This window comes from Phocaeicola intestinalis, assembly GCF_014837065.1.
Classification (GTDB): Bacteria; Bacteroidota; Bacteroidia; order Bacteroidales; family Bacteroidaceae; genus Phocaeicola; species Phocaeicola intestinalis.
The window spans coordinates 115,344-164,077 of sequence record NZ_JACSPP010000001.1 but is presented as its reverse complement, the minus strand read 5'-3'; the positions used below and the strand labels follow the sequence as shown (position 1 = coordinate 164,077).

Genomic DNA, 48,734 nt, shown 5'->3' with positions numbered 1-48,734 from the left:
CAGGTACTGCCCAAACGCTGGATTGTGGAACGCTCTTTCTCATGGCTGGAAAACTTCAGAAGGCTGACCATCGATTACGAATTCCTTGCTGAAACTGCGGAAGCTATGGTACAGATTGCATTCATACAAATCATCCTTAACAAATTTATCGAATGAAATCAAAACAGCTTCTAAGAATATTACGTCTATTCAATACAATTCGTTAAATTTGCCGAGCAAGGTCACGTTTAAAGACGGAAGTACGATAACCTATCTGTATGCGGCTGATGGCACAAAGCTTCGCACGGTTCATAAGACAGGGAGTACGGCCACCACGACAGACTATTGCGGGAATGTGGTCTATGAAAACGGCAGTCAGAAATACCTGTTGACGGAAGAGGGTTATGTTACTTTGGCGGATAATAAATACCATTATTATCTGAAAGACCATCAGGGGAATAACCGTGTGGTCATCAGCTCAACGGGGACGGTCGAGGAAACGAACCATTACTATCCTTTCGGCGAGGTGTTCGCGGCAACGAACAATGTCCAGCCGTACAAGTATAACGGTAAGGAGTTCGATAACAAGAACGGCTTGAACTGGTACGATTACGGTGCACGGCACTATGATGCGGCGTTGGGAAGGTTTGTAAGCATTGACCCGTTATCGGAGCAAGATTATCCGAGTTCCCCCTATGTTTATTGTGGCGGCAATCCCGTTATCCGCATAGACAAGGACGGCAAGATTTGGGATACGGTATGGGACATCGGCAATATGCTTTACGATGCAGGTGCAGCCGTAGCTGCCCATATCCGTGGCGACCATGTTTCCGCCCAAAGCCATTGGGTTGATTTGGGTGTAGATGCCGTAGCTGCCGCTCTTCCTTTTGTTCCTGCTGGTACAACCAAGCCTCTAAAGGCTGCGGATAAAGGAGTGGATGCGGTAAAAACTGCTAAGCAGGTTGATAAGGCTTCAGATGTAACTGGAACGGCTATAAAGGATAAAACCTTAAAGATAGAAATATCTCCTGAAAATAAAATAGACCGTAGTTTGTTAAATCCGCCTTCTAAATCTGGTAATGCACCGACTTTTAAACAAGATGGAACTCCTGTTGATATTCATCATGAGGGACAAAATCCTAATGGGCCTTTTAAGGAAATGCATTGGCAGGAACATCGTGGAAAGGGTAATTTCAAGAAAAACCATCCTAATTTGGGTCAACCTAGTAAAATAGATAGAAAAGAATTTGAAAAAGCTAAAAAAGAATATTGGAAGAAAGAATATGAACAGTAAAGTAAAACAAGAGATGGATGAGGTTATTGCAGAACTGCAGAAATTTACATCTCGGATATTAGATTGGCGAGAACCTGTTAATCCTGTCTTAATAGAACGTTTTGAGGCAACATTTGGAGTGAAACTTCCAGAAGATTATAAATATCTTCTTAGTATTACAAACGGATTTTCTTTAATGGGAGATAATGTGTTAGGTATAATTGATAAAGAAAAGAATTATGACTTATTTATGTGTTATAATATTGAACACTTTGAAGTAATTGTACCTCAATATAAACATTTAATACCGTTCAGCCCTGATGGAGGAGGAAACTTTTATTGTTTCGATACTCATGTGAAAACCAACGGTGGCGATTCTAACCAAATCGTTTTTTGGTATTCTAATTATGAATATAGTGAATCTGACCCACCGGAAGTAACACACCAAAGTTTGGCTGATTATATTAAGAATTGGATTATAGCTCTTACATTGGAAGACTACGATTATAATGGAGATAGAAAAATGTAGCCTTCTTCTTATCAGTTAAAGTGTTTTTAAAGTTTATATGCCAGTAACCTTGATTCAGAATCAAAATCTGTTTCAAAAGGTTGCTGGCATAATTTTTATAAAAATGAAGATGATTGAGATCAGCTGAACAGCCATGCCGAAATTACGCTGGCAAGTAATACGTATGACGAATTGGGCAGGCTTCAGACGAAAAGCCTTCACGGCAGTACGGCCAACAAGCAGACGTACAGCTACAATATCCGCGACTGGCTGACAGGCATCAGCGGCAGCAAGTTTACGCAGAACCTGTACTATAACACGGGCAGCGGTACACCGCAATATGGCGGAAACATCAGCAGCCTGACTTGGAAGGCTGGTAACGAAAGCACGGTAAGGGGCTATAAGTTTGCCTACGACGGTTTGAGCCGGCTGACTTCTGCTACATACGGCGAAGTCACAAATATCGGTAGCAACGCCAACCGTTTCACGGAAAAGGTTACGGATTATGACCTGAACGGGAATATCAAGGGCTTGCAGCGTTACGGACAGACCTCCTCAACCGGTTACGGCTTGATAGACAACCTGACCTATACGCTGAGCGGCAATCTGATAACACGGGTGGATGATGCCACAACCGCCACGGCTTACAACAACGGTTTCGAGTTCAAAGATGCTGTAAAGCAGGCGAGCGAGTACGCATACGATAAAAACGGCAACCTGACGAAAGATTTGAACAGGAATATTACAAGTATTCAATATAATTGTTTAAATTTGCCAAGCAAGGTCACGTTTGATTCGGACAGATGAGGTATTACATAAACGGCTGACAAACGGACACGGATCTTTTTTTGATTTGACTCAGGAGTTAAAAGCAGTTATGTTTTACAGGAGTTATCACTTGGTCCAGAAGTTAAAGCCCCATAGACCTGTTTCTGACTCCTGCCGAAGGCATAACTCCTTCTGACTCTTTTTATCTACTGGTATTTTGAGGATATTCATTTAGATTATAATCACAAATATAAAAACTATGTTTACTATGAGGCATTGTTTATGGGCAATAAATTTTTGGGTACTTTTTTGTTTTTGCAGTGTGGGATATGCCTATTCTCCTCGTGAGGTCATTAATCTGAACCGGGAATGGAAGTATATGCAAGGAGACTTGCAAGGAGCCGAAAAGACGGATTATGACGACAATAACTGGGAGACCATTGGGATTCCTCATTCGTTTAGTATTCCCTATTTTATGTCGAAAGATTTCTATACCGGATATGGGTGGTACCGCAAGCGTGTGTTTTTTACAGAAAGGAATCTCTCGGGAAAAATCTTTCTAGAGTTTGACGGTGTTTTTCAGGAAGCGGAAATCTTTTTAAACGGAAAGTTTATAGACCGGCATTGCGGGGGGTATACAGGGTTTTCGGTTGACATAACTGATGCGGCACAAAAAGGAGATAATGTGCTTGCAATACGGGTTAACAATTTATGGCAACCCACTGTGGCACCGCGCGGTGGGGAACATGTTTTTAGCGGAGGTATATACCGTAATGTCCGTTTAGTGTTGAAATCTTCTACGTATATCGGTTGGTATGGAACATTTGTCACGACATCGGGACTTGATGTAAGTAATGGCAAATATGGAATTGTGGACATTTCAACGGAGATTTGTCATTCGGAGCCTGAAACTGGCAATTTCCGTTTGGTTTCCAATATTCTGTCATCTGAAGGCAGGATTATCGCATCCGCACAAAAGATAATACAATTGAAAGGCAATACGAACCAGGTTGTAAAACAGCAAACAGAAAGAATAGAGCATCCTTTCCTGTGGCACCCGTCACATCCGGTCTTGTACAAGTTGGAAAGTCTGCTTTTCAAAGGTGATGAGCTGATAGACCGAGAGGAAACGTCCTTCGGTTTCCGTTGGTTTGAATGGACAAAAGATCACGGTTTTTTCCTGAATGGGAAACATTTGTATTTTAAAGGAATAAATGTTCATCAAGACCAGGCTGGATGGGGTGATGCTGTGACCGATGCTGCAGCACGCCGTGATGTGGCTTTGGTTAAGCAAGCAGGTTTTGATATGATCCGCGGCTCTCACTATCCGCATTCTCCCGCATTTTCGAAAGCTTGTGATGAAGAAGGTGTGCTTTTCTGGTCGGAAGCTCCCTTTTGGGCTACGGCAGGAGAAAAGAAAGACGGATATTGGACAGCAAGTGCTTATCCAGTCCGCCAGGAGGACTGCAAAGAATTTGAAGAAAATGTCTTGCAGCAGTTGGAGGAAATGATACGTATCCACCGTAATCATCCTTCCATTATCGCATGGAGCATGTGCAACGAGCCTTTTTTTACTGCACCGGAAACAATGCATGGGATAAGGAAACTATTGGAGAGAATGGTGGCTCGTACACACCAGCTTGACCCGACACGTCCTGCTGCCATAGGCGGTGCACAGCGTCCGTTGGGAACAGAGCGCATTGACTTGATAGGAGATATTGTGGGGTATAACGGTGATGGAAGTACCATTCTTGATTTTCAGCAGCCGCCTATACCGAATATGGTAACGGAATACGGAAGCACAACATCCGACCGGCCGGGCGAATATATCCCGGGATGGGGAGACTTACAGAAAAATGACGCCTGGAAAGGTGTAGAATGGCGGAGTGGTCAAGCCATCTGGTGTGGGTTCGACCACGGAAGTATCTTTGGTGAAGAAATGGGCAAAATGGGAATTGTTGATTATTTCCGCATTCCGAAACGTTCTTGGTATTGGTACCGGAATGCTTATGCCAATATAGCCCCTCCGATATGGAGTGTGTCAGGCATTCCGGCAAGGTTGCGGTTGGAAGCCTCGCAATATACCGGCATCAGGGCCGACGGTACGGACGATGTTCAGTTGACGGTAACTGTTCTCGATGAAACAGGCAGAGAACTGAGCAATTCGCCGGCTGTCAGGCTGACTTTGCTATCGGGACCGGGCGAGTTTCCTACCGGTAGCAGCATCCTGTTTGAAGCGGATAGTGACATTCGTATCATGGATGGAAAAGCAGCGATTGCCTTTCGCTCCTATTATGCAGGCGAATCGGTCATTGAAGCTACTTCACCAGGCTTGGAGCCGGCTCGCGTTAAACTGACATTTTCCGGAGCTCCCGTATATCAAGAAGGAGAGACTCCCCAAGTGAAAAATCGTCCTTATATTCCCTTTGCTTTGCAGAAACAGCATAAAATGCAAAGTTTCGGATTGAATAACCCAGCTTTTGGTAGCAGTGCTGCACAGGGACATGCCACAGGATATGCTGCTGATGGTAAGCTTGATACTTGGTGGGAACCTGAAAATTCAGACCGAAAGGTATATTGGACACTTGATACGGAACGTTTCTTGATGTTGGATGAGGTTTGTGTCCGGTTTGCAGGTGCAGCTCCGTATCAGTACAAGATTGAAGTGTCTGAGAACAATAAAGATTGGATCGTGGTTTCGGATAAGACCGGCAACCATGTTCCGCTAGATTCGGACCTGATAAAAAGTGACAGGCAGGTAAAAATGCATTATCTTCGTATCAGTTTTCCTCATTCTGAAAGATACGTGACACCGAAGCTTGCTGAAGTGGAGGTACGCGGACAATTATACTGACACATAACACACACTGCACACGGTTGCATACGCTCATGAGGCTGTGTGCAGTGTTTATTTCTTTATTCTAATGCAATGGTACGCACCTGCACTTCCTGATGCAGAAAGACGTGGGCTGACTCACGGAATTTTTCTACCGATTCGGTAGTAAGGAAAAGACAATTCCCTCCCGTTTCGCAATGGGTCCGTATTTCCGGATGTCGGATAAGGTAGTCTTTCAGGCTGGCTGCTACGTATTTGCCTTGTTCTACCAGGCGGATGTGTGACGGAGTGTAACAACGGATTTTATCCAACAAAAGAGGATAGTGAGTACAGCCTAAAATGATGGTATCTATTTCCGGGTCTTGGGAAAGCAGGCGGTCGAGGTATTTTTGTACGAAATAATCGGCACCAGGGCTTTGGGCTTCATTATTCTCTATTAATGGTACCCACATGGGACAGGATACACTTGTCAATCGGATTTCGGGATAAAGCTTGTGAATTTCTAACGGATAGGATTGTGACTTTACAGTACCTTCGGTGGCAAGCAACCCTACGTGACGGGTTTGGGTCAAGTTGCCGATGCATTCTACGGTAGGACGTATTACGCCCAGTACTCTGCGGGCTGGGTCGAGATGTGGAAGGTCTTGTTGCTGGATACTGCGGAGTGCTTTTGCCGAAGCTGTATTGCAGGCAAGGATAACCAATGGACATCCCAGCTCGAAGAGTTTTCGTACCGCCTGTAAAGTGAATTCGTATACCACTTCGAACGAACGTGTGCCATAGGGGGTACGGGCATTGTCGCCTAAATAGAGATAATTGTACTGAGGAAGCAGGCTGCGTATTTTGTCAAGGATAGTCAACCCTCCGTAGCCGGAATCGAAGATGCCGATGGGTCCTGTGGTTGTCATGATATTTAAATCAGAAACGCAGATTAACGCAGATCGGCGCAGAATGTAAAGTTTTAATCTGCGAGAATCTGTGTTAATCTGCGGTGAATAAACAGAAGGGGATTAGTTTGCCGGAGTAGTAGTTGCGGATGCAGCCGGTGTTGCCGGTACTGCAGTCAGGCTGATACCCAACTTGGTTTTGATATCGTTGGTAACATCCTTCGATACGTTTTCATCGATGTAAGGGATGTCCGTACGGTTCAGGTCGAAAACGTAGGTGTATCCGCCAGCTGCACCGATAGCTTTTACTGCATCTTCCAGTTTCTTGTAAATCGGATCCATCATATCAGTATAAGCTTTTTGCAGCTGCTGCTGTGCTTCCTGCTGAAACTGTATACCTTTTTCCTGCATTTCCTGTAATTCTTTCTGGCGGCGTTCCTGGATGTTTTGCGGAAGTGTCTTTTGTTCTTGTTGGTATTCTGCAAATTTTTTGCTGAACTCGTCTGAAGCACGTTTGATTTCGTCTTCGTACTGTTTCTGCAAAGCTTGAATATCAGTTTGGGCTTTGGCATATTCCGGCATTACCGGGATGATGTCCATAGACTTAAAATGCGCGAACTTTTGCGCGAACAAGCTCATCGGAGCGACGAGCAGCAATAATAAAGCAATTCTTTTCAACATAATCTTGATTTTCTATTAGTTTTTAATTTATTGTTTTTGTTCCTGTTGCGGTTCTCGTAAGAGAACGGCTGCAAATGTATAAAATTAATTTGAATATCCTAAGCGTGAGAGCACTTCATTGCTGATATCAATGCGCGGAGAGGCAAAAATCATACTTTGTGCCGAGGCGCGGTCAATAACTGCATCGTAATTCTGCTCCATAGCAATGTCTTTAACAGCATTATAAATGTTGTCTTGGATAGGAGCGACAAGTTCCCGTTGTTTCTTCATCATTTCGCCTTGAGGACCGAAATATTTTTGCCGGAGTTCGGCTGCTTCTTTTTCTTTTGCCACAACTGCTTCTTCTTTTGCAGTACGTTGTGCATCGGTCAGCGTAGCGGCATCTTTCTGGTAAGCCTCATACAAGGCTTTGGCTTCGTTGCTCTTGGCTTCTATTTCGCTTTGCCATTGTTGGGACAGCGATTCCATTTGCTGGTTTGCCTGTTCATAGGCAGGGATATGTTTCAAGATAAATTCCATGTCTATCAACGCGAATTTCTGTGCCTGTGCCGCGCAGAGGCTTATCACAAGCAGTGCTGCAGAGAAAATCAATCTTTTCATATCTTTGGGTCTTTAGGTTAAAATTCTTGTCCGATAATAAAGTGGAACTGGCTTCCACTGTATTGCGTAGAGCCGTTGATCTTGTCGAAACCGTATGCCCAGTCGATACCCATCATACCAATCATCGGCAGGAAGATACGTACACCGACTCCGGCAGAACGTTTCAGCTTGAACGGATTGAAGTCTGCTACATCCGTCCATGCATTTCCGGCTTCTACAAATCCCAAGGCATAGATGCTGGTAGAGTTTTCCAACATCAGCGGGTAGCGGAGTTCAGCTCCCAGACGGATATAAGCATATCCTTCGCTTCCGTAGGGGGTCAACGAACCGTTCTCATATCCACGTAGGGCGATGGTTTCGGATGCGTAGTTGTAACTGTATCCTGTCATACCGTCACCTCCGACATAGAAGGTTTCGAACGGAGAGCGCTTATAACGGTTGAAGTGTCCTAAGATACCAAATTCAGCACGGGTCATGATGACCGGACACTTCTGGATATCCATCAAAGCGGTATAAGTCTTCGATTTGAATTTCCACTTGTGGTATTCAATCCATTTAAACATACTTGCTGCCTCGTCGTAGTTGTCTCTTCCGTAAGTAGAATAGTCTTTGTTGCTGAAGAGCGAGTAAGGCGGCGTGATTTGCAACGAAGCGGTAAACTCGGAACCACGGCGTGGGAAAATGGGATTGTCGGTAGAGTTACGCGACAAAGTCAGGTTCAAGCTCAAGCTGTTGCAATTACCTGTGTTCATGTATTCCCCGTTGTTCAACCGGATATACAGGTAACTCCAATCTTTCAGCATAAAGCGCTGGTAGGACAATTCTGCCATGAACGTGAAATAGTCATCGGGCCAGCGCAAGCGTTTTCCCCATCCTACCGAGAACCCGAACATCTTGATGGAGCGGTCAGGGTCGTAGTAAGATTCGTAATTGTCATAATAGCCATAGTTGCCGTATCCCCATCCGTACAAATAATTGTAGTAGTTGTTCATGTAAGCCGAGTTGTAATACTGGCTGCTGATATCGGTCTGTACAGAATAGAATGCGGATACTGAAAGTGAGTTCGGGCGCTTACCGCCAAACCATGGGTCAAGGAACGAGATACTGTATGCCTGATAATATTGTCCGTTGGTCTGGCCACTGATGGTAAGGGTCTGTCCGTCACCTTGCGGCAGGAATCCCCGGAAGTTGTCATTCTTGCGGAACAGGTTGGCGAACGAGAAGTTGGTGAATTTCAGGCTCAGCTTACCGATGATACCTGTCTGTCCCCATCCTGCAGAAAATTCTACCTGGTCGTTCGCTTTCGATTCCAGTCCCCAATTAATATCTACCGTACCATCTTCGTAATTGGGCTGTACCTGTGGGTTGATGGTTTCAGGATTGAAGTGCCCCATTTGAGCGATTTCACGGTACGAACGTTCCAAGGCTTCCTTGCTGAACAAGTCTCCAGGACGGGTACGAAGTTCACGGCGGATGACGTTTTCGTACAAACGGTCGTTACCATTGATGCGTACATGGCTGATGCTTGCCTGCGGACCTTCCATCACGCGCATTTCAAGGTCGATGGAGTCACCATCGATATTTACTTCTACCGGGTCGATGTTCGAGAACACGTAACCACGGTTATAATAATTGTTCTTGATGGCATCTTCATCATTCGAAAGGCGGTCGTCCAGCAACTTCTGGTTGTATACGTCACCGTGCTTCATCTGCAATTGTTCGTTCAGCAGGTCAGAGGGGTAAACGGTATTTCCCACCCACGTAATGTTGCGTAGGTAATATTTGTTGCCTTCATATATTTTCATATAGACATCTACCGTCTTTTCATCGTAAGGTGATACGCTGTCCACTTCGATGACAGCATCGCGATAACCCAGTTCGTTGTATTTTTCGATGATTTTCTGCTTATCTTCTTCGTAACGTTCATCGATGAATTTCTTGGTGCGGAACAGGTTGATGAGCTTACCTTTTTCATTGGTCTTTTTCATCACGCGCTTTAACTTCTTGTCGGTCAGTACCGTATTGCCGTCAATCGTGATTTTGTGGACTTTTACCTTTTCTTTCTTGTCAATGTTTACATCAACATACACTTGCTCCTTGTCGTTAGGGGCTTCGCGTTCGATAATGTTGATTTCGGCATTTTTAAATCCTTTCTCATCAAAGTATTTCTTGATGATGATTTTGGCACGGTCTACCATATTGGGCGTAATCTGCATACCTTTCACCATATTGCCGAGCTTGTTTTGTAAGTCTTCACGCTCGCCTTTCTTGATACCATTGAAATGGATGTCGGCGATACGCGGACGCTGGGTCAGTTCGATGCGGATCCAGATTTTATTTCCTTCTATCTTATCTGCCGAAATACGGACATCCGAAAACAATCCGTGGCGCCAATACCGCTTGACAGCATCGGTGATATCATCGCCCGGCACGGTAATGGTCTGCCCAACGGCAAGTCCGGAGATGCCGATCAATACATAATCCTCGTAGTTTTTCACTCCCTCCACCTTGATGTCGGCTATTTCATATTTCTTGGGAGTCCCGTTATATAAAATGACTGGTTGGTTCTCTGGTGTCTCCGATTGCTCTGCCGGCTGTGGTGTATCGTGGTGTAAAGAGGCAGAGCCGTCCTCTTCATCTGTCTGACCTTCCTGCACGTTGTTTTCTTGTGCATGTCCGATAGCCGGAAAGCTGAAACATATCAGTACCAATAGAGTAAGAAAAAAACTGTATCGCATCTTTTTTAGGGTTTCAATAATTGTTCACTTGTTTTGCCAAAACGGCGTTCTCTTTGTTGATAATCGTATATTGCTTTGCAAAATTCTTCTGCCTTGAAGTCGGGCCAGTAGGTGTCGCAAAAATAAAGTTCAGAATAAGCACATTGCCATAACAGGTAATTGCTGAGCCTTATTTCGCCTCCTGTACGTATCAGCAGGTCAGGGTCGGGCATAAAACTGGTTGCCAGATACTGGTCAATGGTCTTGTCGGTTATTTCATCGACGGCAAGTTTCTGGCACGCCACTTGTGCCGCTATCTGTTTGACGGCTTCGGTCAGCTCCCATTTCGATGAATAACTGAGAGCCAGTACCAGGCACATGCCTGTATTGACCGATGTGCGTTTGATGCATTGTTGCAGGCGTTCGGCCACATTGACGGGTAACTTGTCCTTTTCGCCGATGATGCGGAAACGAATGTTGTTCTTCATCAGCGTCTCTTCCTCGATGGAATCCATAAGGAGAGCCATCAGGGCAGACACTTCTTCGGCAGGCCGTTTCCAGTTTTCGGTAGAGAAGGTGTAAAGTGTCAGGTATTTCACTCCCAGCCGTGCAGCTTCTTCTGCAATGACATGTACTGTTTCGGCACCTGCCTGATGCCCGAACGAGCGGGCATGACCGCGTTGTTTAGCCCATCGCCCGTTACCGTCCATAATGATGGCAATGTGTGCCGGAATCCGTGATTTGTCTATTAAGTCCTTGTATGATGTCATGATGCTTTACGTTTTTCTACCATTTGGGAAGGAATCCCAGCCGGTTGATTCGTCCTCTGCTCATATATCCGTTGTGCCAGATAATCCAAATAAAGTTGTTCTCATCTACTACACACGAGTAGCTTCCTTCACCCAGTGATTCTCCTTCTTCGTATTTTTGCCTGAATGAGTCTGACTTTGGGAAGCGGACATAGCGTGTCACAGGTTTCCAAGAGAGACCATTGTCGGTCGACTCGAAGAACGTGTTGAACGGGTGCCGGTATTCTTTATGCGGAAGGCTGTTGATGAATCCTCCGAAAGCATATAGTTTCTTGTCGTAATAAATCATTGTTCCGTCGGCGATGTTCGGACAATAGAAAGTATCGGCCTGTGCATAGTCGTAAGCAATCCAATCGTTTTCAGAATTTAGCCGGCTGGCTGCAAATCCGAACTCATTCCCTAGTGCATCGGGATGGAATCCGAATACGACGGCGCGTGTCAGGGTGGAATTATAGGAAACAGGCAATGACGCAAACGAGAAACGTTGGTTTACGTCAGGGAAAATGCTCCCTTCTCCGTCTTCGCTCCACGATGTGCCGTTGTAGGTCACACACCGGTTGTCTTCGGTGTAGGCATACAGGTAAGAAAGTCCGCTTGCCGTAGTGGCATTTGCCAGGAGTTGCTTCAGGCGATATGCTGGTGCAGGAAGGGAGGAAGGCTGGATAACACTACCGGAAAGTTCGTACAAGGTACCGTCGGCAAGGAAATAAACCGTGCCGTTCCATACCATTGCCGAATAAGAGTCGGTTTCTTGCGGAACATTGTCGAGGGCAATCCAGCCGTCTGCCTGTCCGTTGGTACTGACCGTAGTATATTCGATGACAGGTGTATCCCCGTCTTGTCCGAATACGTAGATACATCCGTCTGTGTATACCGCTTTCTGACGGGTCAGGCTCTGTGATACGAAAGCTTGTTGTGAGGCTTCTTCGTCCCATGTCAACGAATCGGGTTCTTGCTGGTGTACATTGATTTTTATGTGGTAGGCTTTTCCCATCCGCCCGCTGTAGGACATAACCTTGAAAGTCAGTCCTTCGCTAGGAGCCACCGCAAAATTGATGGAGTCGGTATTGGTCCAAAGCGTATCTACAGGTTCGGTACCTAACGAGTCTATTTTGCCATATACTATATAAGGAGAATCGGCATTGATGTTGGTAACGACTCTTGAAATGTCGGTCCCTACCGGAAGCGAGTCTTTATTTTCGATAGTCCGGTTCAGCTGGTCGATGGTGAAAGGATAATTCGACATAGACAACGTATCCATATACAAGGAATCGCTTCCGTCTTGAGCCTGTCCGGTTTTTTGCATCCATAGTGTCCCTACCGAGAAATGGATGATGCTCGTTTCGTTGGTATAGGTTACTTCTATTGTATCATCATTCAGGCAAGATGTCATTGAGAATGTAGCTAAAGCCAGGCTTGCTAATAATATGGATAAAAATCTTATTTTCATTATTAGTATATTCTTTGCATTACAAGTTGCAAAAGTAGAAAGTTTTTTTTCCACTTGGAACTTTTATATCAAGTTTTATATAAAATTATGGATAAACTTTACTTTTTTATCTGCGAATCAGGCAATTTGTCGTACCGGTTGACATAGTGCGCTATCACAGACCGGTCTCTTGGCAGGAAAGAGCATGGGAAACCGCAGGGAATGGACGGTGCCTGCACTCCTTCCCCCAATATGATGGGGACATGTTCGGCATACGTTTCGTCCCATAATCCTGCATCAAGGAAGGACTGGAGCAACCGGTTCCCGCCTTCCACCAGCAGAGATTGGATTTTATGCTCGTATAAGATACGGGCGATCTGGGGCAGAATGTCTTTGTCAAAGTCGAGAGGAATGAAAGTCAGGTTGGCCTTTCCTGTCTGGGGTGCTGAAGTGAACACCCACGTGGGGGTACTTCCGTCGAACAGGTGCAGGGAAGACGGGAGTGAGAGATGGCGGTCGATTACCAGCCGTAGGGGATGCTTGCCATACCATTCGCGGGTAGTGAGTGAAGGATTGTCGAGCAGGGCAGTGCGTCTTCCCACCAGTATTGCCTGATGTTCGGCACGTAGTTTGTGCACGTATGCCGATGTGAGTGGGGAAGAAAGCCGCACCGCTTTTCCTTCCTGACGTATGGTATCGATGAATCCGTCGGCCGATTGTGCCCATTTCAGGGTAATGTAAGGACGTTTTTGCTGGTTGAATGTCACAAAACGCTTAATCAGGTCCCGGCATTCTTGTTCCAGCACTCCGGTCTTGACTTCGATGCCGGCATCTCTGAGTTTTCGGATACCTCTTCCCGATACCAGCGAGAAGGGGTCAATACATCCTACTACTACACGGGGAATACCTTTGCGGATAATCAGGTCGGCGCACGGAGGAGTCTTCCCGTAATGGGAACAAGGTTCCAGGCTGACATAAAGGGTAGAATCGTGGAGCAGGCTTTCGTCCTTCACCGAGGCAATGGCATTTACTTCGGCATGACCCTCACCGCAACGGGCATGGTATCCTTCGCCGATAATCTTGCCTTGGTGTACGATGACGGCTCCTACCATCGGATTGGGAGGCGTGTTGCATAATCCGTTCTTTGCCAACTGAATGCAGCGGCTTATGTATTTTTCGTCTGTAGTCATAAGCGTATGTTTTTTTCTTTTTGTACCTTTGTGGCATTATGCATCCTTTATATACCTATATTATACAGTCGCTTTCGGGCCTGTATCCAGACTTGGAAGTGAAAGCGTTGGCCAAAGGAATCCTGACCGATGTGTTCGGATTTTCTGCCGTTGATTTGTACGCGGGCAAAGATAGGAATTTTTCAACGAAAGAACGCGAGAAGCTTGAAGATATTCTTTCCCGTTTGAAGCGTTTCGAGCCTTTTCAGTACATTACCGGTGAAACTTTTTTCCTTGGACATCCTTTTTATGTGACGCATGACGTGCTGGTTCCCCGTCCCGAAACCGCCGAGCTGGTGGAATGGATAGTCCGCGATTATGCTTCACAGGAGGGTTTGCGGGTGTTGGACATCGGTACGGGAAGTGGTTGCATCGCGGTGTCGTTGGCACGGTTGTTACCTCGTTCTTCGGTGCTGGCATGGGATGTATCTGAAGCAGCCCTTTCCGTAGCAAGGAGGAACGCTGCACGCAATGGGGTGAATGTGGAGTGCGTCCGGGTGGATGTGCTCTCGCATATAGTTGCGATGCCCGATGCAGATATATGGGTGAGCAATCCTCCTTATATTCGTGAGCAGGAGAAGGCAAGTATGGATAGGAATGTGCTCGACTGGGAACCGGGGCTTGCTTTGTTTGTTCCCGATAATGACCCTTTGTTGTTTTACCGGAAAATAGCAGAACTGGGAAGTAAACATTTGTCTTCCAGTGGCGTTTTATATTATGAAATCAATCAGGCATACGGGCGTGAAACGGTGGAATTACTCCGAAGCATGGGATATCGGAACGTAGAGTTGCGGAAAGACCTTTCGGGCAACGACCGTATGGTAAAAGCGGAAAGACCATGAAGATTTATACTGAAAGCGAATTGAAGAATAAGGCTGAGGCTTATTGTGTGCGGACCGAGCGTTGTCCGGAAGAAGTGGCGCAGAAACTGGAGCAATGGGGAGCTACTGAAGAAGAAAATGCCCGTATCCTTGCTATGCTTCAACAAGACCGTTTCATTGATACCTGCCGCTATTGCAAAGCTTTCGTGCGCGATAAATATCGCTTCGCACGCTGGGGGAGAAACAAGATAATCCAGGCATTGCGGATGAAACACTTGCCTTCCGATGATATATCGGCGGGGCTTGAAGAGATAGACGATGAGGAATATAGCCGCATCTTACGCGAAGTGCTTGCCCAAAAGCGGAAGTCGGTAACAGGAAAGACCGAGTACGAACGAGCCATGAAGTTGCTTCGCTATGCCGTGACAAAAGGGTATACGGTAGACGAAATCAAGCGTTACGTCCATCAGGTGTCAGAAGATGAGTTTATGGACTGACTTGCGCGATTTCTTTTTCCCTCGTCTTTGTGTGGCGTGCGGGAACCGTCTGTTGTCAGGCGAGGAAGGAGTGTGCCTTCGTTGTGCATCTTCGCTGCCTTATACTCATTTATATAATAAGGTAGGAAATGAGATGGAGCAATGTTTTTGGGGACGATTCCCGATAGAACGTGCATCTTCGCTTTTCTATTATGCCAAGGGAGGAACGGTGGCACATATTTTGTATGCGATGAAATATGATGGCCAGCGAAAACTTTGTGTAAAGATGGGCGAGTGGATAGGGAGTGAGTTATTGCCTACAGGTTTTTTCGACGGGATTGATTGCTTGCTTCCTGTGCCTTTGTTCCGCACCCGTGAAAGAAAGAGGGGATACAATCAGAGTGAGCTTCTGGCGCGCGGCATAGCCGAAAAGACAGGCTTGCCTGTATGCCGGAATGCCATTTACCGTCTTCGGAATAATGCCACTCAGACCCATAAGAGCGGTTATGCCCGCTGGCTGAATGTGCAGGAGTTGTTTTGTGCTACTGCAGATGCAGCATCTTTGGCAGGGAAACATATCCTGCTGGTCGATGATGTACTTACTACCGGAGCTACGCTGGTGGCGTGTGCTGATGCCTTGTCGGCCATCGGAGACATTCGTATCAGTATTGTCACTTTGGCGTGGACAAAATGAAAGTTTACTAACTTTTTATTAAAAAAATCCCTATATATTTCATATTCACGTATGTTTTGCATATTTTTGCATCGTTATTTATCAGATAAATAAAGTTATGAAAGCTTTGGAAAGATTATTTGCAGAAAAATTGTTGAAGGTAAAAGCTGTAAAGATTCAGCCTGCGAACCCTTTCACATGGGCATCGGGTTGGAAATCCCCTATTTATTGTGACAACCGCAAGACATTGTCTTATCCTGCCTTGCGCAATTTTGTCAAGTTGGAGTTGTGCCGTATCATTATGGAACGGTTTGGAGAAGTGGATGCAATAGCGGGTGTAGCTACAGGAGCCATTCCCCAAGGCGCATTGGTGGCAGAGGAACTGAACCTCCCGTTCGTCTATGTACGTTCGAGCCCCAAAGACCACGGTCTGGAAAACCTGATTGAGGGCGAGCTTCGTCCGGGTATGAAGGTCGTAGTGGTAGAAGACTTGATATCTACAGGCGGAAGCAGCCTGAAAGCCGTAAACGCTATCCGCCAGAACGGATGCAACGTCATCGGCATGGTGGCTTCGTTCACATACGGATTCGATGTTTCTGTAGAAGCATTCAAAGAGGCAAAAGTGGAATTGGTTACCTTGACCAATTACAATGCGGTATTGGATGCAGCCTTGAAGACCAATTACATCGACGAGCAGGATATTCCTATCCTTCAGGCATGGAGAAAAGACCCGGCACATTGGACGGGAAAATAAATAAAGCATGAAAATTATTTACGACTTTACGATTTACTATTTACTATAATAGTCAGTCAGAAACAGAATGCGAAAATATAGTCTGTTTTTAGTAGAGACGTCACATTGTGGCGTCTCTACTGCATGCGGTATTTTTCGCAAACCGATTTTGTTCTGCTATAATTCATCGAAATAGTAAATCGTAAATAATATTCTGTGTTCAATTAGATACAATGTATGGTACAATTTGAAAGCAGTGTGAAACATGTTCCGTATACACAGGAACGGGTCTATACAAAACTGGCTGACTTAAACAATCTTGCCTCGGTGCGTGAGAAGCTGGGCGAACTGAAAGAAAAATTCCGCGGAAAGGTGGAAGACTTGGTTTTCGACCAGGATTCGCTGACCTTGAAAGTGCAAGGCATCAGCCTTACGCTCCGTATCGTGGAACGCGAGCCGATGAAGTGCATCAAGTTTGAAGGCGACAAGACACCTATCCCGATGAACTTGTGGATACAAATCCTTCCGGAAGGCGAAGCGGAAGCCAAGATGAAGGTGACTATCCGTGCCGAAGTGAACGCCTTTATGAAAGCCATGGTGTCGAAGCCTTTGCAAGAAGGGGTAGAAAAACTGGCAGATATGCTTGCGATGATTCCTTATTGAGTTTGTAAGTTCTTGAGTTTTTAAGTTTGGAGTGTTTTGTGTATGTTTCAACTCAGGAACTTAAAAGCTCAAGAACTCAAAAAACTTACAAACTCAAGAACTCAAAAACTTAATAACGTATGGGACAAAAACTTTGGGAAAAGAATGTACAGGTAAATGCGGAAATCGACCGCTTTACCGTAGGACGCGACCGTGAACTGGACCTTTACCTGGCAAAGCACGATGTGTTGGGCTCAATGGCGCATATCACGATGCTCGAAAGCATCGGCCTGCTGAAGCCCGACGAACTGAAGGTCCTGTTGGAGGAGTTAAAGCAAATCTATGCAACCGCAGAGAAAGGTGAGTTTGTGATTGAAGAAGGCATCGAGGATGTACATTCGCAAGTGGAACTCATGCTCACCCGTAAACTGGGCGATGTAGGCAAGAAGATACATAGCGGGCGTTCGCGGAACGACCAGGTATTGGTGGACTTGAAACTCTTTACCCGTGAGCAATTGAAGCAGGTAGCTGAGGCGGTCGAGACGCTCTTCCGTGTTCTGATTGCGCAAAGCAACCGCTACAAAGACATTCTGATGCCGGGCTATACCCATTTGCAAATCGCCATGCCTTCTTCTTTCGGACTTTGGTTTGGCGCATATGCCGAAAGCCTGGTCGATGATATGCTGTTCCTGCAAGCCGCTTATAAGATGTGCAACCGCAATCCGCTCGGATCTGCCGCCGGATACGGCTCTTCGTTCCCCTTGGACCGTGAGATGACCACCCGCCTGCTGGGTTTCGACTCAATGAATTACAACGTGGTTTATGCGCAGATGGGACGTGGTAAGATGGAGCGCAACGTTGCCTTTGCCTTGGCAAGCATTGCCGGAACCGTATCGAAGATGGCATTCGATGCCTGTATGTTCAGTTGCCAGAACTTTGGTTTCGTCAAGCTTCCCGACGAATGCACCACGGGTTCCAGCATCATGCCGCACAAGAAGAACCCCGATGTGTTCGAACTGACCCGTGCCAAATGCAATAAAATCCAGTCTTTGCCCCAGCAGATTATGATGATTATGAACAACCTGCCTTCGGGCTATTTCCGCGACTTGCAGATTATCAAGGAAGTCTTCCTCCCCGCATTCGAGGAACTCTTGGACTGCTTGCGGATGTCGGCATACATCATGGAGCGTATCAAGGTGAACGAACACATCCTGGATGACGATAAATACCTGTATATGTTCAGCGTAGAAGAGGTCAACCGTCTGGCAGCGGAGGGCATGCCTTTCCGTGATGCCTATAAGAAGGTAGGGCTGGATATAGAGGCAGGCAAGTTCACTCATGCCAAGGAGGTGCATCACACCCACGCCGGAAGCATCGGGAACTTATGCAACGATAAAATCGAAGCCCTGATGGCCCAGGTTATGGATGGTTTCGATTTCGAGCGTGTCGCCCAAGCCGAGAAAGCCTTATTGGGGCGTTGAGCTTGTTCGTCTCACTACAGATTGCACAGATTAATAAAGGTGAATTACGCCCCTACTGTTTATCGCGTACAAATGACAACTGAAAATCCCTGTGTCCTCTGTGGTGAATAACGTGAAAAGAGCAAACATCTTGAAAGAAAATACGGAAAATGTTTGGAGTGTAAAATAAAACTCCCTACATTTGCACCCGTAAACGCGGAAATAGCTCAGTTGGTAGAGCACAACCTTGCCAAGGTTGGGGTCGCGAGTTCGAGTCTCGTTTTCCGCTCTTGTTCTTTGAATAGGATGCCCGGATGGTGGAATCGGTAGACACGAGGGACTTAAAATCCCTTGGCCAGTGATGGCTGTGCGGGTTCAAGTCCCGCTTCGGGTACGAAAGACGCTTCATGACTGACAGGTTGTGAAGCGTTTTTTGTTTATCCGCAAAGGAAAATCTGGAAATGTTACAGACAGGTACCGGTAGAGAGAACATTCGTGCCGGGCAAACATAAAAAAGAGGCAATTTCAATTCTTATTTTGAAATTGTCTCTTTATGTGTGGAGCATACCGGACTGTCGAAATAGTATCATGTGAATTTGGTGGAATTCATATAATGCTTATTTCCAATGTTTTACATTAAGTATCTCATCTATGTGATAGCTCTTATTTTCTTATACTTTCTAAAATCGAGGGAGTTGTTAAAGGGAGTTACTCCCTCCTGCCAGAAAACTTATCTTTGTAATCAAAAAGTGGAGCAAATTGGATTTGAAGTCAAACAATATCATGTATAGTCAATTAATATCCAGGTATTTACTTCTCAAAAAATCCTTTTTAACTTCGTAGCAAAGATAAGCAAAGTATATGAAGAAGACTAATTTTACAGTAAGAGCTTTTGTTCAGAAGACAGGGCAAGTAATGGTTCGAGTTAGATGGTGTGGCAAAATGTATGAGGTTGGCTTTTCAGTAGGCTATACTATTGATCCTGCAAAATGGGATGCCGACAAGCAACTGGTAAAAAGTAATACGACCCACAAGATAGGCAGCAAAACTATTTATGCCCGTGAGATTAACGGTGCAATTCATAGTTTTTTAGTAAGTATTGAAGAGGCATTTGCAGAATACGATCTTCATTCTCAAACACCGACAAAGGAAGAATTGAAGCTACTTGTTAATGAAAAATTGGGGCGTATAAAACAGAATGTGGCAATAGAAAACACTAAGACATTAAAGGATATTTTTCAAGATTTCATAATTTCTCGCCCCAAGGAAGGGAATTGGTCTAAACAAGCTCAGTATAAATATGAACAGATGTGGAATCACTTACAAAGTTACGACCCTAATGTTTCATTAGAAACACTAGATCGTTCTAAAATACAAGAGCTGGTAGATTGGTATACAAAGAACGAATATTGCAACCGTACTATTCAGAAACAGATCAGGATTCTTAAATCCTTTTTACGTTGGGTAATTAGGCATGGTTATTCAATACCAAGCGGAGTATTGGATTTTAAAATTAATTTACGGGTAGTACATAGGACTGTGACCTTCTTGAAGTACAAGGAACTGATGCACTTCTTCTATTTTCAGTTCCCGCCGGAGAAGGAGTACCTCTCAAAAGCACGTGACATGTTCTGCTTCATGGCCTTTACTTCGTTGCGCTACTCCGACCTGGCAGCATTGAAGCACGTGAATATAGTAGATGGAAGGCTAGAAATCTGTACCGAGAAAACGGATGACAAGCTCTATATCACCCTCAATGAATATGCCAAACAGTTGATAGATAAGTATTCATGGTATAAGGGTGACACTGTGTTTCCCGTACCTAGCAACCAGAAGCTGAATGACTATTTGAAGGAGGCAGCACAGTTAGCAGGATTAGATAGGGAGATAGTTCAGGTTTATTTCAAGGGTAATACAAGGCATGAAGATGTATGTAAATTCTGGGAGCAGATCAGTTGCCATGATGCAAGAAGGACTTTTGTATGCTGTTCATTAGCGATGGGAATTCCTGCGAGTGTAGTAATGTCTATGACCGGTCACTCTGATTACGAATCAATGAAACCTTATATAGAGGTAGCCGATGAGACCCAGAAGATGCAGATGGAGAAGTGGAATAGTCATCAGTACAAGCAGGAGATACTGGAAAGCGTGGATAAAATGACTACTGAACAGTTAAAAGAAGTTTGTAAGTTTATAAATCAGCGGATCAAGCATATTGCATAAGCGGATTTTTCTTAATTTTGAGCAGCATCTTAGACATTATCGGTTTGGGGTGCTGCTTTGTTTATCTAACACGTTTTTCCTATGATTAATAATGAATACAATAAAGAAGTTTTAAGAGTCTTACAAGATCTAAGTGATACAGATATTTCAAAAATCGCTTCAGAATCTTCCCTCATGGATATTGAGATAATATTTGTAATGCACATTCGGGATATATTGGTTAATTATGCTAATAAGAGGCCCACATCACGAGAAATAATGAAAGAATTTAACGCAATATTAGGCGATATTAGGTCCTATACAACACATGTAGATGAGTTTAATACTTGCAATAAATCCAATGAACAAGAAAATTTTGATTTTGAATATCTATATACTAATTCTGTTGAATCGTTGAACAAATTAGAAAAGTATTTCGCCTCATTAAGAGAGGCTTTTTTTATTGTTTGTCTTCAATATGGAATGAAGCACCTGCCTGATATTGATTTTTTTTTACACCGAATTAAAGTTAAATCACCATCAGAATTGATTGCAAGAGTTATTGAATTAACGAACTTTGAAGAGGAAACATTGCAGAATGAAAAAATAATATGGGAAAAACAATATGCTTTCGGTGGTGATAAATTGAATTTCCTAGTCGTTCTATCTGGTTATTATTTGTTTAGGAATGAGATATTAGACAAATTGCTTAGAGTTGACTACAGACGGATTCCTCCGTTTTTAATAGCCGCTAAATATTTAGGGAATAATTATAACTCAATATTTAGAGAAAGAATAGAGCAATACCGACTTTATTTTAAAAATTGGGATGAATTCTGTGAGACACATCGTGTCTCGTTTATGCGGTTAAACAAGAATATTGTGGAGCGAATGAAGAGAGACGATAAAGATTATGCTAATCCCTTTCCTTTCCTTGCATCTGCATTCGGTAAAATAGGATATTCTAAATTTTATTTGGATTTGCATTGGCTTATATATTACGTCTGCTATTGCCATACTCCTGATTTTATAGACTTCTGCTTTTCTTTGTTAGACAGAAAATTGCCTTTAAGATTTCAAGAGGTATTTTTACAAACGGTAAAGAAAAGCGTACTTGCACCGATTATGCAGTATGAATACGAATGGTATTGTCGTAAACATAATCAAGATCCACAATTTCAATTCTATGAAGGAGAGCCTATAAATTGGGAAAAATTAAACGTCTCAGATTATGATTTGGATAAATGGTTAAGTCCGTTGTACCAGAATAGGACTTTACTTAGAGATAATAGTAGTAATAATGAACTTATTTCTGTCCCGACAATAAATTCTAATGAATTAATACCATTGCCATTCCCTCCCGCACTGAAGGAATTATCTCAATCAGAAATGATTGAAGCACTGGAAAAATTACCTCAATCAGGAACAATAAAAGAACTGAAGAAAATATTCGGACCCAAAAAAATAGACGTACTGAGAAAATTACATGATTTAACTAGTAACGAGTATCAAGAATCTAGTGAAAATGATTTTTGCTATCTGCTAGGTTGTACTCCTGACACAAAAGAATATGATAAAGGAAGTTGCCAAAAGATACTTTGGAGGAAAGGTAAACCTGAATTGCAATACTTTATTACCAGATTATATAAAAAAGACAGTGCCCTAGCTCGTGGTACTTGGGATAAAGCCGATAATATTTTCAGGATTGCAGGGATGGAAACACTTAAACTAAAAGAAAATACTACTACTAATATTAGAAATTTGTCAGATGATACAAAGGAGGAGATTGATAAGTTTATAGAAGACACATTGAAATATATCAAAGAAAAAAATACATGGTGATATAACCTAATATAATTGAGTATAAGTAACTATATCCTAATATAACCAACTGAAAATAAGGTGACTAAAAGTTTAGTTACCTTATTTTTTTGCTTATATCTTTGCACCATGAATCCATTCCGGAAGGATTAATTTTATAAATTATAAGTAACAATAATGCAAAAAGAAATCAAAATGTTAACAAGTCAGCGACTTGTTGACATGACCGGGAAAGAATTATTGGAATTGCTTTATCAAGTAAATCCGATAAGTGCAAAACAGGAGATTGCAGCCGAGCAACTTAAAGGTTTTCCTGATATACCGCCACTGGTAACAGGAATCAAGGATGTGGCTAGAGTACTCGGTATATCACAATCTACGGTCTCACGCTGGAAAGAATCAGGTGAGATTGACGATTGTGTCTATCAGAGCGGAAAGACTGTGATCTTTGATACCCATAAGATCTTGGAGAAACTGCGTCTTAGCAATCGGAAAGGGAAGTATGAAAAATTTAAGTCAAACCAACAAATTAACCAAATGTGGAGGAAGAAATGAAAAGTAACACCCCAGTTAGCCCTCAAGAAGGCCGACAAGTGGTCAATGTAATGGAGCATGTGTCAGAAAAGGCTCTTATTGAGATTGTAGGTGACTTATCATTGGAAGATAAGGAGTTCTGTGAAAAGGAGACAAAACAGATTCTGGAACTGTTGTCTCCCAAGCAATTTGCCGCCTTATTGTTGGAAGCAGTAACGGTAATAGATTTGTTTGGTGCGGAACAAGCCAGTGAAATCGTAGTGGGACGACTTGTAATGAACCGGAAGCCCAAGAACAAGTCTGTCAATGTCTTAGCTGAAACGATTCTGGACGTGGGGATGCTGGTTATGCTTCTAGCCATTCCTGCTACCGTAGCCAGACATTTCGGGTACGAGATAGAAGATTTCAACGGCAATCCTATACCTGAGGATAAATTGTGTGTAACGGTCGTTATCATAGACGGTCAGACCCGGTATTTAGCAATCCGAAAGCTCAGGGAGAAATATCCCAGTTTGGTGTTGTCGAATGTTTACGCTTACTTTCCCCTACATTGGGTGGGTCTTACCAAGATGCTTCAGGTCATCAACCTGAAAGTATTCACATGGACCAACAGCGATTTCATTAGCGGCTTGAGAGGAGTCGGCTTGAAGCCTGAGGTGGAAAAGGCATTGGCATATATCCAATCGCTTGAACAAAGGGGGTATAACTTTACCGCTGCCTGTGAATGGGGGACTTTGCTGAAAGGGATTATCAGAAAGTCCCTGCTGGTGAAGGCCATGAACAAACCTGACATCAATCTGGAATACGAGAATTCAGAGTATGGCATGGATATTCATCAAGAAGCCAGGAAAGTTTTCTCCGGCAAGAATGAGGAGGCCTTGAAAAACAAGACCGTCCCTGAAATGATAATCGCCAAGTGGAATGCCATCTGTGAAGACCTGAGCAAGAAGGAAGCTACCGCTTATATCAAAGCGTTCCTGAAGGCTCTTACCGGGGATGAGATCTCCGAGATGGTCGCTCCCGCTGATTACAAAAGGGGCGAGGGAAAGAAGAAGGAGGAGTTTGTAAAAGAACAGTTCGAGAAATCTTTCAGGGCTTTTGCAGATGCTCACCCTTATGAAGAGTTCAGGGAATCCTTTAAAGTCCAAGGCCTATGATTACACCTTATGCAAAGTTAACATCGGATGGCTATGTGCTCTGCCTCCCCGGACAAGTGAAACTGGATGCGGGGAAATTGGGAAGTTACCTCAGTGCATTGAAGGTAACAACGGAGAGAATACAGTTGAAGGTTATTCCTGCCAGGCTGTTCCTTGAAAGAGGGTATACAGCCGTGGATGACAACGGGACTTCACTAACTCTGCTTGACCCTGACCTTGACAGGAAACTGGTCATAATCGGTGACTTGAACCTTTACTTCGCCCTGCAACAGGATTCATCTTGTTTTGAGGATGTCTGGGTGAAGGTGGTTTCGGAATTCCCCAAAGGGAGAAAATGGTATTATTGAAATGAGTGTTTAATAAAGAGAGCTACAGCCTTTACGGAGGCTGTACCTCCTTAAATTTTCAAATTAATATGGAAACAATGTATAAGCCTAAAGGTAAGGCTAGCGAATGTAGTATGTACAGTTGCAATCTTTATACAGGTTGCTCCAACAATTGTGTGTACTGTTACCTCAAGCGTTCCCATATGTCCGGGTATTGGGGTACCGTTCCCACATTGAAGGGATATTTCAAGGATGAAAATGATGTGGTTAATGTTTTCCAGAAAGAATTGTCCGAGTGCCTTCCATACTTACAAAAATATGGACTGTCTATGAGCTTCACGACCGATCCTCTCATCCCTGAAACTATAGGACTGACAGTGAAAGTTGTCGAGATATGTATCAAAAATAGTGTGAACGTAAAACTGCTGACCAAGTACGGAGGATTCGAGGACTCATTTTTCAACCTTTTCAATGGGTCGGTAAGTGCATTGAAGGAACACGTAGCTTTCGGAGTCACCCTGACCGGTCACAATGAATGGGAACCCGGAGCGCCAAGCAATGAAAAGCGAATTGAAAGCATGAGAAAACTGCATTCCTTGGGCTACAGGACTTTTGAAAGTGATGAGCCAATCATTGACTTCAAATCCACCATGAAGATGATAACTGAGACTTTGGATTGCTGTGATTTCTATAAAATCGGTCTGATGTCGGGAGGCGGTGTGAAGTATGACCTGAAAAAGGGACGAAAATTCCTAAAAGGCTTGAAACGGCTCCCGGGACAACCTAAGATATACCTAAAAGACTCACTGGTCAGTTTTTTGGGAATAGACAGGAATATGCTCCCCCGGAATTTTGTTGAAAGGAATTACAACATATTCAAGTGATCGACTGAGTTTAACCAAGAGAGCTACAGCCCTTACTGAGGCTGTACTCTCGTCTAAAACATTTTAACAAAGATGAATGTAAATAGAATTATTAAACAAGTATCATTGAGCCGGCTTTCGACTTTTGTAGCATATATGACGCATATAATTGAATTAACATTAAATAAAAAATGATATGGAAGAATTTATTTTTAATGAGAATGGGGAATTAGTAGACGATTCTGTATTCAAGACCTATGAAACATTAGGAGAGATTTGTAGAGATATTCAGGCTGACCTTCCGGCAATCCGACAGGAAGCATGGAGTGAAATTGCAAAACGGTGTAACAGTTATTTAGAGAATAAACCGAAAGACGGTTACACGGAGTTTGATACCGATAAGATCCAACTGTCCAATGGCTATAACATTATCATTTGGCCAATGGAAGTCCTTGACGGGAGCTATAATGAATCACTCTTGAACAGAGCTGTATTGACCAAGGATTTTTACGTGAAAATCATGGACAGGTGGGTTATAGAAGTGACGTTGGGCTGGATGCCTGATCCTGAGCATCCGTGGGATATGATTTATATCCCTGTCTTTTTTGCATCCTATTTTGAGAAGAATTGTCCTTTGGAGCAGTTTTTCACCGCCGTAAGATTTTGCCAGACTCCTCCAATACTATGGAAAAGAGAGGGTAATGAGATCAAGTTAATGACAGACTGGATGAGTACTTTTGGTTACAAATTTGACGGGTATTACTTCTTCTACGGTTCAGTACAATCCTGAAGTCAGTATATGAATTAGCTGAATCGACTATAATGACTTAACATCAATAGAGCCACGGTAGTTGCTTTTGTGGCTGTGGCTCTATTTATCCCTCAAAAACAAATATGAAAAAAACGATAGAAAATATCTTAGCCAGTATCATTAATACGATACAGCCCAAACCGGATTTTGACCCCAAAAACAAGAGGGGGTATCACGAGATTTGTTATGAAATCTGTCAGGCGGCACAGAACACAGGCTATCCTTTCGTTTCCATTAATGAGGAAATGTTTCTTTTTACCGGAACCAATTGGGAAAACGTTGACAGCCACACCATCAAGGTTTTCATCAAGTACGCATACGGAAAACTGTGCGGTGATTCTGTGGCAGCTTCAAAGAAAGATATCATCAACGGATTAGTTTCACAACTTCCTTATACAGCCATGATATTGAATGTGAAACAGGCTGTGGATAAAATCAATTTTCAGAACGGCACACTGAATCTGAATACGATGGGACTGGCAAGGCACGATTGGAAGGATTATTTCAGGTATGTTCTCCCTTACGGATATGACCCTGTAGCCGATTGTCCAATGTTCAGGAGGTATCTGGATGAGGTGATGCCGGAGAAAAAAGCACAGGATGTATTGGCGGAATATATCGGCTGGCTATTCATTCCGGAGCTTAAACTGGAAAAAGTATTGTTCCTCTATGGGAGCGGATGCAACGGGAAATCGGTGTTTGTAGAGATAATCGAGGCTCTGGTAGGGAAAGACAACGTATCGCATGAATCACTCTCAGACCTTTGCGGCGAGTATGGAGCCAACAGCAGGGCGAACTTATCGGGGAAATTGCTGAATACCTGTTCTGATGTAGCCCCAAACGCTTTTGCAGGGGATTTGTTCAAGAGGTTAGCAAGCCGGGAGCCTATCAGCATGAAGACGCTCTATAAGGATGTCATCACTACGGATGAATATGCCAAGATGCTGTTCTGTCTGAATGAGCTGCCCAGGACTAACGACATATCCAACGGTTTCTACAGACGCTTTTTAATAGCTCCCTTCAAAATTCAGATACCTAAGGCAAGGATTGACCCTGAATTATCCAAGAAAATCATAGCCTCGGAATTGCCGGGAATCATGAACTGGGTATTGGAAGGAAGGAAAAGGCTGGTGATGAACAAGAAGTTTACAGAATCCCCTATGATGAACAGAGCCTTGGAAGAATACAGGTCAAGAGGAAACAGGAAGAAACATCTCTTGTTGCTTCCGCCATTCTTTGAAGCGTCATAATTTATAACACAACAGCAGAAAGATGAATACCACGGGTTATTTAAATTTTAATGGCCGTGATTTTTTTTAACAATCAATTGAATGAACAAACAGAAAGATATATTGAAGGAAATAATCGACAATCTTTCCAAGAAGGATTTGAAGTCGGTTTACGCTGCCGACCTTTATGGAAGGTTAGGCAAAGAAAAGGATGAACTGATGAGGAACGTGATTCAAGAGAAGATCGGTTCCATTCAGCTGAACGATGAAATTAAAGCAATAGTTACAGTGGAGGAAGTGAGGGCTGTAACAGAGAAGCTAGGTTATGGGATCGCCTTTAATCAGGACAGGACTGCCTACCTGTATAATAAGGAATATTGGGAATCCGTGACCGAACTGGATCTGGAGCATTTCTTTGGAAAGGCATTGCAGAAAATGGGTACAGACAAATATTCCTCAAAAAATGTGAAGGTAGTGAGCAAAATCTATGAACAGGCACGGTATTCACTCTACCAGTCCATGCAGCAGGATTCGGAACTTACCAAGATAAATCTCAAGAATCTGACCTTGTCCATTGATGACAAGGGAAACGTAAAGGAAGAAAAACATAAGCCGGAAGATTTTTTCTTTTATGTGCTTCCTTATGGATATGATCCGAATGCCCAATACCCTATGTTCCAGAAGTTTCTTGATGAGGTGCTTCCGGAAAAGGACGTTCAAGCGGTGTTGCAGGAATTTGTCGGAAGTTGCCTCTGTAATTCCATAAAACTGGAGAAGGTGCTTTGTTGCGTAGGGAGCGGTTTCAATGGTAAGAGTGTATTCTTCGAGGTCATCATGGCTCTCTTGGGCAATGATAATGTCTGCACTTACAACATAAACTCCTTATGTAACGAAAACGGCTATACAAGGGCTATGATCAAGAACAAGCTCCTGAACTATAGCAGCGATTTCAACGGGAAGATATTTTCCAACGGGATCTTCAAACAGCTGGCAAGCGGTGAGCCTACCGAATCAAGAAGGCCTTATAAAGAACCGGAAATCATAAGGAACTATGCGAGGATGGCCTTCAACTGCAATTCCCTTCCTACGAGCGGAGACACTTCCTATGGCTTCAGAAGAAGGCTGCTGATCATCCCGTTCAAACAGAAGATAGATCCAAAGAAAGCAGACCCTGAACTTTCAAGAAAGCTCTGTTCTGAACTGCCGGGAATATTGCTTTGGGCCGTGAAAGGTTTGAAAAGGTTGATAACAAACGGTAAGAAGCTCAGCAAGTCCCCTGTCATAGAAGCACTGGAACAGGAATATAAAGAAACTACGGACAGTGTGGCAATGTATCTTGAATATTATCAGTATAAGCCAGACTCTCAGGTAGAACAGGGTATAATGGCACTTTACAATGAATATAAGCGGTATTGTGAGGATAACAGGTTGATTATGGAAACAAGAGCCAACTTCAGGATGAAACTGGAAGGAGAAGGCTATACAGTAAAGGATATGGGAAAGAAAGGGGTGAAGATTGGTATCAGCAAGCCTGTTCCAAGTTTTCCGGATATTCAAGTTTCTACTCCATTCTCTAATCCTAGTATAAGTGTTCCTTCTTTCCCTTCCCCGAAAGGAGAGTAAGGGAGGGGAAAGGGGTAAATTTCCCTCTATTATTTGCCTTTTTGAAGCATTTAGCCAATGTATGGGAATGAATAATTAGTAAAAATAGGCTTTTTTACCCCATTTCCCCCTCTTTTCCCCCTCTCCCCCCCTTCCTCCCGGGGAAGGGAAAGAAAAATGATTAAACCAGAGTAACGAACTTATAATTCAATAAATATATGATAACGGTTACAGCATTTTCAAGGTTGCCTTATGAAAAACGGATAAATTCCGTGACAAAGGAAGAATACATTGTCAGGCTGGAGGTTAAACCGATCCATGAAGATCTTGATGTGGTTCTCAATACAATCAGGGAAGAAAGGCTAAAAGGCGTGATAGAACAAATGAGGTTCTTCTATGATGCCGACCATAAAAAATATGATGAATTGAAACACAACCTCCCTGTCTGTATCTTTACAGGAATATTCAATGATTTCAACAATGCGGGTTTCGTTTCTCCCTCTGGCTTATTGATAGCGGATTTTGATAAGATTCCTCTCACGGAAATGTCGGAAGTCAGGGATATGATAGAAGCTGATCCTTATACTCATTTCTGCTTCATGTCACCAAGCGGAAGGGGATTCAAGGTAGGGGTCAAGGTAAAGGACAACATCAATAACGAGATACATAACGCATATCTGGATGCTCTAAAGGAATATTATAATTCCCCTTATTGGGATGATAATTGCAAAGGTATCAGCCGGGCTTGTTTCCTCAGCAGTGATAAGAATCTATATCTGAATCCCGTCAGCAAGGAATGGACTACAAGGAAATCACAGCCAGTTTCCTTCGCTCCGACCATATCCATCCCAGCATCCCCTGTTTTCATTCCAGATCCAGAAACGGGAAAAATTATCCGTTATCTAGAAGGAGGATGGGATAAATTTCCTATGATTCCAGGAAACAGACATGACTCCACATTCAAGAGGGCTAGAGAAATGGCAGAATGGGGAATTTCGGAGAAAGTTGCCCAAGATTACCTTTCCCAATATATAGCCCCGGATTTTCCCAAAAACGAACTTCAAAAACAAATAAATAATGCTTATCAATGGGTAAGGAAAAGAGGGAGTATAGGCTTGAAGTATCGGGAACTATAAAGAACAGATAGCTTTGTACATAGATTATCAATAACCAAGTAGAACCAAAAATTTTCTATTCCCTATATATCCCTATATATCCCTATATAATAGTATATCTAGAGAAAAGAAAAAAGGTTACATTACTTGTTATCATCAAAGTACAGGAATAATTGGCAAGAAAGAAAAGCCACTATACCATTGCCCATCTTTGGTATAGTGACTCCTTATTATAAAAATGAATGAAAGATATGTATTATTGGGAAATATAATATAGACTTCATAATTTTTAATTAACCTATTAATGATATGTGTACCCCATTTAAACCAATAAAGATTCACCATGTATTTTTTTATATTGAAATGGGAACTGAATATTAAATTCTTTGGCTAAAATATGAAGTACCTCAAAAGATTTATTCCATCCACCACAAAACTCTGGACTTAGTGCTATTGTTATAACATCTATTCTATCTATCACTTTTTTAATTGAATTACAGACATTTTTAATGTATTGATTTGTCAAAAAACGATAGCACTCCTCATCAGCAACTTGAAAAAAGAAATCTATATCAATATTAATTATCCACCTTCTGGATGAATCTATCCAAAAATCAATATTATTTGGTAAATCCCAAATATCTACATTTTGGGATTCTAAAGTTACAGATTCAAGACTTGTGTTATACCAATCTGTTCCATCTTTATGTGTACAATAATATGCTTTACTTAGCATATTTGTATGCAACCTGTTAAAAGAATCTATATAATTGTCAAATCTAATTCCGCTGACACCTTTTACCGTTAAAAAGTTTTCAAAAGATGTTCCTGTAATAGCATTTCGGTTCTCTTCTAAAAAACTGTCAGACAAATTATTTAACAAGTCATAATGGCGATCTATATGAAAAATTCCATATTGGTTTTCTGGATTTATCTGTTGTTCCCAGCACCAAATGGCACAAAGATGATTGTCCATAACGTAGAATTTATCTTCTTTATAGAGAAAGTTCACTTTATCGCATCCAGATTCTTTTAAATCTCTATTTTTATAAATTTCTACTCCCATAATACTATATCATTTTATTGTCAGCCGTATTACTAAAACTATTCTCAAACTAATCAATTGAATTTATTTATATTATCTGAAATAATATTTTGCAATTTATTAATATTCAAGAATCCTATTTTATCTAAACATTAATTGTTTTTCAATGCTAATTTAAGAAATTATCTGCATAAAGTGTATGTTTTATAAGATTCTCTGCTGAAAAACAAAAATAATAGCAAGTTACGTTTTCTTTATCCATTGATTATTTGATTCTAATTACTACTGAATAATGGCTCACTTCCATCTTCATCCACTTCACTTTATCAACCCCAAGCAATTCGGCTGATTCTTTATAGGCCATCTTGAAATCAAATTGTCCCAGCGTGTAAGGGCTATATCCGAAGGGAGCTATCGGGAACTTATAAGGTAGTAGAAAGCCATTATAGTCTTCACCCGTCACCATAAAAGCATCGGCATCAATCATATCTTTGCTTAAATCTATATTATTCTGCTTATAGTAATTCGTGAACCTTATGAAAATCAGGGAAATCATATTGGAGTCTGTATGGATGCTGAAATTTACTTTCCCTTCGCCAATATAATCATCCAGGTCTTCTTGTACTGCATCCCCTATCTCCTGGTCTGTCATAAGAGCCGTATCATAAACCTTGCCGACTACAAAGAACTTTTTAGATAATCGTGGCGTTGTCTGAGTGTTGTTATTTTCGTTCATAGTTTAATCTCTCCATTCGTTAAAATTCAATCTTCATTACTATTCTGTCGCTATAACACCTGATTCCGATATACTCCACCTCCTGTTTCCTATACATCAGGAGCAGCGTTTTATAGAGCCGAATAAAGGCTGTCATATCGGTATAGAAATTCTTTCCTGCAAAGTTCAGGGGATAGAGTAAAGGATATCCGCCAAACTTCTCAGGTAAAAAGGCTTCGATTCCAATGTTCAGTATCAGGTTCATGTCGCAATCAAAGATTATCGACTTGCCTGGCTCTGTCAGGAAGTCACGGATAAATACTATTGTGATGCTTGATTCACTCAGTTCCTTAACCCTGAATTGTACTAATCCTCCGGTACTTTCATCCAAGTTTTCCTGTACTGCCATTTCTATTTCTTCGGCGCTCATCCCCGTATCAAGAATAGCACCGTTCGCAATAAAGTAATTCTTCATAGTGATTGTCTGGTTTTTCGTGATTTGATGATTAAGGTTATTCCGTAGTTCTTTTTCAGATATGAGATTAGACCTTGATAAGCATCTGTCCTTTTCCTTTCTCTCGGACATAATTCCAGCATTTCTTTTAATGTAGTTTCAATGCTGAGACCAGTTGCAAAAGAAGTACTATAGGCTTTCTTCAAAGCTTCAACATCTGATTCATATTTTGAATTTGTTTTTGTGGTTTCATCAGTACAAACCCCAGACTGACGCTTTGATGATTCTTCTAAAGTACCATCAAAGAAAAAGTTTATAAAGTTACTCCACATGATAAGCAGAGAGTTCTTATATTATTTCGTCATTAAGGGTTTGGGGTCTTGAAAAGCGCAAAATCGTCATTTAAAGGACAAAAAGAAAGCGCACTAAGTATTCATTTCTTAGTGCGCTTGAATAAAATGATGATATTGTATTAAATAAGCATTTGTATATAGTTTTATTTGAGTAAAGTTATAGAGTAACTTCCCATTCCTAACAATCTGAATCTTATAGTCAAATTCTTTTTGACTTTTACAGGGTTGCTGTCTTTAATTGCAGGATTCCATTTAGGCATAGTGCTAATTATTCTTGTTATTTCTTCACCCAAGGCTTTTGATGCTGCTTTAGTTATTTGTATATCACTAATGCAACCATCTTCATTAATTGTAAACTCTACTTTTACATCTCCCATTACTCCATTCTCCATAGCCTCCATTGGATATTTAGCATTAGCTGCTAAATATTTTTGTATTCCTAAATATCCTTCTGGAAATTCAGCATCTACATCTGGTAATTTGGATTTTTCAATGGCAGTTAAAGATGTATATGTAGCTTGCTGATTCTTATTTGAATAATATACTATTTCACGCTCAAAAATAATAATAAATTCATCTATTTTAGGGCCATTATAAGTAGCTACATTCTTAACCCAATTTCCTTTTGCGTCATATTCATATTTGAAATTTACTATTTCAGTTTGTCCACTACCTTTGGTAGTTACAGCTTTATCCAATAAACCTTTGGTATTGTATGTGTTTCTGATTGTAGAGGAAACAGCTTTCCCTTTTATGCCACTTATAGCATCAACATCTCCGCTTACATTTGCCCACATCATGGCTCCCATAAATTCTCCCATATCCAACTCTCTGCCAGAATATTTCACTAATGTTTGTTTGCGTTGCGTATTATAAGTGTACGTTCTATTACTGATAGATGTCTTTTCAGAAACTAACAAGCCATTACTGTAAGTGTATTGTTTTTTTTCTTTTCCATTGCTGTTGTATTCGATATCAGTAAAATTTGAAGAACTGCTATACTTCCTTTTTGTGCGTTCAAGCAATTTTCCATCTTTATCATACTTGTCAAACTGAGAAAGTCTTCCATTGCTATAGGTGAAAACAATCTTACTGTTATCTGAATTAAGAATTTGAGTTAATTGTTTCTGAGCATTGTACGAAAACTGTTGATTCTCTTTTTTGCTCTTTCCTTCTTTATCGAATGCTTACTTTTTATTATATTATCTGAGTACTTGCGAAACTTGAATAAGTTTAATATAAAAACAGTAACGAAGAACCTATTTCCTAAATATAAGAAAAGAGATCCTTCGCTACACCCTCATACCTTAAAAATACTACTCTAGATCCCCCAATGCATATTAGGAGCATTTCCCATTTCCAATACCAATACTCCTCCATTCATAATATCTTGATAATCCAAGTAACATTGAGAGTATTCCTTTCCATTCAAACGAGCAGACTGTATATAAGTATTAGAGGTTGAATTATTGTGTGCTTTGATGACAAATGTTTTATTATCTCCTACCTTAATTGTTATCTCGTTAAACAACGGAGAAGTTATCTCATAACGAGTATCTCCTGGACAAATAGGATACAAACCACATGCCGATAATACATACCATGCAGACATTTGTCCGGCATCTTCGTTACCTACCAATCCCTCCACTTTATCATGGTAAGCATGTTCGCAAATAAACCTAGACCAATATTGTGTTTTCCAAGGTTCTCCCAATCTATTATATAAAAAAGGAACATGATGAACTGGTTCGTTGGCATGATTGTAATATACATTCCACAAAAAATTGTGAGGTGTATGGGCAAACATGCTATCAAGATCAGCTACAGTTTGTTGAATACCTCCCATCAACTCTACCATACCTTCTATGTCGTGCGGTACAAACCAACCTTGTTGCAGTTCATTGCACTCAGTACAACCATACCCTTCCTGCAATTTTCCTCTTTGGGGCCATTTTATAAACGAACCGTCTTCTTTTCTCGGACGGAAGGCATGTTTTTCCTTATCGTACAAATTCTTATAGGAACGGGAAAGTTTCAAATACTTAACCATATCCTCTGTTTTGCCTAAATCTATGGCCATACGTGCCATACACCATTCCGTATAAGCATACTCTAAGGTTTTTGAAATACTATAAGGGGTATAGCCTCGCTCAGTATTGCCAAAAAGGCGTGCTGTATTGTCAGCGTAGGTATAAGCCTTTTCCTTATCTCCTTTAAATATACCCTTTACCCACGCATCGGCCAATACTGAAAGCGCAGGATTACCCAACATACACCCACTATATGCATTCAGGAGCTCAAAGCGCTCATAATAGTGATTACCACTTTCTTCAGCTAAGGTCGTCAAAGACATCAGCAGGTCATTAACCACTTCGGGATTAATGATGCTTTGTAAAGGCATTTGACTGCGAAATACATCCCAACCGCTAAACACGGTCCGTTTAGTAAAGCCAATCGATGTATGTATCTTTCCATCTCCTCCAATATAATGTCCGTCTACATCTGTAAAATTTCTAGGATCAATCATTGTATGATATAGAGCTGTATAAAAGATACGCTTTTGTTCTTCCGTACCACCTTTTACTCGGATAGTTGCCAGCATATCATTCCATTGCTTTTTAGTAGCCTCCTTTACGACATCAAAATTCCAATCCGCAATTTCTTGCTCTAGATTTTTACGTGCCCCTTCTATACTGACGAAAGAAATCCCCGATTTAAACAAAATCTGCTCATTTTCCTTTGTCTCAAAGTTAGCAAAGAATCCGATGTGCTTTCCTTGGAATTCTTTTTTATCTTGTATGATTTGCGCTTGGGATGTAAGTTTTTGAAATTGAGCACTTTCTACGAATTCACGTTTGCGCGAAATTCCTTCAGGAATTTCAACATTCCAAAATCCATAATCTGTCAATGGCTTTGAGAACTGAGCATGGAAATAGACTGTATATCTGGCATTGCCATCCCCGTTTCCCCAACCACCACCTTCTGGTGTACATTCCATACGACCTTCGATTGTGTACTCATCAACCACCTTTACAAATTGGAAGGTAGACGTGCCACCAACGCGACGAGCCAAATCTATCTGTATTCGAGATTCCTTACTCTTCGGATAAGTAAAACGTAGCATACCACTATGCTCCATAACCGTAGCCTCTGTTTGTACACCATAATCGGGCAAATATACACTATAATAACCAGCAGAAGCCTTCTCTGATGCCTTATCATACCGAGTGCGATACCCCTTCACTCCATTCTCTTTTCCAGAATTAGTATACATTTTACCTACCGTTGGCATTACTAACAAATTACCAAGGTCTCCATACCATCCCACACCACTCATTTGGGTAAAAGCAAATCCTTCAATAGTTTGATGTTCATAGCTATATCCCGAACCATTGTCTCCTCCCGTAATTGTATTGGGGCTTATTTGTACCGCACCAAACGGGTAAGTCGCCCCAGGAAAGGTCTTCCCTAATCCATGAAAGGCTCCCGCAGCTTCGGTATTCGTACTAGCCCCAATAAAAGGATTTACATACCCGGCCAGTTCCTTGTCACTTTCTGTTCCGCAACAAGCATAACACAAGACTCCTGTCCAGAACAAGATTACTTTCCACTTTTTGTTGTATATCCTCATTAACATTCTAATCAAAGACAAATTGTGATACCTTTTATCATTTTTCTTGAATCAGCACACAAGCTCCACCTCCTGCTGCAAGCTCTAGTTTTAGCACAGTGCTACAATCCACACTTTCTTCAACGGATTGGTAAGATTCACGATTAACAAAATAGTGTGCATCTTCACCATCTTTGGTTATCTGCGCAATAAATTTTCCTTTAGGTAAGAAAGACAAAGGAATTTCCACTGTGCGTGCCAATTCATTGGTAACTGCACCTATTAGCCAAGCTTCTTGGGTTTGACGCATCATAACAATATATTCTCCAATTTCGCCAGCCAAAGTCTTACTTTCTACCCAGGGCATCTTCTGTGCACTGATAAAGCGAAGTAACTCGGGATATTTCTTATAATATTCAGGTATATCTGGAAGAATGGTTACACCTGAGAAGGTGATCAATGTTCTAGCCGCCTCAGATGTTACAGTTGAAGGAACAGGCAAGTTACAATCTACACGAGTCGTTTTTCCCGGGCGTAAATCAAACATACCGTTGTTCATATCCAGAGGACCTGCTAGCATATTCACAAATACGGAAGTACAGAAAGTTTCCGGAACAAACACATGATAACCATCCAATTGCGCATGACAATATTCTCTAGTAACAGCATTAGGCCATGTCCGCATTTGTCCATAAGGGTGAACTGGATTATCGTGATAGTCTACCAATAAATGATTCTCGGCACACAGACGCGTTACAGTTTGTGTCCATTTATTTTTTTCTTCTTGAGTACCGGTCATAAAACCATATTTTACACCGACAGCTCCCCATTTTCTATATTGTTTCAAAGTTTCTTCAATGGGATATTGTTTTCCTCCAACATCATTTAAATACAACCAAATACCTACACCCTTTTGTTTACCATATTCTATAAGTCTACGTACATCATTCGCCTTATCACCATTAATAGGATCAGAATCTGTGGCAAATTCAGGACCATACCAATTAGCATCCAATACAAGATAGGCAAATCCTTGTTCAGCCGCAAAGTCCACAGCACGAACCCAAGAAGGATAAGACATCTCATATCTAAACCCATCTATTTCTGCACCATTCATCCGCCAATCCCATAAAGCAATACCCGGTTTTACCCATGAAAAATCATATTTAGGATCTGGTTCAGGATTAAGTAACTCTACAAGATGAGAATCTACCAATGTACCAGGAGTGGTGCCATACATGATAACACGCCATGCTGAACTATAATTTGGATGTAACTTTCCTGGTGTAGATATTACAGAATAGGCTATCTCACCCTTTTTCGAGAATAAACGCAACGGTTCTCCTTCTTGCAAATAAGCCTCATGAAGAGCCATATAATTATGGTCATCAGCTTTAATTGTAACAACCGGAAGTCTCTCACCGTTACTATCTGTAAGCTTTTCAGGACCAATATTATGTTCTTCGCCATTATAGCTCCATGCAGTATAATCATCAGCAAAGTTATATGTAGTACATTCCATAGGCTCTCTTTCTAGTTTACTATTCCCGGTAGGAATCTCATAACGAAAAGCAACTCCATCATTGTAAACACGAACTACTACAAGAAGTTTCTCCAAGCCATCCACGGCCGTACTACTTATCGTGAAAGTCTTTTCATTAAAATGATCATTTACTATAGCTCTCTTTCCCCATACTGGTTTCCAAATATCCCGTACTTGACGTTCATTAGTCTCTTCAATACTACATTCAGTAATTGTTAAAACATTGTTATTCTTAAATTTAATACCCAATGATGAATTGTTAATCAACTGTTTATTATTAGCTTTAAAAGCATAAACAGGTTCACCTTTTTCACTTTTATAAATAGTAAACTCTAACTTTCCATCCGGAGATTTGACCGTATTCGATACAAGGGAAGAGGAACATCCTGTTACAACAAATGCTAAAATACAGATATATATCTGAAATAGTAGTAATAAGTAATATCTCATTATTTAATATATTTAATTGATTATTATTCAGAACAAAACTCTAGTACTCCACCTTTAAAAATATCTTGAATAGAGATAAAAGGCTTTTCCAAAAGTTTTCCATTCCAATACACTCGCAATAAGTAATCTTTTTTATTCAATTCTGGAGCTTTGATTAACAATTTCTTACCATCTCGTAGCTGCAGGATTATCTCTTTAAAATGAGGTATACCCAATGCATACTCACCTGATGCCGGAGTAAGCGGATAAAAGCCCAATGAACTGAATAGATACCAAGCTGACATTTGTCCACAATCGTCATTACCAGATAAACCATCAGGCTTATTCTTGTAATGTTGTTTTATTATCATTGGAATACGGTTCTGCACTTTATCAAGCTTGCCACAACAATCATATAAGTAAGCGAAATGATGTCCGGGTTCATTATCATGACGATAATGCCCTTCATCAAAGTTTTTGTCTAGCTCCTTACAAAATACATCCTCCCCACCCAGAAGATGAATCAGATCAGGTATATTTTGCATAACGCAGAAACGGTATGTCCAGCGTCCACCTTCAGTAAATCCCTCTTCTATATCTGCCCAGCTACCATTACTATGTCGTGCTTGAAAAAAACCTGTCTGTGGATTGTACAGATTCAAATAGTTGCGTGAGCGTTTCATTAAGATATGATAATCTTCCTCATGTCCCAGTTTTTTTGCCATTTGGGCTACACAATAATCATCCATAGCAAACTCCAATGTGCGTGATACAGACTCTGTTGTCTTGTCTGCAGCAACATAACCTAAATCCAAATACTCTTTCAGACCTCCACGAGCCTCGTATGAACCGTTCCAATAATGTCTGTCTCCCCAACGATAGTCATCACGTGGTGCTTGAAAAGCATCCTTGCGGATAGCTTCATAAGCTTTTTCTACATCATAATTACGAAATCCGTTGACATACGCATCAGCAATAACAGCATCAGCATGTGTACCAATCATGATGTTTGTGTAAGAAGGATTAGGCCATTTAGGCAGCCAACCACCTTCATTATACATTTGTATCAGCGCTGTAATCATATCATCTACCCGTTGAGACTGTGTCAATTGAAGCCAAGGGTGCTGCGCACGAAATGTATCCCACAGTGAATACGCATTGTATGAAATACCTTTGTGAATTTTGTCATCAAACGGGCTGTAGTAGCGGCCGTACTCAGAAAATTCACGTGGATATTGCATAGTGCGAAAAAATGCTGTATAAAAAATCGTTGCATCATCATCGGTTGCTCCTTTAATTCGTATCTTATCTAAATTGGACTCCCAAGCCGCCTTCACCTTCTTTTTAGTTTGTTCAAAACTGACAGATGCGGGAATTTCTTTTTCCAAATTGACCGAAGCCTGTTCAAAATCAATAAAAGAAGAACCAATACGTACTTCTACAACCTCTGTACCAAGTTCAAATTCTATATATCCACCGACATGTGCCCCCTCTTCCTTACTCTGCATCTCGGATACTTTAACCTCATTCCAAGTGCCATACTGACTGAATGGACGTGAGAATTTCAGAACATAACATCCTTTAAAATTATATAAGCGAGGACCTAAATGACTATCATGCCTCTCCTTGTTACAAATTCGAATCTCCTGTTTGTCCGGAAGGATTTCAATAGATCCCCCTTCTTTTTCCCGACCAGCCTCCAAAAATAGAATAGCTTTCTCGGTAGAGGGATAATTGAAGCGGAAAAAAGAGCAACGGGATGTAGCAGTAAACTCAGTCTTCAAAGCATGACCTTGCACATCATTATAACCTATCTTATAATAATATGGTGTAGCTATTTCTTGTGCATGATCCATCTTTACAGCTCGTTTTTCTGGTTCTAAATTCAATATTCCTACTTGTGGCATTAAGGTGAAAAAACCATAGTCGCCCATCCAAATAGCAGGTTGATGTGTAGCTACAAATCCCAGTAAATGAGTATCATTGTAATTATATGCAGTACGTGAAATACCGTTTATACGGGTTGCTGCACACCATTGTGTCATTCCGAAAGGCTCGCTAACTGCTGGTGTTGTGCCTCCATATTCAGTGTTATGAGAACCTGTACTACCAATAAACATATTGACGTAATCGACATTACTTTGAGCCTTGAGCAAGTTGCCCCCCCCTGCCAAAACACAACATACAAATCCCCAAATAGCTAATTGAAATTTCATATATCTCATCTATTATTATAAAACATTTCTCCTAGTTGTTACATTGTTTAAAATCTTGAAAGTTGTATGTATTGGTATGAATATTTGTTACAATTTGTCCATCTATCAATGCACGTGATTGTTCTATTTTAGGACCTTTTACTGCAAATCCATACTGAGGCAGTTGATATTTTTTTCCACCTACAGTAGCTTCGTAAACAGACTCTCCAAAATTGACCACAACCTCTGTACCATCAGCAAAACAAGTTCGCTGTACCATTCCGTCCAAAGTCAGAAATTCATGAACTGTCATTTCCTGTCCAGCAATCACCTCATGCAGTTTACATACGTTACGATAAGTCTCTAGAAAAAGTTCACGATTGGCCACCCAAGAGCCAGGTTTAGATGGCCCTGCACCACCGGTTTCTTCGTTCGCCCATAACAAAGGTATAGTGCCATACAAAATATTGTAACAATTCTTCATGTCTGTAAATTTCGGGTCAGCCAACGTTAAGAAATCATTAGCATCCCCCCAATACCAAGTGGATACTACGCAGTCATGGAATACAAGTTCCCATAGAGGAACACGGTACTGGGGATTCATGCCCAAAGTCTCATACTGCTCCCATTTATTACCATCCTTATTCATAGGCGGACGAAGATAAGGAGCATCCCAAGCATAATTATCTGTTCCTCCACTCATCATACCTTCTACGTAATCAATGACAGGAACAGCCCACCAACGACCATGTTCTCCGCCCACTACAAGACCTTGTGATCGTATATAATCGAAAAGACGTACACCTAGCTCTCGTTTTTCAGCACGGGTTAATGGATGCCTTTCATCGTAACACTCGTACAAATCTTCGGCTGTAGTCACATCTATGAAGCGACACAAGAAAGGATATTTAGACAATACTTCAGGAATCACTAATTTAGCCGTGCGTTCCCAAAATACTGGGCAACGTTTCATAGATTGATGTCCATCCCAAGTACACCAAGCTAACATGCGAGTACTGTCATCTTTCAATACGATATTATCTGGCAAATATTCATGTCCACTATCAATTTTTCCATCAGCTTCTACCTGAAAAACATCCTGATATGCATCATAACAACTTGTCAAATAACCCAATTCATTGATACTTTTTAATTCTTCAGGTGTAGAGTTACCATTCATAATCATTTTTTCCACGCCTGCTTTCTTTGCTTCTTTGGCAAATTCTACTGATTGTTGCCCCCATACATCCACTGCCCCAAAAAGGCGTGTCAGATTTGGGTTTTTCTTTACTTTCTCAGAGAAAGGGACAATCAAGCCGCGCTTTTGCGCATAAGTTCGATAGTATTTAGCCAACGCTACATAACCGCCATCAGAAACAAAATGACAGAGAAGACGGCGTGCATATCCAAAACGCTTTTTGCTGGATATCCAACCCGCTTTGGGCAGAACAATCTCACGCTTTCCAACCTTTACGGGAATCATGTCAAAGAATGCATCATCCGATGTATCCAATATAATCTCATATCCATGTCCTTCTTTTGCATCACATACACCTATCCAAGGCATGTCCAATAAAGCGGTAGTATAACGCTTATACGGAAACGGGTGAAGATCGGCTGGATAAAGATGCCCGTTACAGAAATCAGCTACAGCTATGGAGCAATGTTCCGAGTCCAACAAAAACGGATCAAAAAAAGGAATATCCTCTATCGGAGTATCACGATTTTCCATATCAGCTTCTATCTCCAAGTCCGCAGAGGCTTTTGGAAGACTCAGTTTTATTAAGAACGGATAATTATTAACTTCCGTTTCGAATGCTATCGCCCATTTATCAGCAGTACTTACTTCACTAACATTCTCTATTTTTTTTTCTTTTGAAGCTACTTGTTGCCACTCCCGATTTCCTTTTTTATCATACACGTTCAATACCCCGGTAGGTTGAATGGTTACTTTCAAATGACTATTTTCAATAAACCAAACATCTCCTTCCTGTGAAACTCCATCGCTTGAACTACAAGCACACAATCCCAACAAGACAAAAATTGTCAGGAAAACACTTATTCGTTTAAAAATTATCATAATAGTTTGTTTTTTACTTCCAAAATTATGTTGTTAGAATATTCAAATAATTATTGAAAGTTCTGATTAAAATAGAAGTCCCTGTATTTAGGGAAATACCACGAAATATAGGGACTACCTGATTAATATATAATACTAATACCCTTCGTTTTGCTTAATTTTACCTTTTGACTCATCTATTACCTCTTGCGGAATAGGAAAAAGTACCATATGCTTATAATCAGCCTCTCTTCCTTCTGGAATATATCCTTGGTCTACTGCTGATTGTATCCATTTTCCATGTCTAATTAAGTCACGTCGACGATGTCCTTCACAATATAATTCACGGCCGCGTTCATCCAATATAAAGTCACGGAAATTCTCTTTACTAGCCGTAGCTGTAGTTGGAATAGTATTGGGTATACCAGCACGGGCACGAATCTGCTCTACCAATCCAATAGCTTCCTGTGTAGGGCCCTTCTGTTCGTTTATAGCTTCGGCTAACTCCAACAAGACATCAGCGTAACGATATACCACTACATCATTACCTGCTTTTTCTGAAATCTGTGTCGGGTCTTCAGGATACTTGACAGGCAAGGCTCCCTTTACTAAATTGGGATAACCATTGTTACGGCTTGCTAATTTCGTTTCACCATTGCTTATATATTCAAATTCTGTAATAAGTGAAGGTGCCATTGCACGTTCATCTCCTGGTTGTTGAAAATGGTGATCGTAATATTTCCATGGCATATTATATACATTCCATCTTTGCACTTTGCTATTCGTCCAGAAAGAAGGAAGTTCAGGAGGAAGCACATGAGTAGTCCAAGTATTCCCATTACCATTTGTCTCAGATTGACAAGGTAATGCCCAGATAATTTCATTATTGCGTTCATTCTCAATGCTAAATACAGATGAATAAGTACGCTGTAACTCGTAGCCCAATCCTTGAATCTTTCGGCAATAAGTTTCAGCATCTGCCCAACGCTTTTCCTGCATATAAAGTTTTTCTAAAATAGTATAGGCAGCTCCTTTAGTGAGCCGTCCGTATTCAGAAGCATCATAAGATACCGGCAAAATCTCTGCAGCCGTTTTCAAATCAGTTTCAATTAACTTGATAAACTCATCTTTCGGTAAGCGTTCCAAAATTATCTCATTTTCTGGATGGCGCAGAATTTCAACATCAGTAGTCACATTAGCAGTTCCGTAAAAATCATATAAGAAGAAGAGATATTGACCACGAATACACTGCAGTTCTGCTATATATTGTTTCTTAACATCATCATCTATAGGAGATTTTTGCAAATCGTCTATGACCAAAGTGGCCCGATTAGCCTCTTTTACAAACATATTATAGAATTTATACGCTGCATATGTTGTAGAATTCCATTGAAACTTCTCCATAAATTCATAATCATCACGTTGTGTACCCATGTCATCTGCACACAAGTTATTTATCATCCAAAATGTTTCCGTCCAACCACCATAAATATCACCAGGTGAGCCTAATGGACTATAAATTCCTGTTACTGCTGCTTTGGCATCAGACTCTGTTTTGTAAAAATTTTCAGGAATAATCTTATCATATATTACAGGATCTAAATCTAAACAAGATTCCATGCCTATTCCTAACAAGGCTACCAATGTAATCTGTTTTATATTATTCAAAAGTCTCATATTAAAATCTAATTAAAAAGTTATATCTACCCCAAAAGACATTGTTGTTTGAGTCGGATATGCTGCAAGACCGTTCATCTCCGGATCGATGCCGCTATACTTAGTGATAACAAACGGATTTTGAACATCAGCATATAAACGCAAATTTTTCACTAACTTACTGAAGTTACCTAACTTAGGAAGAGTATATCCTAGTGTTATGTTCTTACAACGCAAGAAGTTTGCGTTCTCCAGCCAAAAGTCTGTGCTGAAGTTATCATATGGGCTGTTCAGACATGTAGGAAATTTCCCGTTAGGATTGTCATGCGCCCAACGATTTGTTACTTCCGCTAACATGTTAGAACCATTTAAAATAGCATTCGACCCCTTCAAATAGGAAAGATATGCTGGATTTTCTAACTTTCTACCTAAGTAGCCATAAAAGAAAATATTTAAATCAAAACCTTTATAAGTAAAAGTATTACCAAATCCTACATAAAATTTGGAAGTAGCTGTGCCCATATATACAATATCAGCCTCGTCCAACTTACCATCCGGACCATCAGTCAGGTTACCGTTTTCATCACGTCCATGCAAATCTTTATACTTAATCATACCTGGCTTTGCATTTGGCATATGAGGTATTTTACAAGTTCCGTCAGGATTCATATCCTCAGGTTGTACAAGTCCGTCAGAGAGCATTAGGTAACGTGCATTCAGCATATCATGTTCATTCTCATAAATAGCCTTCTTCCATTGTGGACTTCTTTCTACCCAGCGATCACGATAGAAGGAGAAAACATAGTCTGTAGTCCACTGAAACTCTCCAATCAGATTACGGGTAGTCAAACCTAATTCGAAACCTTTACTGCCTTTCACACCAATATTAGCAACAATGGTATTGATCGGGTTATAAGACATTAGCTTCTTGGTATCTAATAAATCAGACACCCTACGGGTAAAATATTCCATGGAGCCCACAATGCGATTATTGAAAAAACCAAAATCAACACCAAAGTTAAATTCGGTGGTAGTTTCCCACTTCAAGTTAGGATTAGCTAATTGAGTCTGTGTTACACCAGTAGCAACCTGATCTCCAAACGTATAGTTACGCCCTGTATCATATAAAGCCAAGGCATTACTACCAATATTCGCATTACCTGTCTGACCGAAGCTGACACGCAGTTTAAGATCAGATACTATATTTTGGCCTTGCATAAAAGCTTCGTTGTTGACACGCCATGCTAAAGCTACTGATGGAAAAAATCCCCATTTATTGTTTTCTGCAAATTTGGAAGAAGCATCACCACGAAATGTAGCTGCAATCAGATAGCGATTATCATAGTTGTAGTTCAAACGTGCAAACACAGAACCCAGAACCTCCTCATTGCCATAAGATCCGACTGTAGGTTTGGCTGATTCGCCAGCCCCCAGATTATACCACTTGAAGATATCAGTCAAGAATTTACTATTAGAAGCATCTAGTCCATCTGTGAAAAACTTTTGATAAGAATAACCTCCCATCACTCTAAATGAATGTTTCTCCGCAAATGTTTTGTCATAAGTCGCAGTAATATCGAATACATTGTTGTTTCGGTTGATAAAGGAACGAGTAGCTCTACCATCTTCCTTAAAACCATAAAGTGTAGTTTTAGGCATATAGGTATTACGCTCTCCTTTATCTTTTTGAAAACCAGCATTCATACGGATATTCAGCCCCTCTATCGGAGTAACCTGCAGGTAAAAATTACCAAGCAACTCTAAATTATGACTTTCATCATCCACTTCCAGTAAAGATACTGGATTAGGCAGAAATGGTTGCTGAGGGTCTATCATATAATCACCGTTTTCATCATAAATTGGTAAAGTAGGATTTGCAGTCATTGCCGCACGAATAATACCAGCATTTTCATTTTGACTTGTTGTTAATGGGGCATTATCATTAGTAGTTTGACTAATACTGAAATTAACTCCAGCCTTAATATATTTATTAAATGTTTGATCGAAATTGAAACGTCCAGAATAACGCTCTATACCCGTACTTTTGATAACCCCTTCCTGATTTAAATAACTACCTGATACATAGTAAGATGTCTTATTGGTACCACCTGTTAATGAAATGTTATGTTGAGTCATAATGGCATCTCTCTCTACGGCTCCAAGCCAGTCTGTAGTCTGTGCATTAGCTATATCATCACTAGAATATTTATTCTCATAAGGAGCTACACTATTGGGGTCTGTAGAACCATATGGGTAAATTTTATTATCAGCTAACCAGTTTTCATAGCCAATTCGATTGTGTTCCGTCATAAAACCAGCTGCATCCAGCATTTTTTCATGCTTGGCTCTTTTGGATAAAGAAACAGAACCTGAGTATTTCACCATAGGCGCAGCACCTTCTTTTCCTCGTTTAGTAGTAATCAAGACGACACCGTTAGCAGCACGTGCACCATAAATAGAAGTAGCTGCAGCATCTTTTAACACCTCAATTGACTCAATATCGGCAGGGTTTAAATTATTCAATGGAGATTTACTACCGCCATCGTACTTACCGCCTCCTGGTTCCATATTATCCACATTCATCGGATAGCCATCGATAACATACAAAGGTCCAGGATTTCCTGCACCTCCAGCTGCATTACCACGGATTTGTACAGTAACAGCTCCACCCGGCTGGGCATTATTAAGTGTAATTTGCATACCAGGAGCCTTACCTGAAAGCATTTGTCCCAAAGAAACATTACCAGTCAAGGGTAAATCATCCGCTTTCACCTGAGTAATAGCACCTGTAATATCACTTTTCTTCTGTGTACCGTAACCGATTACGACTACCTCATCCAAACTTTTAGAGTCTTCACGTAATACAACTTGTAGGTTGGAAATTTTATCAACCTTTACCTCATATGGTATATAACCGATATAAGTAATAGTAAGCACAGATTTTTCAGGGACATCAAGTTGAAAATTACCATTCATATCCGTAATTGTTCCAATACCCCCATTACCTTTTACTACTACGTTAGCTCCAATGATTGCCTCTCCTTTACGATCTACTACGGTACCGCTTATCTTTTTATTACCGGTAGAGTTCGTTTGTTTATTCTGAATCAGGATAATATTTACTCCTTCTATACGATATGATAAACCTAATTCCTCCAAAGCATCATTCAGTATCTCCTTCACGGATCCTTTACCATTTTGCAAACTTACAGTCATATTCAAATCAATAGATTTATTTGATACAAACAAATAATCTGTTTGATTCTCTACTGTTTTGATCAACTGAGATAATTTTAAATTTTTCTTATTAATTTCAATTTTGAGATCTTGTAAATTCTCTGCATACACCATGGATGAAGGTAATAATAAACACATGGCGATTGATAAAGAATGTCTAAATTTATTAAAAATACATTCTTTATTCCAAAAGTATTCACTTAAATGCATGTTTTTCATATATTTGCTATTATTATTAATTTTAATGCTAGGACTAGCATTATCTAATGTTTTTTTGAGTCGGTAAATGTTGCAGCATCTACCGACTTTTTCTTTCATTTAAATTCTCTTTTTATTATTTCATAGGCAATTATATTATGGGTTTAACAATCATAAGAAAAGATATCATTTCTTGGTTTCAATATAAATCACATTATCATCTATATTTCTTCGGTAAACAAATGGATAATCATTTTGCAACACCTTCAAAGCATGTTCTACTCCATCTAATATACGGAATTTACCATTATATCTTAGTTTACTAAGTGATGAATCGTTCATTACAATCTGTATATCAAAAGTCCGTTCGAATATCTTAATTATTTCAGAGAATTGCTTATCTGTTACACATATCAATCCATCTGTCCAACGATATTCATCCGAATCTGTCATATTAGTAACATGCAATGAACCATCTTGGGAATATGCAGTCTCACCAGGAGACAAATATACTGATGCCATATTATTATCAAAAACTTTAATTCGTCCCTCGTAGAGACTTGTTTGAAAAACTGAATCTGCAGCATAAGCTGTAACACTAAACGTAGTTCCTAATACCTGAACATTATATTTATTGGTCTTGACAATAAAAGGCTCCTTACTTTTTGCAACTTTTAAATAGGCTTCTCCATCCAGCATTATTTCTCTCTTGCCATTTGCAAAAAGCAAAGGATACTGAAGGCGAGTATTAGAATTCAACCATATAATAGTTCCATCTGGCAACAACAATTTGCTTCGATTGCCAGCCGGTACATAAACCATTTGTGTTTTTTTATATTGTTTATCCTGTTGATACAGTTCAAAGAAATGCAAACAGCCAATTAAAACAAGTACAGAAGCAGCTATCTTAATTGTATTAATCATCCATCGAGAGAGGTGAATACGCTTCGATGAAATCGCTATGGCTTTCTCATCCATTAGCAACGTGGCATCAAAACGAATTCGCTCTCGTATAAATAGCTTTCGGTTATCTGAGCTTTCCTCAATCCACTGATGAAT

General features: G+C 41.0%; 40 protein-coding genes, 2 tRNA genes and 1 pseudogene (1 of these 43 only partly in view). 24 read left to right on the top strand and 19 right to left on the bottom strand.

Annotated elements, in window-relative coordinates; genetic code table 11:
* Window positions 1–6 precede the first annotated feature (6 nt).
* The 6 genes and pseudogenes from H9625_RS00690 (at window position 7) to H9625_RS00670 (ending at window position 5,382) form a co-directional block, all read left to right on the top strand.
* Window positions 7–156, top strand: coding sequence for a transposase (locus H9625_RS00690; protein WP_394354905.1), 150 nt, complete (start codon window positions 7–9; stop codon window positions 154–156).
* Window positions 157–166: 10 nt separating this feature from the next.
* Window positions 167–721: pseudogene (locus tag H9625_RS17545) on the top strand (RHS repeat-associated core domain-containing protein); the annotation flags it as partial.
* 33 nt (window positions 722–754) lie between these two features.
* A complete protein-coding gene (locus H9625_RS17540) occupies window positions 755–1,273 on the top strand; it encodes an HNH/ENDO VII family nuclease (RefSeq protein WP_225226162.1) in 519 nt (172 codons plus the stop codon).
* Window positions 1,263–1,781: an SMI1/KNR4 family protein gene (locus H9625_RS00680; protein WP_191762736.1), complete on the top strand. Its 519-nt coding sequence runs from the start codon at window positions 1,263–1,265 to the stop codon at window positions 1,779–1,781. Before H9625_RS17540 ends, H9625_RS00680 begins: the two co-directional genes overlap by 11 nt.
* 171 nt (window positions 1,782–1,952) lie before the next feature.
* Entirely contained in the window at window positions 1,953–2,567 is a 615-nt protein-coding gene (locus H9625_RS00675) for a hypothetical protein (protein ID WP_317173053.1), read from the top strand.
* A 229-nt stretch (window positions 2,568–2,796) separates the two neighbouring features.
* On the top strand, window positions 2,797–5,382 hold the full coding sequence (locus H9625_RS00670) for a glycoside hydrolase family 2 protein (RefSeq protein ID WP_430516452.1): 2,586 nt from the start codon (window positions 2,797–2,799) through the stop codon (window positions 5,380–5,382).
* A gap of 62 nt (window positions 5,383–5,444) precedes the next feature.
* On the opposite strand, the gene murI is transcribed toward H9625_RS00670, so the two are convergent.
* From murI to ribD, 7 genes are all read right to left on the bottom strand, one after another.
* A complete protein-coding gene (gene murI / locus H9625_RS00665) occupies window positions 5,445–6,272 on the bottom strand; it encodes a glutamate racemase (RefSeq protein ID WP_022040407.1) in 828 nt (275 codons plus the stop codon).
* Window positions 6,273–6,374: 102 nt separating this feature from the next.
* Window positions 6,375–6,932 carry an OmpH family outer membrane protein gene (locus tag H9625_RS00660; RefSeq protein ID WP_022040406.1) on the bottom strand — a complete coding sequence of 186 codons (558 nt, stop codon included), beginning with the start codon at window positions 6,930–6,932 and terminating at the stop codon, window positions 6,375–6,377.
* Between the two features lie 84 nt (window positions 6,933–7,016).
* The gene (locus tag H9625_RS00655; RefSeq protein ID WP_087211810.1) at window positions 7,017–7,532 is read right to left on the bottom strand and encodes an OmpH family outer membrane protein; all 516 of its coding nucleotides are present in this window, start codon (window positions 7,530–7,532) and stop codon (window positions 7,017–7,019) included.
* Between the two features lie 17 nt (window positions 7,533–7,549).
* Window positions 7,550–10,270 (bottom strand): outer membrane protein assembly factor BamA, encoded by a 2,721-nt coding sequence (bamA, locus tag H9625_RS00650; RefSeq protein ID WP_087248432.1) that lies wholly within the window; start codon window positions 10,268–10,270, stop codon window positions 7,550–7,552.
* Between the two features lie 5 nt (window positions 10,271–10,275).
* Entirely contained in the window at window positions 10,276–11,019 is a 744-nt protein-coding gene (locus H9625_RS00645; protein ID WP_022040403.1) for an isoprenyl transferase, read from the bottom strand.
* A 16-nt stretch (window positions 11,020–11,035) separates the two neighbouring features.
* Window positions 11,036–12,508, bottom strand: coding sequence for a DUF6242 domain-containing protein (locus H9625_RS00640; RefSeq protein ID WP_191762735.1), 1,473 nt, complete (start codon window positions 12,506–12,508; stop codon window positions 11,036–11,038).
* Window positions 12,509–12,606: 98 nt separating this feature from the next.
* Window positions 12,607–13,677 (bottom strand): bifunctional diaminohydroxyphosphoribosylaminopyrimidine deaminase/5-amino-6-(5-phosphoribosylamino)uracil reductase RibD, encoded by a 1,071-nt coding sequence (ribD, locus tag H9625_RS00635; protein WP_191762734.1) that lies wholly within the window; start codon window positions 13,675–13,677, stop codon window positions 12,607–12,609.
* Window positions 13,678–13,715: 38 nt separating this feature from the next.
* On the opposite strand from ribD, the gene prmC reads away from it, so the two are divergent.
* The 18 genes from prmC (at window position 13,716) to H9625_RS00545 (ending at window position 30,202) form a co-directional block, all read left to right on the top strand.
* Window positions 13,716–14,558, top strand: a complete 843-nt coding sequence (prmC, locus tag H9625_RS00630) for a peptide chain release factor N(5)-glutamine methyltransferase (protein WP_191762733.1) — start codon at window positions 13,716–13,718, stop codon at window positions 14,556–14,558.
* Window positions 14,555–15,034, top strand: a complete 480-nt coding sequence (locus H9625_RS00625; RefSeq protein WP_022040399.1) for a regulatory protein RecX — start codon at window positions 14,555–14,557, stop codon at window positions 15,032–15,034. Before prmC ends, H9625_RS00625 begins: the two co-directional genes overlap by 4 nt.
* Window positions 15,018–15,707, top strand: a complete 690-nt coding sequence (locus H9625_RS00620; protein ID WP_087406414.1) for a ComF family protein — start codon at window positions 15,018–15,020, stop codon at window positions 15,705–15,707. The genes H9625_RS00625 and H9625_RS00620 overlap by 17 nt, the downstream gene beginning before the upstream one ends.
* A 97-nt stretch (window positions 15,708–15,804) precedes the next feature.
* A complete protein-coding gene (gene pyrE, locus H9625_RS00615) occupies window positions 15,805–16,440 on the top strand; it encodes an orotate phosphoribosyltransferase (RefSeq protein WP_013618064.1) in 636 nt (211 codons plus the stop codon).
* 216 nt (window positions 16,441–16,656) lie between these two features.
* Complete coding sequence (locus tag H9625_RS00610) at window positions 16,657–17,082, top strand: SRPBCC family protein (protein ID WP_191762732.1); 426 nt, start codon at window positions 16,657–16,659, stop codon at window positions 17,080–17,082.
* A gap of 119 nt (window positions 17,083–17,201) precedes the next feature.
* Window positions 17,202–18,542, top strand: a complete 1,341-nt coding sequence (gene argH / locus H9625_RS00605; RefSeq protein WP_087248417.1) for an argininosuccinate lyase — start codon at window positions 17,202–17,204, stop codon at window positions 18,540–18,542.
* Window positions 18,543–18,737: 195 nt separating this feature from the next.
* A tRNA-Gly gene (locus H9625_RS00600) sits at window positions 18,738–18,810 on the top strand.
* Window positions 18,811–18,829: 19 nt separating this feature from the next.
* Window positions 18,830–18,915: transfer RNA gene (locus tag H9625_RS00595), tRNA-Leu, on the top strand.
* A 467-nt stretch (window positions 18,916–19,382) separates the two neighbouring features.
* Window positions 19,383–20,744, top strand: coding sequence for a site-specific integrase (locus H9625_RS00590; protein ID WP_191762731.1), 1,362 nt, complete (start codon window positions 19,383–19,385; stop codon window positions 20,742–20,744).
* Between the two features lie 81 nt (window positions 20,745–20,825).
* Window positions 20,826–22,565 (top strand): hypothetical protein, encoded by a 1,740-nt coding sequence (locus H9625_RS00585; RefSeq protein WP_191762730.1) that lies wholly within the window; start codon window positions 20,826–20,828, stop codon window positions 22,563–22,565.
* Between the two features lie 156 nt (window positions 22,566–22,721).
* Window positions 22,722–23,099, top strand: coding sequence for a DUF3853 family protein (locus tag H9625_RS00580; protein ID WP_191762729.1), 378 nt, complete (start codon window positions 22,722–22,724; stop codon window positions 23,097–23,099).
* Window positions 23,096–24,235: a hypothetical protein gene (locus tag H9625_RS00575; RefSeq protein WP_191762728.1), complete on the top strand. Its 1,140-nt coding sequence runs from the start codon at window positions 23,096–23,098 to the stop codon at window positions 24,233–24,235. Before H9625_RS00580 ends, H9625_RS00575 begins: the two co-directional genes overlap by 4 nt.
* Window positions 24,232–24,582: a hypothetical protein gene (locus H9625_RS00570; protein ID WP_191762727.1), complete on the top strand. Its 351-nt coding sequence runs from the start codon at window positions 24,232–24,234 to the stop codon at window positions 24,580–24,582. The genes H9625_RS00575 and H9625_RS00570 overlap by 4 nt, the downstream gene beginning before the upstream one ends.
* 308 nt (window positions 24,583–24,890) lie before the next feature.
* Window positions 24,891–25,445, top strand: a complete 555-nt coding sequence (locus tag H9625_RS00565; RefSeq protein WP_225226157.1) for a radical SAM family protein — start codon at window positions 24,891–24,893, stop codon at window positions 25,443–25,445.
* Window positions 25,446–25,620: 175 nt separating this feature from the next.
* Entirely contained in the window at window positions 25,621–26,214 is a 594-nt protein-coding gene (locus tag H9625_RS00560) for a hypothetical protein (RefSeq protein ID WP_191762725.1), read from the top strand.
* Between the two features lie 104 nt (window positions 26,215–26,318).
* On the top strand, window positions 26,319–27,485 hold the full coding sequence (locus H9625_RS00555) for a DNA primase family protein (protein ID WP_191762724.1): 1,167 nt from the start codon (window positions 26,319–26,321) through the stop codon (window positions 27,483–27,485).
* Window positions 27,486–27,566: 81 nt separating this feature from the next.
* Window positions 27,567–29,087: a DNA primase family protein gene (locus H9625_RS00550; RefSeq protein WP_191762723.1), complete on the top strand. Its 1,521-nt coding sequence runs from the start codon at window positions 27,567–27,569 to the stop codon at window positions 29,085–29,087.
* Window positions 29,088–29,284: 197 nt separating this feature from the next.
* A complete protein-coding gene (locus H9625_RS00545; protein WP_191762722.1) occupies window positions 29,285–30,202 on the top strand; it encodes a BT4734/BF3469 family protein in 918 nt (305 codons plus the stop codon).
* Between the two features lie 301 nt (window positions 30,203–30,503).
* On the opposite strand, the gene H9625_RS00540 is transcribed toward H9625_RS00545, so the two are convergent.
* The 12 genes from H9625_RS00540 to H9625_RS00485 form a co-directional block, all read right to left on the bottom strand.
* Complete coding sequence (locus tag H9625_RS00540) at window positions 30,504–31,247, bottom strand: UPF0489 family protein (RefSeq protein ID WP_191762721.1); 744 nt, start codon at window positions 31,245–31,247, stop codon at window positions 30,504–30,506.
* A 244-nt stretch (window positions 31,248–31,491) separates the two neighbouring features.
* Complete coding sequence (locus tag H9625_RS00535; protein ID WP_191762720.1) at window positions 31,492–31,878, bottom strand: hypothetical protein; 387 nt, start codon at window positions 31,876–31,878, stop codon at window positions 31,492–31,494.
* A gap of 103 nt (window positions 31,879–31,981) precedes the next feature.
* Window positions 31,982–32,416: a hypothetical protein gene (locus H9625_RS00530; protein WP_191762719.1), complete on the bottom strand. Its 435-nt coding sequence runs from the start codon at window positions 32,414–32,416 to the stop codon at window positions 31,982–31,984.
* Window positions 32,413–32,727, bottom strand: coding sequence for a hypothetical protein (locus H9625_RS00525; protein WP_191762718.1), 315 nt, complete (start codon window positions 32,725–32,727; stop codon window positions 32,413–32,415). The genes H9625_RS00530 and H9625_RS00525 overlap by 4 nt, the downstream gene beginning before the upstream one ends.
* Before the next feature lie 164 nt (window positions 32,728–32,891).
* On the bottom strand, window positions 32,892–33,773 hold the full coding sequence (locus tag H9625_RS00520; protein WP_191762717.1) for an energy transducer TonB: 882 nt from the start codon (window positions 33,771–33,773) through the stop codon (window positions 32,892–32,894).
* Window positions 33,774–34,069: 296 nt separating this feature from the next.
* Window positions 34,070–36,385: a GH92 family glycosyl hydrolase gene (locus H9625_RS00515; protein ID WP_394354904.1), complete on the bottom strand. Its 2,316-nt coding sequence runs from the start codon at window positions 36,383–36,385 to the stop codon at window positions 34,070–34,072.
* A 31-nt stretch (window positions 36,386–36,416) separates the two neighbouring features.
* Entirely contained in the window at window positions 36,417–38,351 is a 1,935-nt protein-coding gene (locus tag H9625_RS00510; RefSeq protein ID WP_191762716.1) for a glycoside hydrolase family 97 protein, read from the bottom strand.
* A gap of 23 nt (window positions 38,352–38,374) precedes the next feature.
* On the bottom strand, window positions 38,375–40,546 hold the full coding sequence (locus H9625_RS00505) for a GH92 family glycosyl hydrolase (RefSeq protein WP_225226153.1): 2,172 nt from the start codon (window positions 40,544–40,546) through the stop codon (window positions 38,375–38,377).
* A 31-nt stretch (window positions 40,547–40,577) separates the two neighbouring features.
* On the bottom strand, window positions 40,578–42,605 hold the full coding sequence (locus tag H9625_RS00500) for a glycoside hydrolase (RefSeq protein WP_191762714.1): 2,028 nt from the start codon (window positions 42,603–42,605) through the stop codon (window positions 40,578–40,580).
* Between the two features lie 135 nt (window positions 42,606–42,740).
* Window positions 42,741–44,261 carry a RagB/SusD family nutrient uptake outer membrane protein gene (locus H9625_RS00495; protein ID WP_191762713.1) on the bottom strand — a complete coding sequence of 507 codons (1,521 nt, stop codon included), beginning with the start codon at window positions 44,259–44,261 and terminating at the stop codon, window positions 42,741–42,743.
* Window positions 44,262–44,273: 12 nt separating this feature from the next.
* Window positions 44,274–47,795, bottom strand: coding sequence for a TonB-dependent receptor (locus tag H9625_RS00490; RefSeq protein WP_087395959.1), 3,522 nt, complete (start codon window positions 47,793–47,795; stop codon window positions 44,274–44,276).
* A gap of 66 nt (window positions 47,796–47,861) precedes the next feature.
* Window positions 47,862–48,734: the 3' portion of a FecR family protein gene (locus H9625_RS00485; RefSeq protein ID WP_158100040.1), read on the bottom strand. Its footprint extends 63 nt past the window's final position; 873 of the gene's 936 nt are visible here — the last part of the coding sequence; its start codon lies off the right edge, out of view; it ends in the stop codon at window positions 47,862–47,864.

Excerpts from the sequence above, each read along its gene's own strand:
- H9625_RS00670 (WP_430516452.1), top strand. The coding sequence starts at position 2,797 with ATGAGGCATTGTTTATGGGCAATAAATTTTTGGGTACTTTTTTGTTTT.
- H9625_RS00515 (WP_394354904.1), bottom strand. The coding sequence starts at position 36,385 with ATGTTAATGAGGATATACAACAAAAAGTGGAAAGTAATCTTGTTCTGG.
- prmC (WP_191762733.1), top strand. The coding sequence starts at position 13,716 with ATGCATCCTTTATATACCTATATTATACAGTCGCTTTCGGGCCTGTAT.
- H9625_RS00505 (WP_225226153.1), bottom strand. The coding sequence starts at position 40,546 with ATGAAATTTCAATTAGCTATTTGGGGATTTGTATGTTGTGTTTTGGCA.
- H9625_RS00570 (WP_191762727.1), top strand. The coding sequence starts at position 24,232 with ATGATTACACCTTATGCAAAGTTAACATCGGATGGCTATGTGCTCTGC.
- H9625_RS00620 (WP_087406414.1), top strand. The coding sequence starts at position 15,018 with ATGAGTTTATGGACTGACTTGCGCGATTTCTTTTTCCCTCGTCTTTGT.
- H9625_RS00525 (WP_191762718.1), bottom strand. The coding sequence starts at position 32,727 with ATGTGGAGTAACTTTATAAACTTTTTCTTTGATGGTACTTTAGAAGAA.
- H9625_RS00585 (WP_191762730.1), top strand. The coding sequence starts at position 20,826 with ATGATTAATAATGAATACAATAAAGAAGTTTTAAGAGTCTTACAAGAT.
- H9625_RS00495 (WP_191762713.1), bottom strand. The coding sequence starts at position 44,261 with ATGAGACTTTTGAATAATATAAAACAGATTACATTGGTAGCCTTGTTA.
- H9625_RS00550 (WP_191762723.1), top strand. The coding sequence starts at position 27,567 with ATGAACAAACAGAAAGATATATTGAAGGAAATAATCGACAATCTTTCC.
- H9625_RS00580 (WP_191762729.1), top strand. The coding sequence starts at position 22,722 with ATGCAAAAAGAAATCAAAATGTTAACAAGTCAGCGACTTGTTGACATG.
- H9625_RS00545 (WP_191762722.1), top strand. The coding sequence starts at position 29,285 with ATGATAACGGTTACAGCATTTTCAAGGTTGCCTTATGAAAAACGGATA.
- H9625_RS00510 (WP_191762716.1), bottom strand. The coding sequence starts at position 38,351 with ATGAGATATTACTTATTACTACTATTTCAGATATATATCTGTATTTTA.
- H9625_RS00530 (WP_191762719.1), bottom strand. The coding sequence starts at position 32,416 with ATGAAGAATTACTTTATTGCGAACGGTGCTATTCTTGATACGGGGATG.
- H9625_RS00640 (WP_191762735.1), bottom strand. The coding sequence starts at position 12,508 with ATGAAAATAAGATTTTTATCCATATTATTAGCAAGCCTGGCTTTAGCT.
- H9625_RS00575 (WP_191762728.1), top strand. The coding sequence starts at position 23,096 with ATGAAAAGTAACACCCCAGTTAGCCCTCAAGAAGGCCGACAAGTGGTC.
- murI (WP_022040407.1), bottom strand. The coding sequence starts at position 6,272 with ATGACAACCACAGGACCCATCGGCATCTTCGATTCCGGCTACGGAGGG.
- H9625_RS00590 (WP_191762731.1), top strand. The coding sequence starts at position 19,383 with ATGAAGAAGACTAATTTTACAGTAAGAGCTTTTGTTCAGAAGACAGGG.
- pyrE (WP_013618064.1), top strand. The coding sequence starts at position 15,805 with ATGAAAGCTTTGGAAAGATTATTTGCAGAAAAATTGTTGAAGGTAAAA.
- H9625_RS00565 (WP_225226157.1), top strand. The coding sequence starts at position 24,891 with ATGAGCTTCACGACCGATCCTCTCATCCCTGAAACTATAGGACTGACA.
- ribD (WP_191762734.1), bottom strand. The coding sequence starts at position 13,677 with ATGACTACAGACGAAAAATACATAAGCCGCTGCATTCAGTTGGCAAAG.
- H9625_RS00500 (WP_191762714.1), bottom strand. The coding sequence starts at position 42,605 with ATGATAATTTTTAAACGAATAAGTGTTTTCCTGACAATTTTTGTCTTG.
- H9625_RS00535 (WP_191762720.1), bottom strand. The coding sequence starts at position 31,878 with ATGACAGACCAGGAGATAGGGGATGCAGTACAAGAAGACCTGGATGAT.
- H9625_RS00610 (WP_191762732.1), top strand. The coding sequence starts at position 16,657 with ATGGTACAATTTGAAAGCAGTGTGAAACATGTTCCGTATACACAGGAA.
- H9625_RS00560 (WP_191762725.1), top strand. The coding sequence starts at position 25,621 with ATGGAAGAATTTATTTTTAATGAGAATGGGGAATTAGTAGACGATTCT.
- H9625_RS00645 (WP_022040403.1), bottom strand. The coding sequence starts at position 11,019 with ATGACATCATACAAGGACTTAATAGACAAATCACGGATTCCGGCACAC.
- H9625_RS17540 (WP_225226162.1), top strand. The coding sequence starts at position 755 with ATGCTTTACGATGCAGGTGCAGCCGTAGCTGCCCATATCCGTGGCGAC.
- H9625_RS00540 (WP_191762721.1), bottom strand. The coding sequence starts at position 31,247 with ATGGGAGTAGAAATTTATAAAAATAGAGATTTAAAAGAATCTGGATGC.
- bamA (WP_087248432.1), bottom strand. The coding sequence starts at position 10,270 with ATGCGATACAGTTTTTTTCTTACTCTATTGGTACTGATATGTTTCAGC.
- H9625_RS00490 (WP_087395959.1), bottom strand. The coding sequence starts at position 47,795 with ATGAAAGAAAAAGTCGGTAGATGCTGCAACATTTACCGACTCAAAAAA.
- H9625_RS00680 (WP_191762736.1), top strand. The coding sequence starts at position 1,263 with ATGAACAGTAAAGTAAAACAAGAGATGGATGAGGTTATTGCAGAACTG.
- argH (WP_087248417.1), top strand. The coding sequence starts at position 17,202 with ATGGGACAAAAACTTTGGGAAAAGAATGTACAGGTAAATGCGGAAATC.
- H9625_RS00625 (WP_022040399.1), top strand. The coding sequence starts at position 14,555 with ATGAAGATTTATACTGAAAGCGAATTGAAGAATAAGGCTGAGGCTTAT.
- H9625_RS00655 (WP_087211810.1), bottom strand. The coding sequence starts at position 7,532 with ATGAAAAGATTGATTTTCTCTGCAGCACTGCTTGTGATAAGCCTCTGC.
- H9625_RS00555 (WP_191762724.1), top strand. The coding sequence starts at position 26,319 with ATGAAAAAAACGATAGAAAATATCTTAGCCAGTATCATTAATACGATA.
- H9625_RS00660 (WP_022040406.1), bottom strand. The coding sequence starts at position 6,932 with ATGTTGAAAAGAATTGCTTTATTATTGCTGCTCGTCGCTCCGATGAGC.